Annotated in this window: 33 protein-coding genes and 1 pseudogene (1 of these 34 cut by a window edge); 15 read left to right on the top strand and 19 right to left on the bottom strand. The window is 65.0% G+C overall.

From position 1 onward, the window contains the following. Positions 1 to 399 precede the first annotated feature (399 nt). Together WIN67_RS20995 and WIN67_RS20990 are read right to left on the bottom strand one after the other, a co-directional pair. Positions 400 to 1065: an HAD family hydrolase gene (locus WIN67_RS20995; protein WP_170003207.1), complete on the bottom strand. Its 666-nt coding sequence runs from the start codon at positions 1063 to 1065 to the stop codon at positions 400 to 402. A gap of 93 nt (positions 1066 to 1158) precedes the next feature. Continuing rightward, a complete protein-coding gene (locus tag WIN67_RS20990) occupies positions 1159 to 2814 on the bottom strand; it encodes a WG repeat-containing protein (RefSeq protein WP_339069998.1) in 1656 nt (551 codons plus the stop codon). A gap of 380 nt (positions 2815 to 3194) precedes the next feature. On the opposite strand from WIN67_RS20990, the gene peaA reads away from it, so the two are divergent. The 4 genes from peaA to peaD all read left to right on the top strand — a co-directional run bounded on the left by peaA (position 3195) and on the right by peaD (position 7755). Beyond that, entirely contained in the window at positions 3195 to 4775 is a 1581-nt protein-coding gene (gene peaA, locus WIN67_RS20985) for a quinohemoprotein amine dehydrogenase subunit alpha (protein WP_339069997.1), read from the top strand. Positions 4776 to 4854: 79 nt separating this feature from the next. Further along, complete coding sequence (gene peaB, locus WIN67_RS20980) at positions 4855 to 6288, top strand: quinohemoprotein amine dehydrogenase maturation protein (RefSeq protein ID WP_339069996.1); 1434 nt, start codon at positions 4855 to 4857, stop codon at positions 6286 to 6288. A 1-nt stretch (position 6289) separates the two neighbouring features. After that, the gene (gene qhpC / locus WIN67_RS20975) at positions 6290 to 6613 is read left to right on the top strand and encodes a quinohemoprotein amine dehydrogenase subunit gamma (RefSeq protein WP_102861784.1); all 324 of its coding nucleotides are present in this window, start codon (positions 6290 to 6292) and stop codon (positions 6611 to 6613) included. Between the two features lie 23 nt (positions 6614 to 6636). Further along, positions 6637 to 7755, top strand: coding sequence for a quinohemoprotein amine dehydrogenase subunit beta (gene peaD / locus WIN67_RS20970; protein ID WP_102861804.1), 1119 nt, complete (start codon positions 6637 to 6639; stop codon positions 7753 to 7755). A gap of 104 nt (positions 7756 to 7859) precedes the next feature. On the opposite strand, the gene WIN67_RS20965 is transcribed toward peaD, so the two are convergent. The 3 genes and pseudogenes from WIN67_RS20965 to WIN67_RS20955 form a co-directional block, all read right to left on the bottom strand. After that, a complete protein-coding gene (locus tag WIN67_RS20965) occupies positions 7860 to 8258 on the bottom strand; it encodes a lysozyme inhibitor LprI family protein (RefSeq protein WP_339069995.1) in 399 nt (132 codons plus the stop codon). Between the two features lie 36 nt (positions 8259 to 8294). Then, entirely contained in the window at positions 8295 to 8654 is a 360-nt protein-coding gene (locus tag WIN67_RS20960) for a GFA family protein (protein ID WP_306399393.1), read from the bottom strand. Between the two features lie 60 nt (positions 8655 to 8714). Next, positions 8715 to 9617, bottom strand: a pseudogene (locus WIN67_RS20955) (ADP-ribosylglycohydrolase family protein); the annotation flags it as partial. 194 nt (positions 9618 to 9811) lie between these two features. Here WIN67_RS20955 and WIN67_RS20950 point away from each other — a divergent pair. The 3 genes from WIN67_RS20950 to WIN67_RS20940 all read left to right on the top strand — a co-directional run bounded on the left by WIN67_RS20950 (position 9812) and on the right by WIN67_RS20940 (position 11863). Further along, positions 9812 to 10270, top strand: coding sequence for an SRPBCC family protein (locus tag WIN67_RS20950; RefSeq protein ID WP_102880120.1), 459 nt, complete (start codon positions 9812 to 9814; stop codon positions 10268 to 10270). Positions 10271 to 10349: 79 nt separating this feature from the next. Beyond that, positions 10350 to 11153 carry an aminoglycoside phosphotransferase family protein gene (locus WIN67_RS20945; protein ID WP_339069994.1) on the top strand — a complete coding sequence of 268 codons (804 nt, stop codon included), beginning with the start codon at positions 10350 to 10352 and terminating at the stop codon, positions 11151 to 11153. 356 nt (positions 11154 to 11509) lie between these two features. Next, on the top strand, positions 11510 to 11863 hold the full coding sequence (locus tag WIN67_RS20940) for a hypothetical protein (RefSeq protein WP_339069993.1): 354 nt from the start codon (positions 11510 to 11512) through the stop codon (positions 11861 to 11863). Positions 11864 to 11883: 20 nt separating this feature from the next. On the opposite strand, the gene inhA is transcribed toward WIN67_RS20940, so the two are convergent. Next, positions 11884 to 12573 (bottom strand): isonitrile hydratase, encoded by a 690-nt coding sequence (gene inhA / locus WIN67_RS20935; protein ID WP_339069992.1) that lies wholly within the window; start codon positions 12571 to 12573, stop codon positions 11884 to 11886. A gap of 92 nt (positions 12574 to 12665) precedes the next feature. Here inhA and WIN67_RS20930 point away from each other — a divergent pair, with 92 nt between their 5' ends. Further along, positions 12666 to 13649: a GlxA family transcriptional regulator gene (locus WIN67_RS20930; protein ID WP_110597158.1), complete on the top strand. Its 984-nt coding sequence runs from the start codon at positions 12666 to 12668 to the stop codon at positions 13647 to 13649. Positions 13650 to 13665: 16 nt separating this feature from the next. Here the strand turns inward: WIN67_RS20930 and WIN67_RS20925 are convergent, their stop codons facing one another. The 8 genes from WIN67_RS20925 to WIN67_RS20890 form a co-directional block, all read right to left on the bottom strand. After that, on the bottom strand, positions 13666 to 16104 hold the full coding sequence (locus tag WIN67_RS20925) for an alpha/beta fold hydrolase (protein ID WP_339069991.1): 2439 nt from the start codon (positions 16102 to 16104) through the stop codon (positions 13666 to 13668). Positions 16105 to 16118: 14 nt separating this feature from the next. Then, positions 16119 to 17561, bottom strand: a complete 1443-nt coding sequence (locus tag WIN67_RS20920) for a TIGR01777 family oxidoreductase (protein ID WP_339069990.1) — start codon at positions 17559 to 17561, stop codon at positions 16119 to 16121. Between the two features lie 15 nt (positions 17562 to 17576). Beyond that, positions 17577 to 18050: a hypothetical protein gene (locus WIN67_RS20915; protein ID WP_110597161.1), complete on the bottom strand. Its 474-nt coding sequence runs from the start codon at positions 18048 to 18050 to the stop codon at positions 17577 to 17579. A 76-nt stretch (positions 18051 to 18126) separates the two neighbouring features. Further along, on the bottom strand, positions 18127 to 19032 hold the full coding sequence (locus tag WIN67_RS20910) for an alpha/beta hydrolase (RefSeq protein ID WP_339069989.1): 906 nt from the start codon (positions 19030 to 19032) through the stop codon (positions 18127 to 18129). Positions 19033 to 19089: 57 nt separating this feature from the next. Then, on the bottom strand, positions 19090 to 19542 hold the full coding sequence (locus WIN67_RS20905; protein WP_339069988.1) for a hypothetical protein: 453 nt from the start codon (positions 19540 to 19542) through the stop codon (positions 19090 to 19092). A 115-nt stretch (positions 19543 to 19657) separates the two neighbouring features. Further along, complete coding sequence (locus WIN67_RS20900; RefSeq protein WP_102861767.1) at positions 19658 to 20119, bottom strand: cysteine hydrolase family protein; 462 nt, start codon at positions 20117 to 20119, stop codon at positions 19658 to 19660. 57 nt (positions 20120 to 20176) lie between these two features. Continuing rightward, complete coding sequence (locus WIN67_RS20895; RefSeq protein WP_339069987.1) at positions 20177 to 20545, bottom strand: VOC family protein; 369 nt, start codon at positions 20543 to 20545, stop codon at positions 20177 to 20179. 81 nt (positions 20546 to 20626) lie between these two features. Further along, a complete protein-coding gene (locus WIN67_RS20890; protein WP_123393822.1) occupies positions 20627 to 21223 on the bottom strand; it encodes a TetR/AcrR family transcriptional regulator in 597 nt (198 codons plus the stop codon). 135 nt (positions 21224 to 21358) lie between these two features. Here WIN67_RS20890 and WIN67_RS20885 point away from each other — a divergent pair, with 135 nt between their 5' ends. The 3 genes from WIN67_RS20885 to WIN67_RS20875 all read left to right on the top strand — a co-directional run bounded on the left by WIN67_RS20885 (position 21359) and on the right by WIN67_RS20875 (position 25271). Further along, positions 21359 to 22558 carry an MFS transporter gene (locus WIN67_RS20885; RefSeq protein WP_110597166.1) on the top strand — a complete coding sequence of 400 codons (1200 nt, stop codon included), beginning with the start codon at positions 21359 to 21361 and terminating at the stop codon, positions 22556 to 22558. Positions 22559 to 22758: 200 nt separating this feature from the next. Further along, complete coding sequence (locus tag WIN67_RS20880; RefSeq protein ID WP_339069986.1) at positions 22759 to 24375, top strand: methyl-accepting chemotaxis protein; 1617 nt, start codon at positions 22759 to 22761, stop codon at positions 24373 to 24375. A gap of 155 nt (positions 24376 to 24530) precedes the next feature. Further along, entirely contained in the window at positions 24531 to 25271 is a 741-nt protein-coding gene (locus WIN67_RS20875) for a thioesterase II family protein (RefSeq protein ID WP_306409168.1), read from the top strand. A 156-nt stretch (positions 25272 to 25427) separates the two neighbouring features. On the opposite strand, the gene WIN67_RS20870 is transcribed toward WIN67_RS20875, so the two are convergent. Continuing rightward, positions 25428 to 26396 (bottom strand): siderophore-interacting protein, encoded by a 969-nt coding sequence (locus WIN67_RS20870; RefSeq protein ID WP_339069985.1) that lies wholly within the window; start codon positions 26394 to 26396, stop codon positions 25428 to 25430. A gap of 174 nt (positions 26397 to 26570) precedes the next feature. Between WIN67_RS20870 and WIN67_RS20865 the strand changes: the two genes are divergently transcribed. The 4 genes from WIN67_RS20865 to WIN67_RS20850 all read left to right on the top strand — a co-directional run bounded on the left by WIN67_RS20865 (position 26571) and on the right by WIN67_RS20850 (position 50650). After that, a complete protein-coding gene (locus WIN67_RS20865) occupies positions 26571 to 35879 on the top strand; it encodes an amino acid adenylation domain-containing protein (RefSeq protein ID WP_339069984.1) in 9309 nt (3102 codons plus the stop codon). Positions 35880 to 35947: 68 nt separating this feature from the next. Then, positions 35948 to 37006, top strand: a complete 1059-nt coding sequence (locus WIN67_RS20860; protein WP_102880138.1) for a TauD/TfdA family dioxygenase — start codon at positions 35948 to 35950, stop codon at positions 37004 to 37006. Positions 37007 to 37016: 10 nt separating this feature from the next. Then, a complete protein-coding gene (locus tag WIN67_RS20855) occupies positions 37017 to 40088 on the top strand; it encodes a non-ribosomal peptide synthetase (protein WP_339069983.1) in 3072 nt (1023 codons plus the stop codon). Continuing rightward, positions 40088 to 50650 carry an amino acid adenylation domain-containing protein gene (locus tag WIN67_RS20850; RefSeq protein WP_339069982.1) on the top strand — a complete coding sequence of 3521 codons (10563 nt, stop codon included), beginning with the start codon at positions 40088 to 40090 and terminating at the stop codon, positions 50648 to 50650. Before WIN67_RS20855 ends, WIN67_RS20850 begins: the two co-directional genes overlap by 1 nt. 670 nt (positions 50651 to 51320) lie before the next feature. Here the strand turns inward: WIN67_RS20850 and WIN67_RS20845 are convergent. From WIN67_RS20845 to WIN67_RS20830, 4 genes are all read right to left on the bottom strand, one after another. Further along, positions 51321 to 53798 (bottom strand): TonB-dependent siderophore receptor, encoded by a 2478-nt coding sequence (locus WIN67_RS20845; RefSeq protein ID WP_180988411.1) that lies wholly within the window; start codon positions 53796 to 53798, stop codon positions 51321 to 51323. A gap of 113 nt (positions 53799 to 53911) precedes the next feature. Then, a complete protein-coding gene (locus WIN67_RS20840; protein WP_102880142.1) occupies positions 53912 to 55567 on the bottom strand; it encodes a cyclic peptide export ABC transporter in 1656 nt (551 codons plus the stop codon). A gap of 329 nt (positions 55568 to 55896) precedes the next feature. Then, the gene (locus WIN67_RS20835; protein WP_268561691.1) at positions 55897 to 56916 is read right to left on the bottom strand and encodes a GNAT family N-acetyltransferase; all 1020 of its coding nucleotides are present in this window, start codon (positions 56914 to 56916) and stop codon (positions 55897 to 55899) included. A 32-nt stretch (positions 56917 to 56948) separates the two neighbouring features. After that, positions 56949 to 57671 carry the 3' portion of a formylglycine-generating enzyme family protein gene (locus WIN67_RS20830; RefSeq protein WP_268561690.1) on the bottom strand. Its footprint extends 168 nt past the window's final position, so 723 of the gene's 891 nt are visible here — the last part of the coding sequence; its start codon lies beyond the right edge, outside the window; it ends in the stop codon at positions 56949 to 56951.

Genomic DNA, 57671 nt, shown 5'->3' with positions numbered 1-57671 from the left:
GGAGGCGAGGTGAAAGTCCTGTGAAAAAAAGGTCGTGCTGAGGAAAAAGCCTAAAGTCATTTGTCCAGATCGCACGGCGTTTTAGGATCTGTCCGATAGGACCGTCCCCAGCACCTGCGTATATTCCTCCCTGCTCGCCCAGCCAAAGGGGGTACTTCGGCTTAGGTGCCACTGCCGAAGTGATGGGCGAGCACTTTTTTCTTCCTGCTTTTTCCTGCTTCTCGTTTCCCACCTGCTGTTTCCCACCTGTTTGCTTCCCAGCTATCGCTCCTCACCTGTTGTTTCCGCTCTGATTGGCCTGCGCCAACCGTCCCGCTGCACGCTCCAGCGACATTCCTTTCAAGACCTGATCCATGCTCAGTGCCTTTATGGGCACCCGATTTCGTGGCGGCGCGCCCTTCAGGCCAGGTTGAGGCGGCGATGAATCTCGGCCCACAGTTGCGGGTCGTCGAAGTCCTGGATCACCCGATGGGCGCCGGCATCCAGCAGGGTCTGTGGTTGCTGGCTGGTGGCCAGGCCGAAGGTGCAGATGCCGGCCTTGACTGCGGCGGTCAGCCCGGGGACCGAGTCCTCGAAGGCCAGGGAATGCTCGGCCCTGGCTTGCAGGCATTCCAGGCCGCTGAGGTAGGGCAGGGGATCGGGCTTGGCCCGGGGCAGTTCCTCGGCCACCAGGACCGTCTGGAAACGCTCCTCAAGGCCCAGCACCTTGAGCATGTGCTCGGCGTTGGCCCGCGGGGCGTTGGTCACCACACACACGCCAATGCCGTGCTCGGCGGCAAAGTCCAGCAGGCGCAGCAGGCCGGGCATGGGCTTGAGTTGGGGGGACAATTGACGAAAACGCACTTCCTTGCGTTCGGCGAAGGCTTCATGTTCCGCCACGCTGCGCTCGGGGAACAGGTAGCGGCACATGTTGGCGTTGGCCTGGCCACTGACGTGGGCGGCGAACTCTTGCTCGGTGAACACCCGGCGGTCTTCTTCCCACAACAACTGTTGCAGGGCCAGCAGGTGCAGGGCGTCAGTGTCGGTCAGGGTGCCATCGAGGTCGAAAAGCAGAGCGTTGAGCATGGGACAGTTCCTGTCGGGCCCCATCCGGGCCGGTTGGCTGAATCGATCAAGCCCGCATCCTAGCAGGCTTGATCCCAACCGTGACCGGTGGCCTCAGCCCTGAGCGTTGTCGCCTTCGCCCTGGTCTTCTTCTTCGTCCGGTTGTGGGCAGTGCTCCTGTGGGTTGGCCGGCCACAGCACCTTGTCCTGGCCGTCACGCACCTGCTCGGCGCCGCATTCTACCTGGCTGACCTGGAAGCTCGGGGTGCCGTCCAGGCGATACAGGGCCTTGAGGCTGCGGGTCTGGTCGTCGCCCAGGCCTTCCACGGCATAGCCGAAGATCGCGCCGCGGGCTTGGTCCACCACCAGTTCCTGCCACTTGCTGGCGATCAGGCGCTTGCCCTTGAGGTCATACAGGGCCGAGGTGGCCAGGGGCGAGGTGTCGTCGGTGGCCAGCAGGTAGTGGCCGCTGGCATCCAGGTGGATGTCGACGTACTGGCCCGGCTCCACCAGCACCTTGCCGCTGGCGTCCATCAGGCCCACGGTGCGCACTTGGGTGGCCTGGCCGAACAGGGTGGCCTGCTTGGTCGGGCTGTTGGCGGTGCTGAACACGAACAGGTCGGCGTTGATCGCACCGATCTGGGCGTAGGTGGGCTTGAACAGCTCGACGCCCTTGTCCACATCGAAGATGCCGAAGGTGGCGCTGAACACGTTCTGCAGCACCGCGACCTGATTCAGCCCCGATACCTGCTTGAACATCCCCAGGGGGCTGAAGCCGGCTGGGTCTGCCGAGTCATAGACCGGTTGTACCTTCCACTGGCCCTGGCGGTCGATGAGCCCGGCCTTGCCGGAGCTGCCGTCGGCGTTCTTGGCGGTGACCAGCGCGCCCTGTTTGCCGAACACCTGGCAGGTGCCGAACTGGGCCTGGATCACGGTCTTGCCCTGGAAGTCCATGTAGCCGCAGGGGCTGTCGTATTGTTCGCGGAAGGCCACCAGGCCGTCACCCGGCTCGCCCATCCAGTTGTAGGTGGCGGCGCTGATCAACTGGGCCTTGGCATCGGCCAGGGCCTTGCCCTGTTCGGTGCTGACCACCAGATGCTGGTTGGCAAAGTAGTCGATGCTGTCGAAGTCGATCTTTTTCTGCTCGCCGGTCTTGAGGTTCAGCGCCCACTTGTCGCTGCCACGCTCGGCGATCATCCACCAGCCGCGCTTGGCGAAATCGTCGCGGACCATGCTGCTGTCGAACACGGCTTCGGTGAGCACCTGCCCGGTGGCGCTGAGAATGCCGCGCTTGCCGCCGATCTCGTAGACGATGAAATCATCGTTGCCGCCCACGTACAGATCGTCGAAGCGCGGTGGCTGAATCTGCTGGCCGGCCTGGTCGATTATCCCCAGCTTGCCGTCCTGGCCGAAGCCGAAGAGGCCGGGGGTCAGCAGACGCAGGTCATCGGTAAAGTCGGCCTTGATGATTTGCTTGCCATCGGCGCTGGCCAGGTTCCAGGTGCCGTCCTTGGCGAACAGGAAGCTCTTTTCCAGGGGCATGGCGACCACGGCGTCGTAGTCATTGTCGGCGCTGACCAGTACCGCACCGTTCTGGTCCAGTACGGCGCATTCGCCATTGGCGCAGATCGGCATGACCATGGCCGCCGGAGCCGGGGCCGGCGCGAGGGTGGTGGTTTTGGGACTGGAGTCTTCCTTGCATCCGACCAGGGTCAGAGCAGACAACGAGAGGATCAGCGAGCCGAGACGGGCACAGGCGCTTCTATCCATGAACTTCAGGTTCCTTGTAAATGAGGGGTAGTGCAGAGCGCCTCGAAACTCGGGGCGGGCAAAGCGCGGGTGATTCTGCGGTGGCGCCGGATAAATGCAAGATCCAATTGCAAAGAAAACCACAGGTACAGCGCTAAACCCTGTCTCAGACTGAGACGTTTGTCGCGAAATTGTACGTCGAGTAACACCCAGCAGCCCGATGGCGCCCCGGGCATCTGTCTAAGTCATTGATCGGGCGCTGGTTTGTAAGCTGGCACGCTCCGTGTATTGCATAGCTTCAGACGTTTCTCTTGCCTCCATGGCCGGTATCGCCGGACATGGCAGAAACCATAAAAACGACTCGCTAAAAATAAGAAAGCACCGTGGGAGGTTCGACCCTGATGAAGAGAAAACTCCGCCTGAGGCTGAGCGCCAGCCTGCTGGCCATTGCCACCTGTAGCGCCTTGCATGCCCCTTCGAGTTTCGCCGCCCGGGATGCGCAGAGCATCCTCAAGGAAACCTGCCAGGGCTGCCACACCCCCGAGGCCGGGGGCGCCCTGAGCCGTATCAGCCATCAGCGCAAGACCCCGGAAGGCTGGCTGATGAGCATTGCCCGCATGCAGGTCATGCACGGTCTGCAAATCAGCGATGACGACCGCCGCACCCTGGTCAAGTACCTCGCCGATACCCAGGGCCTGGCCCCCAGCGAGACCGACGGCGTGCGCTACGCCCTGGAGCGGCGCTTGAACACTGTCGAGCATTTCGACGAGCAGACCACCCAGATGTGCTCCCGTTGTCACTCTGGCGCGCGCATCGCCCTGCAACGGCGCCCGGCCCAGGAATGGGAGCGCCTGGTGAATTTCCACCTCGGCCAGTGGCCGTCCCTGGAGTACCAGGCCCTGTCCCGGGACCGCGAGTGGTTGCCCACCGCCCTCAAGGAAATGGTGCCCTTGCTGGCCCAGCGTTACCCCCTCGACAACCCGGCCTGGAAGGCCTGGCAACAGGCCCGCCCGCAAGCGGCGGCACTGGCCGGCGACTGGAGCTTCAGCGGCCACCTGCCGGGCAAGGGCGAACTGGCCGGGGTGATGAGCGTCAGCGCCGGGGCAGGCGATCAGTTCAAGGTCAGCGTCAAGGGCCAGTACGCCGATGGCAGCCCGTTCAATGGCCAGGGCAGCGCGATCCTCTACAGCGGTTATGAGTGGCGCGGCAATGTCACGGTCGACGGCGTGGTCATGCGCCAGGTGTTGGCGGCCCAGGGCAACGCCCTGCAAGGGCGGATGTTCGAGGCTGAGCACGACGAGCGCGGCCTGGACTTCATCGCTGCCAAGCAGGGCAGCAGCCGGCTGCTGGCGGTGCAGCCGGGTTACCTGAAGGCTGGCGAGGAGGCCGAAGTGACCCTGGTGGGCGCCGGCCTTGCGGGCACTCCGAGCTTCGGCAAGGGCGTCGAGGTGGTGCAGGTGCTGGAGCAGAGCCCGGAGCGCATCCGCCTCAAGCTCAAGGCGGCAGCCAGCGCCCAGCCGGGGCTGCGCGAAGTCAGTGTCGGCAGCCTCAAGGGCGCCACGCTGGCGGTGTACAACCGCATCGCCGAGGTCAAGGTGGTGCCGGCGTTCGCCGTGGCGCGAGTGGGTGACGGCGGCGGTTCGACGCCCAAGGTCCAGGGGCGTTTCGATGCCGAGGCCTGGGGCCAGGGCGCCGACGGCAAGGCCTATCGCATCGGCGTGATGCCGGCGCAATGGAAGGTCGAGGCCTTCGACGAGCAGGCGGCCAAGGACGAAGACGTCAAGTACGCCGGCAGCATGCAGGCCGACAGCGGGGTGTTCACCCCCGGCGATGCGGGACCCAACCCGCAGCGCAAGATGTCCACCAACAACGCCGGCAACCTCAAGGTGATCGCCGCCGTGGATGACGCCGGCAAGGCCCTGACCGGCGAGGGCCAACTGATCGTCACCGTGCAACGCTGGAACAATCCACCCATTCCCTGAGGGCCGTCGAACGCTACCGACAGACACTTTCAGGCAATGACCGCAGGCCCCGAAAGCGGGGCTTGCACAGGAGGTTGTAATGGGCGCAATTCTGAATCTGGTGGAGCGCAACCTGCATGAAGTGCAGGTGGACGCCGACCGCATGCTGTTCCATATCCCCAGCAGTTCGCTGTTCGCCAGCGATGCCTTGACCTGCAGCATCATCGATGCCCTGCGCGGGCCCGGCTGTACCCCGGAAGACTTGATCCAACAGCTGGCTGGCGCTTACGACGGCTTGGATGTCAGCGACACCCTGCGTGAGCTGATCGCCCTGGAGCTGGTCAGCGACGGCTCGCCCTTGACCCCGGAAATCGGCGTCAAGCGGGTCGAGCGCACGGCGATCAATACCGTGGTGCTCAACGTCAACACTGGCTGCAACCTGAGCTGCACCTACTGCTACAAGGAAGACCTGGACAAGCCCTCGGCGGGCAAGAAAATGGGCCTGGACACGGCCATCGCCTCGGTGGAGATGCTGCTCCAGGAATCCCCGGACGAAGAGCGCTACACCGTGGTGTTCTTCGGCGGCGAGCCCCTGAGCAACCGGCCGCTGATCGAGGCCATGGTGGACTACTGCGAACAGCGTTTTCGCGCGGCCGGCAAGTTCGTCGAGTTCGTCATGACCACCAACGCCACGCTGCTGACCGAGGAGGTAGTGGATTACCTCAACGCTCATCGTTTCGGGCTGTCGGTGAGCATCGACGGGCCCAAGACCGTGCACGATCGCAACCGCATCACCGTGGGCGGGCAGGGCACCTATGACGTGGTGCGGCGCAAGGCGCAGATGCTCCTGGAACGCTACAACAGCCGCCCGGTGGGGGCGCGGGTGACCCTGACCACCGGGGTCACCGACCTTGAGACCATCTGGGACCACTTGTTCAACGAGCTGGGGTTTGCCGAGGTGGGATTCGCCCCGGTGACCTCGGGCGACATCAGCAGCTTTAACCTCAGCAGCGAGGAGTTGATCGAAGTCTTCGCCAGCATGAAGCGCCTGGGGCGGCGTTATCTGGAGGCGGCGCTGGAGCACCGCAATATCGGTTTCTCCAACCTGCACCAGCTGATCACCGACATCCACGAAGGCCACAAGAAGGCGCTGCCCTGTGGCGCGGGGCTGAAGATGCTGGCGGTGGACCACAAGGGCGAACTGAACCTGTGCCACCGCTTCACCGGCTCATCCTTGCCGACCTTCGGCAACGTGCATGACGGCGGGGTCAAGCAGGTGCAACTCAACGACTTCCTGTCCCAGCGCCTGGACCGGACCCACACCGGTTGCGACAGCTGCCGCATCCGCAACCTGTGTTCCGGTGGCTGCTACCACGAGAGCTACGCCCGTTACGGCGACCCGGCGCACCCGACGTATCACTATTGCGAACTGATGCGTGACTGGGTGGATTTCGGCATCGAAGTCTACAGCCGGATCATGGCGCACAACCCTGCGTTCATCAGCAGTTACATCACTCCGCGCAAGGCCCACTGACATGAAACATCTCAAGCCAATCAATAACAAAGCTCAGAAACTGACCGAGGCTGCGGCCCAGGACCGGATCGAAGACGTGCTGGCGATGAACTCCGTGGCCGGTTGCGCTTCCACTACCGACCCAGGCTGGGAAATCGACGCCTTTGGTGGCGTCTCGTCCCTGTGCCAGCCGATGGAGGCCGACCTCTATGGTTGCTCCGACCCGTGCTGGTGGCCGGCCCAGGTGCCCGACATGATGAGCACCTACCCCGACTGGAACAAGGACGCCCAGGCCTCCAACGACAACTGGCGCAACCTCGGCACTGTCTTCCCCAAAGACAAGTGATGAACAAGAAGAAGGATTCCAGCATGCACAGCATCAAAGCCTGCGGCCTGGTCGCACTCGCGGTTCTCGGCGCCTGCTCGTTCAGCGTTCTGGCCGATGAAGGCCTGGCCCTCAACAGCGGTCACGAATACATGGTGACCACCAATTACCCGAACAACCTGCACGTCATCGATCTGGCCAGCGACAGCCTGTACAAGACCTGCAAGATGCCCGACGCCTTCGGCCCCGGCACCGTGCAACTGTCGCCGGACCGCAAGATCGCCTACGTGTTGAACAACCACTATGCGGATGTCTACGGCGTCGAGCTCGACAGCTGCAAGCAGGTGTTCCACGCCAGCATCACCCAGCACCCGGGAGAGAAGGCGCGCTCGATGTTCGCCTTCACCGTCAGTCACGACGGCAAGGAGCTGTACACCGTGGCCAACCCGACCTTGCTGCTCAATGATCGCTACGAGGTCAAGGAACCGCGGCTGGATGTCTACGCCACCGACGCTGGGCTCAATGCCAAGCCGGTGCGCAGTTTCCCCGCGCCGCGCCAGCTGACCATCATGCAGAGCGGCGATGACGGCACCCTGTATGTGGCCGGGCCGGACCTGTACAAGGTTGACGTCAAGACCGGCAAGTTCGAGGTGCTGATCCCCAGCCGCCATTGGCAACGTCCCAACTACAGCGCTCCGGACGTGCTCTACGTGTGGAACCAGCAAACCTACCGGCATGACTTCTCGCTGCTCTACACCGCCGCGAAGTTCAAGGACAAGCAGCAGGACCCAGCCACCGCCGAGCCGCTGTACGGACTGTTCAGCGTCGACCTTGCGACCGGCAAGACCGAGACCACCGACTTCGGCCCCCTGACCGAAATCTACTTCAGCGGCATGCGTTCGCCCAAGGACCCGAACCTGATGTTCGGCGTGCTCAACCGCCTGGCCAAGTACGACATCAAGCAGAAGAAGCTGCTCCAGGCCGCAACCCTGGAACACTCCTACTACTGCATCTCGTTCAACCGGGCGGGGACCAAGATCTACCTGTCGGGGACCTTCAACGACGTAGCGATCTTCGATGTGCAGAGCATGCAGCAGATCGGCAAGATCACCTTGCCCGGGGGCGACATGGCGATCACCACCGCGCAGATCTTCATCCGCTGACTGCGTCTCCCGCCGCCGGCTCCTGTGGTAGGCGCCGGCTGGCCGGCGAACAGGCCCGCACGCTGTGGGGCGTCCTCACCGATGCTTTGCGGGCAAGCCCGCACCTATTGCCTGGGCACCGGGCAGCTCAAATCGCCTTCCTCGCACTTCAGGTATTGCTTGAAGCTTTCCACCCGAGTCTTGGTCAAGGCCGTGATGCAGTTGCTGTAGGCCACCGGATACAGGCTGCCACCTTCCACCCCCGAGGTGGAAAAACGGCACTCGGCATCGCGAAACGCCAGCCAGGCGCGTTGGACGCTGACCAGCAGCTTTTTGCTGTGTGGCTGGTCTTTCAGGCGCTGGTTGATCTGTTGGTAAAGGGTATTCAGCTCCTTGTCCGCGGCCTTGTTCAGGGCGTTGGCGCACAGGGTCATATCGGTCTGGGTGCTGCTGTTGCAGTCATAGGCCTGGGCCAATGGAGCCAGCAGCAGCGGCGCAAGGGCCAGAAGCAGGATCGGACGCATGGAAAGTCTCGCAATCGGTCAATGAGAAAAAACAGTCTAGCCGCGGCTGGGTTGCCACTCGGGCCAGCGCTCCAGCGCTTCGTCGGCCAGCCAGGGCACATCGTGGGAGGTCCAGATATGCACCTGTGGCGTCTGCCCCGGATCATCGTCCAGGGTCGCCACCCGCAGGATCACGTGGGGCTGGTCCGGCCGCTCCGCCAGCAAGTGAGAGCCGCAGACCGAGCAGAAGTGCCGCAGCTTGCCTGGCGAGGACTCGAACGCCCTCAGCAGCTCCTGGCCCCGGGTCCAGCGAAAGTGTTCGCGCATGACTCCGGCGGTGGAGGCAAAGGCCGCGGCATGGGCTTTGCGGCAGGTCTGGCAATGGCAGTGGCCGATGGGCATGTCCAGGCGCTGCACCTGATATTGCACGCCCTGGCACAGGCAGCTGCCGTTGAGTGGTCGGGCAGATGCGTGGCGTTGCGAGGCTTGTAGCAGGTCGTCGGCCATGGCCTGGATGTCATCGCCCATGTGCAGCCGGGCCAGCCAGTGCGGCGGTATCCCCTGGACCCCATAAAAGGCTCCGGCCAGCTGACCGACGATGGCGGCAGTGGTGTCGGCGTCGTCCCCCAGATTAGTGGCGGCGAGCACCGCTGCGGCGTAGCTGTCACTGTGCTGGAAGCACCACAGCGCGGCCTCCAGGGAGTCGACGCAGTAGCCGCTGCCGCGAATCTGCTCGCGGCTTTTCTCCAGGTAGCCGCCCTGGGCCAGGGCTGTGACCTTGGGTTGGCTGAAAGCCTGATCATCGAGCTGTTGCAGTTCCACCTTGCTGGCGCCACCCAGGGCCTTGGCGATCAGCCCGGCGAACAACTGGCAGCATTCGACGGCTTCGGCGGCGCCGTGGGTGGTGCGGGAACTGGCGCCGGCAAATTCACGGACCCGGGCCAGGTCGGGGTAGTGAAACAGCACCACGGGCGCCAGGCGCATCAACGAACCATTGCCGGCGGTTTGCGGGTCGGTTGCGCCGGCGAAGGGCTGGCCGTGTTCCTGGAAGTCGCTCAGGGCCTGGCGCACGGTCATGCCGATATCGAAGCACTCGCCGGTGGCGCTCAAATAGCCCCATTGCCACCAATTGAGGTAGCGGCCCATCTGGTCGGCCGGGTCGAAGCCGTCCTTGCGCAACAGGCTTTCCCCCAGGCACAGGGCCATGGAGGTGTCGTCGGTCCACTGTCCGGGCTTGAGGTTGAAGGGGCCGCCGCCCAGCAGATCGGTGACTGGCGTGAAGCTGCCACGGGGCTTGAATTCGACGCTGGTGCCGACGGCGTCGCCACAGGCCAGGCCCAGCAGGCTGCCGCGGTAGCGGTCGATAAGGGAGAGGGGCATGGCAGATCCTTTGCAAAGTAGAGGTGCAGTGGCGCCGGCGACAGTAGCATTTTTCGTTGGGGACGATCAGTCGCGCCTTCGGCCAGATAAAGGTTGCGCTGGACTCACAGAGGTCTAAGGTCTGTACGAAAACCCGCCGAACGAAGATCAGGTAGTTTCCGTACAGAGCTAGTGCTCATCACTGGAGGTGATCCATGAACTCTTCAGATCGCATCGAACGCAAGATCCTGCTGCATGCCAGCCCGGCGCAGGTATGGGCGGCACTGAGTGAAGCCGAGACCTTCGGTCGTTGGTTTGGCGTGGCCCTGCAGGGCCAGCATTTCGCTCCCGGCCAACGCACCCGGGGGGCGGTCACTTACCCAGGTTATGAACACCTGACCTGGGATGTGCAGGTGGAGCAGATGCTGCCCGAAGAGCTGTTTTCCTTTCGCTGGCATCCCTACCCCGTTGACCCGGCCCATGACTACTCGGCGGAGCCCACCACCCTGGTGCAGTTCGAACTGGAACCGCATGGCGGCGGCACCTTGCTGCGGGTGGTCGAATCGGGCTTCGATGGTATTCCCAGCGAGCGCCGGCTCAAGGCTTTTCGCATGAACAGCCGTGGTTGGGACGAGCAGATGAGCAACATAGAAAATTACTTGCAGCTGCGCTGAAGTCGTTTGCGGCAAGCGGCACGTTGCGGATCGAGTCGTGGTGTTTGAAACTTGCCGCTGACCGCTTGGAGCTGTTCTTTTGTTCGCAACCTATCTCGAACGTTGGCGTCTGCTGCCCGATGGCGAGGCCATCATCACCTTGGGCAGCCGTTTGCTGCCCGTACGCCTGGAAGACGGCGCGCTAGCGATGCTGAAACTCGCCCTGGATGAGGACGAGCAGGGCGGTAACCGCCTGATGGCCTGGTGGGCCGGGGAGGGCGCGGCGCAGGTTTATGCCCAGGAGGATGAGGCGCTGTTGATGGAGCGTGCGCAGGGCTCGCGTTCATTGATGCGCATGGCCCTGGCGGGCGAGCACGACGCCGTCAGCCACATTGTCTGCGCCACGCTGGCGCGCCTGCATGCGCCGCGTGCGCAACCCTGGCCGGCGTTGCTGCCCCTGGATCATTGGTTCAAGGATCTGCGCGAGGCAGCGCAACAGCAGGGTGGCTTGTTGCTCAATAGCCTGGCCATGGCCGAGCAACTGTTGGCTGCGCCTCGGGACCTCGTGGTACTGCACGGCGATGTGCACCACGACAATGTGCTGGACTTCGGCGAGCGCGGCTGGCGGGTGATTGACCCAAAGCGCGTATACGGCGAGCGCACCTTCGACTTTGCCAACCTGATCTGCAATCCGGATTTGCCCAGCGCCACCGATCCACCGCGCTTTGCCCGGCAGGTGCAGGTGATCGCCGCGGCGGCGCAGCTCGATCCTCGACGCCTGGTGCAATGGGTGCTGGCATTCAGTGGCCTGTCCGCCGCCTGGTTCCTCCAGGATGACCACCAGGCCGGAGCCCGCCACCAGCTCAAAGTCGCGGCTTTGGCCATTCAGGCACTGGCGTGTTGAGCTAGGGGTTTGCGTAAGTGAGCTATAGCGAATTTCCTACACGCGCTGTAATTCAATGCGCCTTCTGCGCACCGGGCTTTGTGTTTAATCTTCTTTCCCACAACTGCAGCGCAGGAAGCGCTCAGGATCAAGGAAGATCGACCATTAGCACGGATGCTGCAGACAGGAAGTCATGATGGTCTTGGAAAAAACCCGCTTCGGCGGGTTTTTTTTCGTCTGTCGATAACGGCCAAGGCGGCTTGTCAGCTGTGTTGTGCGGCGGGTGCTTTGGTGTCCCGGGGCGCATAGACTGGATCAGTCTGGGCGGGCCAGGTGCTTTTCGGCAATGGCCGGCTTGCTACTTGGAACAGCGGAATATGGCCATGACAAGTTTTTTCTTTGCTGCACTTTTTAGCGCCGTCGTAAGTTTTTTTCTGCCCGGCAAGACAACTGGGCGCGTGCGCAACTGGGGGCGAGTCAGCTGGTTTTGGGGGCTGACCATCGTGCCTCTGCCCGCGTTGGGATTGGGGGGAGGGAGTTGCACAGGCCCGAATTGTCCGACCTTGATGGAGACGCTGATTCATCTGGTGCTGATGTTTGTCGGGCTCAATGTGCTGGGGGCGCTATGGATGATTGCCCAGAAAATCCGCTCGATCTGGCGACGTTGGCTCGATCCGCAGGCACCTGTCTCGACACAACAGACGGATTCGCAGGAACCTCCCAGCTCGTGAGCCGAGAGGCTGGGTCAAAGCTATCTTGCTTGATGCAAGCGCTGCGCCGCTCTTAGGGTGATCTCCCGGCGCTTGTGCAGGGAGTCCGCTGCCCGGCTGCGGGCCTCTTGCACCACGCTGGCCGGGGCGGTGTCCGGGCTGCCGGCCTCGAACGGCGGCGCCGGGGCGTACTCCAGTTGCAGTTGCACCCGCTGCGCAGTGGCGGCGTCGAACAGTTCGGCGGCCAGGGTCAGGGCGAAGTCGATGCCGGCGGTGATGCCGCCGCCGGTCAGCAGGTTGCCGTCACGCACCACCCGCTCGCGCACCGGGATCGCCCCCAGGGGCGCCAGCAGTTCGTGGTAGGCCCAGTGGGTGGTGGCGCGCTTGCCCTGCAGCAGGCCGGCGGCGCCAAGCACCAGGGAGCCGGTGCACACCGACGTCACATACCGCGCCCGGGCCGCTTGCCGACGGATGAACGCCAGGGTCTGGGGATCTTCCATCAGGGGCCCGACACCGGCGCCCCCGGGAATGCAGAGCACATCCAGGGGCGGGCAGTCGGCAAAGTTCGTGGTGGCCTGCAGCACCAGGCCGGAGCTGGCGATCACCGGCCCGGTTTCCTTCCAGAGCAGGTGCAGCTGTACGTCGGGCAGCGATGCCAGCACGTCGTGGGGACCGGTCAGGTCCAGTTGTTGAACCTCTGGAAACAACAGAAAACCTATCTGCACTGTCATGGCCTGTTCCTTGTGTGGGTGGGGTGGACGGCTTGACTCTAGCGTTCTAGGATTTGGCGCATACGCCAACCTGCCCTCGATTTACGCCAATCATGCCCAGCTCCGCGAAAAACGTGTTTGTCCTGGCCTTTGCCAATGCTCAGTTGCTGGATGTCACCGGCCCGTTGCAGGTGTTTGCCTCGGCCAATGACCGGGCCCGTGGCCTGGGCTTGCCCTTGCCCTACAACCCTCGGGTCATTGCCAACCCGGGCGGGGCGACCCTGAGCTCATCGGGGCTGGCGCTGCTGGCCGAGGCCCTGCCGGCGCCGGAGGTGGCCTGCGATACCTTGATCATTGCCGGCGGTTGGGGCGTCTATGAGGCGGCTCGGGACCCGCAGTTGGTGGCCTGGGTCGCGCAGCGCGCAACGGTCTCGCGGCGGGTGGCCTCGGTCTGCACTGGCGCTTTTTTGCTGGCCGCCAGTGGCTGGCTGGACGGGCGCCGGGTGGTGACCCACTGGACCCGCTGCGATCAACTGGCCGAGCAATACCCGCAGCTGCGGGTGGAGCCCAATCCGATCTTCATCAACGATGGCCCGGTATGGACCTCGGCCGGAGTCACCGCCGGTATCGACCTGGCCCTGGCCCTGGTGGAGGCCGACCTGGGGCGCGAGGCGGCGCTGGATGTGGCCCGGCAACTGGTGGTGTTTCTCAAGCGCCCGGGCGGCCAGTCGCAGTTCAGCGTGACCCTGTCGCTGCAAAACAAGGGCGGGCGTTTCGATGGGCTGCACGCCTGGATTGCCGAGAATCTCAGTCGCGAGCTGACTTTGCCGATCCTGGCCCAGCAGGCGGGTATGAGCGAGCGCAGCTTCGTCCGTCACTACCGCGCCGACACCGGCCAGACCCCGGCCCGGGCCATCGAACTGATCCGCGTGGAAACCGCCCGGCGCCTGCTGGCCGATACCGGCCTGCCGATCAAGCGCATCGCCGCCCAATGCGGTTTTGGCAGTGAAGAGACCCTGCGCCGCAGCCTGCTGCGGGCCCTGGGGGTGACGCCCCAGGCCTACCGCGAACGTTTTGCCAGCACCGAGCAGGCCTGAGCCCGGGGCGCGCGGTTCAGCCTTCGACCAGGCTCAGCTGGCCGTCGCTATACAGCACTTCGCGGCCGACCCAGGCCGGGTCCACTTGCGGCAGCACCGCCGACGGCTTGCGCAGTTCCCGCAGTAGCGTGGAGCCGTGGGACAGGCGCCCACCCATGCGCGCGATCACGGCCCGGGCCGCTTGGTAGTGAGCGTGGCGCCCGGGATCGAGGGTGTCTTCCAGGAGGATATCGACCCCCAGCACGCCCTGGACCTGCCCCGGATAGATCATGAAGCCCGCGGCCTGCTCGCTGCCTTCGCGGCCGTCCTGCCAGAAGCTGCCGCCGCGGCTGCGCGGATGCTCGTGGGGGGCGAACCAGTAGTCGCGATCGGCCTCGGGCACGGCGTGGTGCAGGCGGAAAAAGATCCGCATCAGGTTGTCCCGGTACCACTCGCGCACTTGCAGGTAGTAGCCGCGCATGCCCGGCAAACCCAGGCGGTGGGCCAGGGTGATGGCCGGGCTCCAGTGCGGGAAAGCCTGCAACGGCAACTCGGCGCACGGCGGGCGCGGGGTGCCGGGGTCGGTTTCCCAGGGCAGGCGATGGGGGCTGTTGTCCAGGTTGTCGTAGGCGGTGGGCGGGCGCCCCAACAGCGCGCCGCCGCTGCTGGCCAGGGCGGTGGCGATGCACAGGTTGCCCTGCACCACGAACACATAGAAACGGCTGAACCAGTCCGCCAGTTGCTGGCCATCGGCAGCGCTCTGGTGCAACTGCGCCAACTCGTCATCGAAGCGCCGCAGGCCGCGTTCCAGGGTCAGCAGATGGCCTCGTGCGACGTGCTGCATGCGCAGGAAACGCGGCAGTGAGCGCAGCAGCCGCAGCGGGCGCAGGGGCAGCTCCGGGGTGGCGCCACCGACTTCCCCGGCGTAGCTGGAGGAGGGCAGGCCCCAATCGGCCAGGCGCGCCAGGAACAGGTCGTTGTTGATATAGGAGGCGCCGCCGAACACCGCGGTGAAGGGTTCGTTGTCCTGCAGCACCCGGCTGTCCCAGCGGGCCATGATCGCCGGGATGCTCGCCGCTGCCCGGCGCTGGCCGTACTCGACGAAGCGGCTGGGTTGCGGCGGCAGGATCTCGGCGATATTGGCCGCGGTCAGGTGCCGGCGCCAGCCGTAGTCGCTGATGGGTCGGTATTGCAGCAGCCAGAGTTGCTGGCCGTCCCAGGCCCACTCCACATCGCCGGGCACATAGTGGAAGACCTTCAGCACCCCTTGCAGGAAGTCCCACAAGGCACTGGCGTCGAGTCCCTGGGTGCTGGCGAAGTGGCCACTTTCCCAGGCACTGCCCAGCCGCGACAGCACCGCCCGCTGGGGGCTGACCTGACCGTCGGCGAGGCTTTCCAGATGGCCTTCGACCCACTCCAGCTCCACCGCGAGATGACGCACGAAGGCGATCCCCGACAGGGTCGGCTGGATGAAGCGCTGCACCACCACTTCCTCGACGCTGGCGTCCCGCAGTTCACCGATGCGCGCTGCCACCTGATCCCGGGGGACCCGCAGGTAAGTGGTGCTCAGCCCGGCATTGGCCGAGTCGGCCTGATCCTCGCCGTAGCTGGAAGAGCGCACCGCCCATAAGGCCTCCGGCTGGCTGGCGAGCAGGGCCGGCAGGCGCGGGTCGCCGGCGCTGTCCAGGGACAGTGCGCTGGGCACTGGCTGCCCGGCCAGCTCCGCCAGACGCAGGCGGCCGCCCTTGGTGTGGGCGACAAAACCCGGGTCGCCGGACTCCAGCCAGGCGACGAACTCGGCCGGCGCATCGATCCAGGGGTAATGGCCCCAGCCCGGCTTGAGGCTGATCCGCAGATCGGCCCGGGCCAGGATCGCCGACCAGGCCGCAGCCTGGGCCATCCCCAGCAGCCGGTCCTGGTCGCCCCAGACCAGTTGCACCGGGTCCTTGATCCATTCCAGCAGCGGCAGCGCGGTGTCGGCCCGCAGCTGTTCCCACAGGGGCACGAAAGCCCGGCAACGGGCATAGCCCGAGCCCATGCGCAGGTACTGCTGCGGCGTCCACGGCTGGCGCGAGAATTTACCGGCGAACAAGGTCGGTTTATGGCTGAGCAAGCCATGAATCAGCAGGCGCGCCGGCAGCGGCGACATCAGTGCCGGCAGGCGCCGTTGCCAGAGAAAGGCCCCCACCGGCGACAGCAGCACACTGCGCGAGAAATGCCCGGGGCGGCGTTGCAAGGCGTGCAGCACGATCAACGCGCTGACTCCCACCGCGACAATCCCCTGGCCCGGCTCGGTCATGCCCAGCAGGGCCTCGGCGTACTCAGCGAGGTCATTGCAAGGAGGCAGCGGGTTGTCGCCAAACCCCGGCAGTTCCAGCGGCTGTACCTGATAGCGCTGAAAGTGCGGCAGGGCATCGTCCCACCAGTCGGCGGCGCTGCCATTGCCCGCCAGCAGGTACAACAGGGGCTTGCTCATGGGCATTCCTCAGCTCAGGTCAGGTCGCGCAGGGCGGCGTCCAGGGTCGGGTAACGGAAGCGGTAGCCGGCCTGCAGCAGACGCGCGGGCACCACCTTCTGGCCGTCGAAGAACAGCTCGGCCATTTCCCCGGCCAGGGCCCGCACCGGCGCGGCCGGCACATGCAGCCACACCGGACGCTTGAGCACCTTGCCGACGGTGGTGGCGAAGGTGCCCTGGCTCACCGCTTCTGGCGCCACCATGTTGTAGGTGCCGGATAGGGACGCGTCGTTCATCGCCCGGGCCATCACCTGCAACACGTCGTCGCGGTGCACCCAGCTCATGATCTGCTGGCCATCGCCCATGCGTCCGCCAAAGCCGAAATGGAAGGGCAGCAGCAGGGGTTTCAAGGCGCCGCCGGGACCGAACACGATGCCTAAGCGCAGCACCACCTGGCGCACGCCGAAGCGCGTCGCCGGTTCCGCCGAGGATTCCCAGCGCGCGCACAGATCGGCCATGAAGCCTTCACCGCGCTCGGCGTTTTCATCCAGGCTCTGGCTGGCGTCGCGCACCCCGTAGAAACCGATGGCCGACGCCTGGATCCACAGCTCCGGCTTGTGCTGGGCGTGCTGCAGCCAGTTGAGCAGGGCTTCGGTGGTGTCGACCCGGCTGGCCAGCAGTTGCGCCTGGCGCTTGGCCGACCAGCGCGGCCCGGCCACCGGGGCGCCGGCCAGATTGATGATCACGTCGAAGGCCTCGCCGTGGCCCAGCTTGCTCAACGAGCGCAAGCAGCGGGCACGACCGTCGAACAGGTAGGCGGCGCGCAGCGGATCACGGGCCAGCACGCTGACGGTGTGCCCGGCATCCAGCAGTTGGTTGACCAGGGTTTCACCGATAAAGCCGGTGCCACCGGTGACCAGCACCCGTTTGCCGCGGCCACCGGCAAAGGGATTGGCGCCCTGGCCCTGGCGTTGCAAGCGCAACGCCGCCAGGCCGTCACGAATGCCCGACGCTGTCACGCCGACGGCAAACAGGCTCAGGGCCCAGCCTTGCCAACCCAGATCGATGGGGTTCAAGGCGCTGGGCAGGCGCGACCACTCCAGCAGTTGCAGGCCATACAAGGCGAAGAAGGCCCCGGCATTGATCGCCAGCACGGTGTGCATGATGCGTTCGATGGCCGGCAGCTTGCGGCTGCGGTCCTCGACCACGAAGTCCCACAGGGTCAGGCCGATTTCCAGGGCGAACAGCACGGCGATCACCAGCGCCCAGATGCCCTGGAACGCCAGGTGGGCGATGCCCATGAACAGTACGCCGTAGAAGCACGAGCGCAGGGCATGGATCGCCAGCTCCTTGCGCGCGCCGTGGCGTTGCGGCAGGGCCACGGTGAGTTCGTGATGGTAGATCGTGTCCAGGGCGCCGAGCACGCCCTGGGCGAGCAACAGGGCGATGGCCCACTGCAGGATTGGCAAATCAGCCACGATGGTGAAGTCCTTTTACGAGGGAAGACGAGAGGTACGGCGGTCGTGGCGCTGCAGCCACAGTAACGGTGGCAGCAGCACCAGCAGGGCGAAGCTGTCGATCCACAGGTGCGCGGTCATGTTCATCTGCCACGACAGCCACATGTCCTGGGGCGCCCACAGCACAATCCCGGCCATCAGCCAGGCCCAGGCCGCCGGTGCCCGCAGGCGGTTGCCCAGGTGCACCAGGCCCAGCAGGTACAACGAATAGCTTTGCAGGGTGGCGCCGAACAGACCCAGCCACCAGACCTGCTGGGCCCGGGCCGGCGCCGGTGCGGCGGCGCCCCAGAAGGCCTGTTCGATGCTGGCCAGGTAGTCGTTGAACAGGCCGCTGTGGCCGGCCCAGGTCAGCAGCAGTCCGGCCAGCAGGTGGCCGGCACCTACGGCGTAGAGCCAAAGCACCAGGGCCCGGCGCAGGCCGGGCCGGGGGGAAGTCGTGGCGGGAAACATTCCATGTCCTGTGGGGGATCAAAGGCGCGAAGTGTACCGATTTTTCCCCGGCATGGCGTGCAGCCTGCTGCTCTTCTCAGGCGTTCTGGAGCAACTCCAGCAGCGCGTCGAGGGTGGCTTGCGGGGCTTCCTGGGGCAGGTTATGGCCGACGCCGGGCAGGATCCTGCGCTGATAGGGCCCGCTGAACAGGCCGATATCGGGGTCCGGCTCGGTGGCCGGGCCGACCCCGTCATCGGCGCCACAGAGGGCGATGGTCGGCACCTGGATCGGCGGTTGTGCCTGCAACGCCTGCTCGATGCTTTCCAGGCTGGGGTCGCCGGGTACGTAGCCGAAGCGATGGCGGTAGGAATGGATCACCACTTCGACAAAGTCCGGGTTGTCGAAGGACGGCGCGCTCAGGCCATAGCACTGCGGTCCCTGGTTCCAGGTCGGCGACCACTGGCGCCACAACAGCTCGCAGAACGCCCGGCGATTGGCGGTCAGCCCATCCACCCCGCGCTGGGTGTTGAAGTAGTACTGGTACCACAACCGGTGCTCGGTCTCTGGCGCCCTGGGTTCGCAGGCCCCGGGGATGTCCTGGATGTTGTAGCCGTCGGCGCTCATCAGGCCCTTGACCCGCTGCGGCCACAGGGCGGCGACGATGCAGGCGGCGCGACCGCCCCAGTCGTAGCCGGCGAGGGTGGCTTGGGGCAACTGCAGTGCGTCCATCAGCTCCAGCAGGTCCCGGGCCAGGGCGGCCTGCTGCCCTGAGCGCATGATCTGCTCGCTGACAAAGCGCGTCGGGCCGTAGCCCCGCAGGTAGGGAACGATGACCCGATAGCCGCGCTCGGCCAGCGGCGGGGCGATCTCGTCGTAGGCCCGCACGTCGTAGGGAAAACCGTGGAGCAGGATCACCGGTTCGGCGTTGGCCGGGCCGTGTTCTTCATAGGCAAGGTGCAGACTGGGGGTCGTGACCTGACGCAGGGAGACTGAGCTGGGCATGGTGGCTCCGGGGTTCGGTGGCTTGAAACACCCTAGCTCAAAACGGTTACGGCTGATCTAGAGCGACTCGTACTGGCCGTCCTGGTCGACGTAGAACACCTCGCTGAGGTACCAGCGCTGGCCGCTGAAGATCAGGTGGTAGTGGTAATCGGCGGCAAAGCCCTCGCCGGGGCTGATCGCCCGGGTTTTCACTAGTGCGCGATCCGCGGTTCGGCTGCTGGAGAGGATCTGCTCATACGCCGTGCCGTGGCTGGCCGGGGAACTGAAGGCAATGGGCTGGCCCTGAAAGCCCTGCAGGCAGAACTTGGCCAGCAACCGGGCGTACTCCTGCTGCGCCAGATCCATCGATTGCATGGGCGCGTTGTCCGCTTGGCGTGCACTGGCCCTGTCGCTCCACTGTTGATAGTCGGCGATGAACTGCCGGACCAGCGCTTCGGGCGAATCGCTGAACGAGGCGCACAAGGTGGGGTTGCAGAACAGCAGGGCAAGCAGGGCGACAAATTTTTTCATGGGTGGGGAGTCACTTGCGTTTTGCTAGGCGAACGGCGCGAAGGCGCGGAGTCTAGCGCTGCTTGGCACCTGGCGTATCGATGGCCTCACACTGCCTTTGCCGGCACGCCGGCTTCTACAGTTCGTCGCTGCGGATCAGGTGCTTGAAGTGATGCCGCCACAGGTCAATACCCAGGCCGCCGCTGCGGTCCAGGGATGAGCCTACGGTCAGGTCGGTGAGCAGGGTCGGCTGCAATCCGGCATCGAACAGGGCAAAGCCGGCGGCCAGCACGCAGGTGTCGGTCTGGATGCCACACACCAGCACGCGTTCGGGACAGAGGCTTTTCAGGTAGTCGAGTATCTCTGCCGTTGGCCCATAGCCGTGCTTGATGAAAACCTTATCGGCGGCCACCAGGCTCTGGTCGTCCGCCGCCGGTTGCCAGCCTAGTTGCCGGGCGAAGGGCGTGCGGCTTTCATCATGGCGTTCCACCGTGGCCACCGAGGGCATCTGTCCCAGCAGTGCGTTGATGCCTTCCACCAGCCATGGCGGTGGGTTGAAACAGGGTTGCACATCAATGATCAGCAGCACCTGATGCATGCCGTTTCTCCTTGGGGCTCGGGTGAAAAGCTCGTCAGTGTGCCGCCAGTTAACGCGTCAGGCGAGCGTCGCTGGCTGGCGCAGGCCAATGCAGTTGCCCCAGGGGTCCTGCACCTGGCAGATCCATTCACCGCCTTCGATGGCCAGGGGGCCGCGATACAGGTGCCCGCCCAGGGCCACCAGGCGCTGCACCTCGGCGGACAGGTCGCTGACCTGCCAATACACCACTGTGCCCGCCGGGCCCTGGACCACCTTGGCGTCGCTGGGGACGATTTCCAGGGACAGGCCATCGAGCTGCAAATGGCCGAAATCATCCGGCTCGTGCAGCACCCGGCGGGCCTGGGGAAAGACCTGGGCGTACCACTGGGTCGCGGCGCGCCAGTCGGCGGCGTGGATCATCACGGCGATGATCGGAGAGTCGGGCATGGGGCCAATTCCGTTTCTGGCGGGCACTAAGGGCTGAGCGCTTCGGTCAGCACCGGAGCCGGGCTCAGGGTGTCAGAGCGTTCAGTTCGGTTGCTGCCGCCGCAGCCCGCGCAGCAGCAGCTCAAGCCCCTGCAGCGACTCATCGAGGCGGGCCTCAGGCTGCTCGGCGGCGGCAATCCACAGCGCTGCCTCCACCAGGCTGCCGTTGATCAATCGCGCCAGGGCCTGGGGCGACGCCGGTTCGATCACCTGCTCCTGGATCAGCCGGCTCAGCAGGGCGCCAAGGGTGTCGATGCACTGATCCTCGCCGGCCTGGGTGACGTCCCCCAGCACCGCCCGTGCGTCTTGCAGGACGATACGTTGGATTTCCGGCTCCAGCGCCATCTCCAGATAGGCCTGGCAACGCTGGCAGAAAGCCTCCCAGGGATCGGCAACCTCGCGGGAGATGGCCTCCAGGCGTTGATCCATTTCCCCGTCGATCTGCTCCACCACCGCCGCCAACAGGCCCTGCTTGTCACCGAAGTGGTGATACAGCGCGCCGCGGGTCAGGCCGACTTCGGCGGTCAGGTCGTCCATGGACGTCTTGGCATAGCCCAGGCGGGCAAAGGCCTGGCGCGCGCTGGCAATCAGCCTGGCGCGGGTGGCTTCGATCATCTCGGCGCGAGGGCGGCTGCTCATGATCACAGTTCTCCAACAAAGGGTGGGTTGACATACGCAGCGTATGTTTACATGATTTTTGACATACGCGGCGTATGTATTTCTACTGCGCGAGCACTTTGTGGCAAGTTGCAGCCCCCCAAGGAGTCGTTGTAAATGGCAAACCCCTATCGCGAACTGTTCAAGGCCCCCGGCAGCCGGGCGTTCGTCCTGGCCGGAATGATCGCGCGCATGCCGATCTCCATGACCGGCATCGGCCTGATCACCATGCTCGCGCAGCTCCATGGCGGTTATGCCCTGGCCGGTTCCGTGGCGGCCACCTTCGCCTTGGCCACGGCCTTCTGCGCGCCCCAGGTGTCACGCTGGGTGGACCGCTTCGGCCAGGGCAGGGTGCTGCCCCTGGCCGCGGGCCTTGGAGGTGGCGCCTTGCTGGCCCTGCTGCTGTGCACGCGTTTGCAGGCCCCGCACTGGACCCTGTTCATCTGCGCCGCCCTGGCCGGCTGCATGCCCAGCATGTCGGCCATGGTCCGCGCCCGCTGGACCGAGCTGTACCGTGGCCAACCGCAGTTGCAGACCGCCTACGCCCTGGAATCGGTGCTCGATGAGGTCTGCTTCATCATCGGTCCCCCGGTGTCGGTGGGCCTGTGCGTGGGGCTGTTCCCCGAGGCCGGGCCCCTGGCCGCGCTGTTGATGCTGGCCCTGGGGGTCAGTGTGTTCGTCATGCAGAAAAGCACCGAGCCGCCGGTGCACCCCCACGAGGAGGGGCATACAGGCTCGATCATTCGCTCCGCTGAAATCCGCCTGTTGATCCTGTTGATGGTGGCCATGGGCACCATAGTCGGCGTGGTGGATGTGGTCAGCGTGGCCTTCGCCCAGCACCAGGGGCAGCCGGCGGCGGCGAGTGTCGTGCTCTCGGTGTACGCCATCGGCTCGTGCCTGGCGGGCATTGCCTTCGGCGCGCTGAAACTGGCCACGCCCTTGCCCCGGCTGTTCATGTACGGCGGTATCGCCACGGCCCTGGCCACCTTGCCGCTGCTCTGGGCGAGCAACATCTTTGGCCTGTCCCTGGCGGTGTTCGTCGCCGGGCTGTTTTTCTCCCCGACCCTGATCGTCGCCATGGCCCTGGTGGAACGCATCGTGCCCCCGGCCAAGCTCACCGAGGGCCTGACCTGGCTGGTCACCGGCCTGAGCATTGGCGTGGCCCTGGGGGCGGCGGGGTCCGGGCTCCTGGTGGACCATTTCGGCGCCCGCAGCGGCTTCTGGCTGGCCCTGGGCGGTGGCGCGGTGGTGCTGGGGGCGGCGTTGCAGAGCTATCGACGCCTGATGCGCGATGCCCCTGAGCCGGATGCCACCTGAGTCCGACGTCAGCTGAATCCGACGTCGCCTCAAAACCACCAGCAAGCGTGTGGCCTGAGTGGGCGCCTCCTGCTGGCGTGTGCCTGAGCGTGGTCGGTGCGTTCATCCGGCCAGGCGAAGTGGGTATTTCCCGACCATACTTTCCCCACGTTGCCTGACCTGTGCGTCGCGGCCGCGTTTTTTCTGGCCGGGAATTGCACATGAATTATTTCAGCATACGAGCACGGCTCATTGTTCTTATCGTTCTGATGCTGGTGGGCAGCCTGGCGATAGGGGTTTCGGGTCTGCTGGGGGTAGAGGGGGTTCTGGGGCGGCTCAACAGCGTCTATCTGGATCGTGTAGTGCCCTTGCGGGACTTGAAGCAGGTGGCTGATCTGTACGCGGTGAATATCGTGGACAGCAGTCACAAGGCTCGCAATGGCAGCTTGTCATTCAAGGAAGCTCTGCAGCGGGTGGAGGAGGCCGAGCAGCAGGTCGCGGACATCTGGAAGGCCTACAAGGCCACGTTGCTGATCGATGAAGAGGTGCGCCTGATCGAGCGCATCGAGCCCTTGATGGCCCAGGCCAAGCAGCCATTGCACAAGCTCAAGACCTTGCTCGGCAGCGAAGACAAGGCCGGCTTGGCGCTGTTCACCGCCCAGGAACTGTATCCGGTGATTGATCCGCTGTCAGAGGACTTCAATCAACTGATTGCCGTGCAACTGCAAGAGTCGTCTCGCAGTTACGAACAGGGCAAGCGGGTCTACGAGAACAATGTGCTGTTCACCTGGGGACTGCTGCTGATTCTCCTGTGTGGCGGTGGCGGCTTTGCGTGGTTGCTCAGCCGCAGCATTACCCAGCGCTTGGACGGCCTGCAAAAGACGGTGGCCCGCACCGCCTCGGGGGATTTGCGTGAGCCGGTGAAGGTCGCCGGTCGCGACGAGATCAGTCAGGTCCAGCTGTCGCTGCAGAGCATGCAGAACACCTTGCGCGATACCTTGCAGGCGATTCAGGCCACCGCTACGCAATTGCACAAGCAAGCCCAGGGGCTGCGTGTGACCGCGACCAGCAACAAACAGGGCATCAGCCAGCAGAACCAGGAAATCGAGCTGGCCGCTAAAGCGGTCAACCAGATGTCCCTGGCGGTGGATCAGGTCGCTCGCAACGCCAACCTGACCTTCGACTCCACCCGTGATGCGCAGCGCGAGGCCCGTTCAGGGCGTGAACAGGTGGGGCAGACCTGCCTCACCATCGAACAGCTGGGACAGCGGCTGCAGACGACGTCGGGCACCATCACGCGGCTGGCCGATGAAGTGTTGTCCATCAGCCGAGTGCTGGAAGTGATTCGCGCCATTGCCGAGCAGATCAACCTGCTGGCCCTCAATGCGGCCATCGAGGCCGCCCGGGCAGGCGAGCAGGGGCGAGGGTTTGCCGTCGTCGCCGACGAAGTCCGAGCGCTGGCGCAACGCACCCAGAGCTCCACTGCGGAAATCGAAGGCATGATCACCTCCGTTCAGGCCACCAGCCGTGAGGCGGTGCAGGCGATGGTCGCGAACAATGAGTACGTCGAACGCAGCAACGCGAAGGCGTTGGAGGCTGACGGGGTGCTGGCGCAGATTGCCGAGCGCATCGTTCAGATCAACGAAATGAACCAGGCGATTGCCAGCACCGCAGAGCAACAGGCGCTGGTTTCCCGGGAAGTCGATCAGAATCTGCTGGCGATTCGCGACGTGGCGGCACACAACGTCGACAGCGCGGCACAGACTTCCAGCGTCAGCGACCACTTGGCGAGCCTGGCAGGAGACCTGCATGGCCAGGTCCAGCGCTTCCAGCTATGAGCACCTTGGGCCGGCTCGCCACGCTTACGCTGCGGCGCAGACAACCGGTTAGCGCCGGCCCATGGGTTGCCGTCCGCTTGCCGGGGGCGAGCGCGCCCTAATTTGTCCGCCTTGCACTGCGTTTCCTTAACAGATCATCTGTCGAGGGATAAACCGTGACCCAATTGAACCTGCTGTGCCTGCCGTATTCCGGCGCCAGCGCCATGGTCTACAGCCGCTGGCGGCGCAAGCTGCCCCAGTGGCTGCACCTGACACCCGTGGAACTGCCCGGGCGCGGCGCCCGTTACACCGAGCCCCTGCACACCGACATGCGGGTGCTGGCGATGCAGCTTGCCCGGGAAATCCAGAGCACGTTGCGCGCGCCCTATGCCCTGTTCGGCCACAGCCTGGGGGCCTTGCTGGCCTGTGAGCTGGCCCACGCCCTGCGCGCCCTGGGGTGTCCGGAACCGGTGGCGCTGTTCGCTTCCGGGACAGCGGCACCGACCTTGCGCAGCGAATACGACCGAGGGTTTGCCGAGGCCAAGACTGACCAACAGCTGATCGAGCAGCTGCGCACCCTCAATGGCACCAGCGAAGAGGTGCTGGCCAACCAGGAACTGATGAGCCTGACCTTGCCGATCCTGCGGGCCGACTTCCTGCTGTGCGGGCGTTTTCGTCCGCTGCAGCGCCCGTTGCTCAATTGCCCGGTGCATGTGCTGGGGGGCACGACCGACCGCGCCACCACCGAACAACTGATTGGCTGGAGCCAGGAAACCTGCGGCAGCTTCTCCGTGGACATGCTTGCGGGCGGGCACTTCTTCATTCACGAACAGGAAACCAAGGTGCTGAGCCTGATCAAGGGCCACCTGGAAGTGCACCGCCGGCGCCACCTGCAACCGGTAGCAGGCTTCCTGTAGCCGCTGCCGCAGGCTGCGCACGGCCCGCAGGGACGCAAAAAAACCTGAGGGCTCCAAAGGTTCGACTGGCGATCGCCAAGCAAGGCCCTTCGGGCCTTTGCGCAGCCTCGCGGGCTCGGCAGCGGCTACAGGGAAGAGGGGGCGGTTGCTGGGGGCTCAACCCAGGGACATACCCAGGCGCCAGTAACCCATCAGGGTCAGGTTGCGCCGCTCCTGGCCGCGCTCGTTGATCAGGTGGCGGCGGATGCTCATCACCGTCGCCGACTCGCCGGCTACCCAGGCATAGAAATGGTTGTCTGCCGGCGCTGCGGTGTCCCAAAGCCGTTGCGCGTCGTGGCGCTCGGAGACCTTGAGCGGCCGTCGGCCGCTATTGGCCGGCGGCAGCTCGGCCAGCTCCCGGGCGGCGTGGATCAGGGTTTCACCGTGTTGGGCATTGAGCACGTCCCGAGGCAGCCAGTTGACCCGGGTCTGCGGATTGCAGCGCAGGTCGATGCAGTCGCTTTCGTAGGGCACCTCGATGAACACCTGCACGTCCGGGTAATCCGGGTAATCCTGCAACTCCTCCAGAATCCCGGCGATGGCGGGCAGGGCGGTTTCATCGCCCATCAGAAGCACCTTGCGAATCCCCGCCGGCGGCAACCACTCATAACCGCCGGGGTCGCCGCTGTAGGCCTTGTTCGGCACCACCATCTGCAGGCGGTCGCCGGGCCGGGCGTGGGTGGCCCAGGCGGAGGCCGGCCCGTTGACCCCGTGCAGCACGAAATCCACATCCATCTCTGCCGGCTGCATGCGCAAGGCACGAATAGTGTAAGTGCGCATCGGTGGCTGCTGCTCGGCCGGCAACTGGCGCCGGGCCGCTTGCCAGTCGCCGTCCACTGGCAATTGCGCAGGCGTGCCGTCGGCCCCGGGAAACAGCAGCTTGATGCGCTGGTCCGGGGCCAGGGTGCGGGCCTGGGCGATGTCCTCGCCGCCGAACACCAGGCGGGTCATGGAGGGGCTGAGGTCGATGCGTTGCTTGAGTTCGACGTTGATCAGCCGGTAGCTCCGGGGTTGTTGGGCGCCGGCACCTACCAGCTTGCGCAAGCCATTTGCCAGTGAGCTGGCCAGGGAAGTGGCTGAGGACATGATCGCGACCTTATTAAGGGGAAGGTCCTGATTTGACGAGCCGCAAGCGCTGGAATTTACCGTGCAAGCCCTGATCTGCCTGTCGCGCAGAGGGTTAATTTTTCACCAGGCCCATCCGTTTCGTAGGGATAGCCGAGCCAACGCTCGATACCCAACATGTACGGATGAATCCAGATGAACGCTGAAAAGTCCCTGAAACTTGCACGCCGATTTATCGAGCTGCCGCTGGAGAAGCGCCGGTTGTTCCTCGATAGTCTGCGGGCGGAAAATATCGACTTTTCGTTGTTTCCAATCCCGGCCGACGTGGCCGTGGAGGACCGTCAGGAACTGTCCTACGCTCAGCGGCGCATGTGGTTCCTGTGGCAGCTGGACCCCGAGAGTGGCGCCTACAACCTGCCGGGGGCGGTGCGTCTGACAGGGGCGCTGAATCACCAGGCGCTGGAGCAGGCATTCGCCGCCCTGGTGGCGCGCCACGAGACCCTGCGCACGGTGTTCAAGCGCCACGCCGACGATCGTCTGGAGCAGGCTGCGGCAGAGGTCGAGCTGGCCGTGCAATACCTGGATCTGAGTGCAACCGACGCATCGGAACAGGAGCAGGCGGTGGCGGCACAGGCGCAGCAGCAGTCGCTGCAGCCGTTCGACCTGGCAACCGGTCCGTTGCTGCGGGTCAAGCTGATCAGGCTGGCCGCCGAGGAGCACGTGTTGCTCCTGACCTTGCACCATATCGTCTCTGACGGCTGGTCGATGAACGTGCTGATCGACGAGTTCATCCGTTGCTACGACGCCTTCGAACGGGGCGATCAGCCGCAACTGCCGGCGTTGCCAATCCAGTACAGCGACTATGCCCTGTGGCAGCGGCGCTGGCTGGAGGCGGGGGAGCAGGCACGGCAGCTGGAGTACTGGCAGGCGCAGTTGGGGAGCGAGCATCCGGTGCTGGAACTGCCCACTGACCATGGACGCCCGGCGATGCCCAGCTACCGTGGCACCCGCTATGACTTTGCCGTGGCGCCGGAGCTGGCCGAGCAGCTGCGGGCCCTGGCCAAACAGCACAACGTCACCCTGTTCATGCTGTTGCTCGGCGCCTTCAATGTGCTGCTGCACCGTTACAGCGGCCAGGGCGATATTCGCGTCGGCGTGCCCATCGCCAACCGCAACCGTGCCGAGGTCGAAGGCCTGATCGGCTTTTTCGTCAACACCCAGGTGCTGCGTACCCAGCTCACCGGCCAGACCCGGGTCAGCGAACTGCTGCAGGCCGTCAAAGAAGCGGCGCTGGGTGCCCAGGCTCATCAGGACCTGCCGTTCGAGCAACTGGTTGAAGCCTTGAAGCTGGAGCGCAACCTGAGCCACACACCGCTGTTCCAGGTGATGTACAACCACCAGCCCCAGGTGGCGGATATCAGCACGGTACAGACGGCGTCCGGGCTGGAGCTGGGCCTGGTGCAATGGCAGAGCCGCACCACCCAGTTCGACCTGACCCTAGACACCTACGAGAAGTCCGGCAAGCTGCACGCCGCCCTGACCTACGCCGATGATCTGTTTGACGCCGGCACCATCGCGCGCATGGCGCGGCATTGGACCGCGCTGCTGCAAGGCATGCTGGAGGATGCCGAGCAGCGCATCGGCGAGTTGCCGATGCTCGATGCCCGGGAGCGCCAGACCCTGGTGCACGACTGGAACGCTACGGCGCAGGCTTACCCCACCGGGTTGAGCATGCCGCAACTGATCGAAGCTCAGGTCCGGCGTACCCCCGACGCCTGCGCCTTGGTGTTCGGCGAGCAGCAACTGAGCTACGCCGAACTGGATGCCCGAGCCAATCGGCTGGCTCGCTTGCTGCGTGAGCAGGGTGTGGCGGCGGATGTGCTGGTGGGCATCTGCATCGAACGCTCCATCGAAATGGTCGTGGGCCTGCTGGCGATCCACAAGGCCGGTGGCGCCTACGTGCCCCTGGACCCGGAATACCCCCGGGACCGCTTGGCCTACATGATCGAGGACAGCGGCATCCGCCTTTTGCTGAGCCAGCGTTCGCTGCTGCCGCTGCTGGATTTCCAAGCCGATGAAGAGGCGCTCAAGGTCATCCTTCTGGACCAGGATCAGGACGCGCTGCTGGCTTATGACAGCGGCCCGCTGGAGACGCTGGTCGACCCGCTGAACCTGGCCTATGTGATCTACACCTCGGGTTCCACCGGCAAGCCCAAGGGGGCGGGCAACAGCCACGCGGCGCTGGTCAACCGTCTGTACTGGATGCAGCAGGCCTATGGCCTGGACGCCAGTGACGCGGTGCTGCAGAAAACCCCGTTCAGTTTCGACGTCTCGGTCTGGGAATTTTTCTGGCCGCTGATGACCGGTGCCCGGCTGGTGGTGGCGGCCCCGGGGGCTCACCGTGAGCCGGCGCGCCTGATCGACACCATCATCGACCACGGCATCAGCACCCTGCACTTTGTGCCCTCGATGCTCCAGGCCTTCATCCATGAGCAGGGCGTGTCGGCCTGCGCCAGCCTCAAACGCATCGTCTGCAGTGGCGAGGCCTTGCCCCTGGATGCCCAGCAGCAGGTCTTCGCCCGATTGCCGGGCGCTGGCCTGTACAACCTCTACGGCCCGACCGAGGCGGCAATCGACGTCACCCACTGGACCTGTGTCGACGAAGGCGCAAGCAGCGTGCCGATCGGCCAGCCGATCGCCAACCTGCGCACCCATGTTCTGGATGCCCAGTTGCAACCGGTACCGGCGGGTGTTGCCGGTGAGCTCTATCTGGGCGGCCTCGGGCTGGCTCGCTGTTATCACCGGCGCCCGGCCCTGACCGCCGAGCGCTTTGTACCTTGCCCCTTCCACCAGGGGGCGCGGCTGTATCGCACCGGCGACCGGGTGCGCCAGCGGGCCGATGGGGTGATCGAATACCTGGGCCGCCTGGACCATCAGGTCAAGCTGCGGGGCCTGCGCATCGAGCTGGGTGAAATCGAAGCCCGGCTGATGCAGCACCCGAGCGTGCGCGAGGCCGTGGTGCTGGTGCAGAACGCCAAGCACCTGGTGGCGTATCTGGTGTTGCAAGAGGGCGCCCAGGCCCAGGCTCAGGCCCAGGGGTGGACCGACGAACTCAAGGCCTGGCTGGCCAGCAGCCTGCCGGAGTACATGGTGCCCCATCACCTGCTGGCCCTGGATCGCTTGCCGGTGACCGCCAACGGCAAGCTCGATCGCAGGGCCTTGCCGCTGCCCGAGGCGGCGCCGCAACTGGCCTACGTGGCCCCGGAAAGCGCCATGCAGAAGGCCCTGGCGGGCATCTGGTGCGATGTGCTGGGGCTGGCCCAAGTGGGTCTTGACGATAATTTCTTTGAACTTGGCGGTGATTCGATCATCTCGATCCAGGTGGTCAGTCGCGCCCGTCAGGCCGGGGTCCGTCTGGCGCCCCGGGACCTGTTCCAGTACCAGAGCGTGCGCAGCCTGGCCCAGGTCGCGGTCCTCGACGATCAGCCGCAGATCGACCAGGGACCAGTGACCGGTGAGGTGCCGTTGACCCCGGTACAGCACTGGTTCCTGGCTCAGGAGGTGCCTCGACCGGGGCACTGGAACCAGTCGTTGCTGCTGGACCCGCGCCAGCCCTTGCAGCCAGCGCTGTTGCAGGCGGCGCTGTTGCAGGTGGTCAATCATCACGATGCCTTGCGCCTGCGCTTTGTCGGCACGCAGCAGGGTTGGCAGCAGGCCTATGCCGAGCCTGCCAGCCACTTCGACCTGTGGCAGTGCCGGGTCGAGCATGACCAGGCCCTGGCGGCAGTGTGCGACGAGGCCCAGCGCAGCCTGGACCTGCAAGCCGGCCCGCTGGTGCGCGCGGTCCTGGTGGAGCGCGAGTCGGGTCGCCAACAACTGTTGCTGGTGATCCACCACCTGGTGGTGGATGGGGTGTCCTGGCGGGTGCTGTTGGAGGACCTGCAACAGGCCTACCGGCAGTTGGCGGAGGCTCAGGCGGTGCAACTGCCGCCCAAGACCAGCGCCTATCAGGCCTGGGCCCGGCGTTTGCAGGAGCATGCGCCGCAGCGCGAGACCGAAATGCCGTACTGGCTGGCGCAGCAGAGCGGAGCCGGCGACTTGCCCTGCGACAACCCGGCGGGCGGCCTGCAGAACCGTCATGGCCGCAAGATCGAGTCGCGACTGGATGTGGGATTGACCCGCAAACTGCTGCAGCAGGCTGCGAGCGCCTATCGCACCCAGGTCAACGACCTGCTGTTGACCGCCCTGGCTCGCGTACTGTGCCGCTGGACCGGGCAGGCTTCGGCCCTGATCCAGTTGGAAGGGCATGGCCGCGAGGACCTGTTCGACGATCTGGACCTGACCCGCACCCTGGGCTGGTTCACCAGCCTGTACCCGGTGCGCCTGCAGCCAGCCGAGCAAGCCGGGGCCGCGATCAAGGGGATCAAGGAGCAGTTGCGCGCGATCCCCGGCAAGGGGCTGGGCTACGGCTTGCTGCGCTACCTGGGCAGCCCGGCCCAGCGTCAGGCGCTGGCGGCATTGCCGCAGCCACGCATCACCTTCAACTACCTGGGCCAGTTCGACCGCCAGTTCGATGAGCAGGCGTTGTGGACGCCGGCCAGCCAGAGCAGCGGGCAGGCCCAGGACCCACAGGCCCCCTTGGCCAACTGGTTGACCCTGGAGGGCCAGGTCTACGGCGGCGAACTGGCGTTGCAGTGGGGCTACAGCGAGGAAATGTTCAGCGACGCCAGCATCCAGCAGCTGGCCGATGACTACCTCGCCGAGCTGCGCCTGCTGATCGAGCACTGCTGCGGGCTGGACCAGGCTCAGGCTACGCCTTCGGACTTCCCGCTGGCACGCATCTCCCAGCAACAGCTCGACGCGCTGCCGGTGCCGGCGGCCGCCATCGAGGACCTGTATCCGCTGACGCCGATGCAGCAGGGCATGCTGTTCCATACCCTCTACGAGCCCCAGGAACAGGCGTACATCAACCAGTTGCGCCTGGACATCCACGGCCTTGATCCCCAGCGTTTTGCCGATGCCTGGCAGAGTGCCCTGGATCGCCACCCGATCCTGCGCAGCAGCGTGCACTGGGAAGGGCTGGACTCTGCCCATCAGTTGGTCAGGAACCGGGTCAAGGTGCCGTTGCAGGTCTTGGCATCGGCCCCGGCGGATCTCGATCGATTGGCCGCGCAAGAGCGTTCCCGGGGGTTCGAGCTGGACCGGGCGCCCTTGCTGCGCCTGCTGCTGGTGCCCATCGTCGACAACCACTGGCACCTGATCTACACCTGCCACCACCTGCTGCTCGATGGCTGGAGCAATGCCAGCCTGCTGGCCGAAGTGATCCAGTTGTACGGCGGGGCCCGCTTGCCGGCGCCCCAAGGCCGCTATCGCGACTACCTGGGCTGGTTGCAGCAGCAGTCGGCCCCGGCTGCACAACAGTTCTGGAGCGAGCGCCTGCATGCCATGGACTCGCCGACCTTGCTCGCCGACGGAGTGCGCAGGCCGGTGTCGGGCAGCGGCCATGGGCAGTACCTGGAAGGGTTCGACCAGGCGCTGACACAGCGCCTGGGCAGCTTTGCCCGGCAGCAGAAGGTCACCCTCAACACCGTGCTGCAAGCCGCCTGGGCGCTGTTGCTGCAGCGGTACTGCGCGCAGCAGTGCGTAATCTTCGGTGCCACCGTGGCGGGGCGTTCGGCGCCGCTGCCGGGTATCGAGCAGCAGTTGGGGCTGTTCATCAACACCTTGCCGATCATTTGCCAGCCACGTTCGCAGTGCAGCGTGGGGCAATGGCTGGAGCAGATGCAGGCGCTCAATCTGGGCCTGCGCGAACACGAGCACGTGCCGCTCTACGAGATCCAGGGTTGGGCCGGGCACCAGGGCGCCCCCTTGTTCGACAGCCTGCTGGTGTTCGAGAACTTCCCCGTGGCCCAGGCCCTCAAGGAGGGGGCTCCGGCAGGGCTGCAATTCTCCGGCCTGGCCAACCACGAACAGACCAGCTATCCGCTGACCCTGGGCATCGAGTTGGGCGAGCACCTGAGCCTGGACTTCAGCTATGACCGCAGTCGTTTCAGTGCCGATCAGGTCCAGGGCTTCTGTGCCCAGCTGCGGCATTTGCTGCTGCAGTTCATGGCCGATCCCGGCGCGGCCCTGGGGGGCTTGCAGTTGTTGAGCGAACAGGCGCGCCAGGACTTGCTGCAGCACAGCCAGCTGGCCGAGGTGGTGCCCGCCCAGGCGCCGCTGGTGCACCAGCGCATCGCGGCGCAGGCGGCGGCCACGCCCGAGGCGCTGGCGCTGGTGGTTGATGGCGAGTCACTGGACTATGGCCAGTTGAACGCCCAGGCCAACCGCCTGGCCCATTGTCTGCAAGCCCAGGGGATTGGCCCGGGGGATCGGGTCGGCCTGGCACTCAAGCGCGGCCCGCAACTGATCGTCAGCCTGCTGGCGGTGCTCAAGAGTGGCGCGGCCTATGTGCCCCTGGACCCGCAATACCCGCAAGAGCGCCTGGCGTTCATGATTGCCGACAGCCGCCTGAGCCTGCTGCTCAGCGACACCGGCACCTGGGCCGCGCCGCTGCTGCCCGACAGCGTGCTGCATTGGGATCTACCGAGCCTGGCGCAACGCTTGAGCCATTGCTCCGGCGCCGATCCGCAGAACCGCGCCAGCCCGCAAGACCTGGCCTATGTGATCTACACCTCGGGCTCCACCGGGGTTCCCAAGGGCGTGGCCATCGATCACCGAGCCTTGTCGGCGTTCTGCGAAGCGGCGGCTGATTATTCGGCGCTCACCGCTACCGACAAGGTGCTGCAATTCGCCACCTTCAGCTTCGACGGTTTCGTCGAGCAGTGTTACCCAGCCCTGTGCCTCGGCGCGGCCCTGGTGATGCGCGGCGACGAGCCCTGGGCCGTCGAGCAACTGGCGGCGGTGATCGTCAGCCAGGGCGTGACCCTGGCTGACCTGCCGGCGGCTTACTGGCACTTGCTGGCCAAGCAGTGCATGGCCGACGGTATCCGCAGCCTGGGGCGCCTGCGCCAGGTGCATGTCGGTGGCGAGGCGATGTCGGTGGAGGGCTTGCGCCTGTGGCACGCCGCTGGGCTTGGGGGTGTACGCCTGCTCAATACCTACGGCCCGACCGAGGCCACCGTGGTCTCCAGTGTCCACGACTGCCGGGAGCAGGATGCCAGCGAGGTCTACGGCATCCCGATCGGCCAGCCGATCATCGGCCGCGCCCTGCGGATCATCGACGGCGACCTCAATCTGCTGCCCGAAGGCGGCACCGGGGAGCTGTGCATCGGCTCTGCATCGAGTCTGGCCCAGGGTTATTTTGACCGGCCGGGACTGACTGCCGAACGCTTCATTCCCGACCCCTTTGCCGGTCAGCCCGGCGCCCGGCTGTATCGCAGTGGCGACCTGGCGCGTTACAACCCGCAAGGGGCGATCGAGTACATCGGCCGCATCGATCATCAGGTGAAGATCCGCGGCTTCCGCATCGAACTGGGGGAAATCGAGGCGCGCCTGTCGGCTCGGCCAGATGTGCGTGAGGCGGTGGTGCTGGCCGTGCCGGCCAACAACGGCATGCAACTGGTGGCCTATGTGGTGCCCTCTGCGTTGCCTGGGGATACCGACGACGGCCTGGGCAATGCTCAGGCACAGGCCGAGCGTTGCGCGCTGATCAAGGCCGGGCTCAAGGAAACGCTGCCGGATTACATGTTGCCCAGCCACGTGCTGCTGTTGCCGCGCCTGCCCCTCAACCCGAACGGCAAGCTGGACCGCAAGGCCCTGCCCAAGCTGGACTTGAGTGCCTTGCAACAAGCCTATGTGGCCCCGCACAGCAAACTGCAGCAGCAGGTGGCGGCGATCTGGCAGGGTGTGCTCGAAGTCGAGCGGGTCGGCCTGCAGGACAACTTCTTCGCCCTGGGCGGGCACTCGTTGCTGGCCACCCAGGTCATAAGCCGGGTGCGGCATGAGCTGGGCTTGCAGGCGGCGCTGCGAACCCTGTTCGATGCGCCCGACCTGCAGGCCTTTGTCGCCGCCCTGGGCGTCACTGAGGCTCCGGAGGCGGCCCCGGCCTTGTGTCGGGTGGATGACTCGCGGCCACAGCCGTTGTCCTTTGCCCAGCAGCGCTTGTGGTTCCTCTGGCAGTTGGAGCCGCAGAGCTCGATGTACAACATCGCCCGGGCCCTGGAGTTGCGTGGCGAACTGGACATCGAGGCAGTGCGGCAAGCCTTCGAATCGCTGATGCAGCGGCATTCGGTATTGCGTACCACCTACAGCGAGGTCGAAGGCGAGAGCTGGCAGCACGTCCATCGCCACCTGCCGCTGTCGTTCGTGTTCGATGACCTGTGCGCCTTGCCAGTGGCCGAGCGCGAGATCATGGCCCAGCAGCAGTTGCAGCAACAGGCCGCGGAGCCCTTCGACCTGATCGCCGGTCCGCCGATGCGTGTACGCCTGCTGCGGCTGGAGCCGCAACGGCACCTGCTGCTCATGACCCTGCACCACATCGTCGCCGACCACTGGTCGTTCGGCATTCTGCCGACCGAGTTCGTAAGCCTGTATCACGCCCATCGGACCGCCACGGCCAGCCCGTTGCCGGAGCCGGCCCTGCATTACGTGGACTTCGCTGTCTGGCAGCGGCAATGGCTCGAAGGCGGTGAACTGCAGCGTCAGCTCGATTACTGGCGTGATGTCCTGGGCGATGACCATCACCTCACACGCTTGCCCGCCAGTGCCACGGTGCAGCCAGGGCAGGCGCCGTCACCCTTGTGCGATCTCCACGAGTTCCATTTTTCGGCGGCTCAGAGCCAGGCGCTGCGTGCCTTTGCCAGTGCCCAGGGGGTGACCTTGTACATGCTGCTGCTGGCAGGTTTTGCCCTGGTGGTGGGGCAGCGCAGCGACAGTTCGCGGGTGCGTCTGGGGACCGATATCGCCAACCGCAATCACGCCGGCGTTGAAGATCTGGTGGGCTTCTTCGTTAACCAACTGGTATTGCAGATAAGTGTCGAGGAACAACAGTGCGTCAGCGACTTGTTGCAGGTGACACGGAGCACGGTCATCGGTGCCTCGGATCACCAGGACCTGCCTTTCGAGCGCCTGGTGGAGGCGCTGCGTGTGGTCCGGCGCGCCGGTCGTTCGCCGTTGTTCAGCATCAAGTTCATCTATCAGGAAAGCCTCGATCAGCCCTTGTCGATCGACGGCCTGGACGTGCAGCCGGTGGCTGCCGGCAGGGCCGCGGCGGAGCTGGACCTGGTGGCCGAGTTCGTCAATGCGCCACAGGGCATCTACCTCGGCCTGAAGTGCGATGCAGGGCTCTACACCGCCGCGGACATGGCGTGCCTGTTCGAGCAGTTGCAGGCGGTGTTCGAGTTGATGGTGATTGATACCCAGGCGCCGCTGGCGGCGTTGCTGAACCAGGCACGGGATATCCAATACCTGCGTGAGCGAGACCAGCTGCAACAGCGCCAGGCCCTGCTCAAGCAACAGCACCCGATTCAGCGGCGCCGTCCAGGACGGGTGCCGGTCGAGTGAAGCCATATTGAAGAATCATGCAGGCGCGTGCGATCGCCGCGCCTGATACCGCGAATCGGAGGTGGGTCATGTCGAAATTCGAGTCTCAAGCCATACCGGCATTGGGCAAGGGACGGCGCAAGAGCTTGAGCCTGGACCAATCCAGCCTGGTGACGTTTACGCCGCTGTTCGAGAACAGCTCGATTCCCCTGTTGTGTACGCCGAACGTTCCTGGCGTGGGGCTGGCGCAGTGGGCCGGGGAAAACCGCGAGCTGCTCCAGGAAAAGCTCGACCGGCACGCAACGTTGTTGTTCCGCGGCTTCGCGGTGCAGGACATCACCGAATTCAACCAGTGCGTCGATTCGATTTCCGGTGGGGCCCTGGAGTACCTGTTCCGGGCCTCGCCGCGGACCCAGATCACCAAGAAACTCAATGTCTACAGCTCCACCGACTACCCGGCCGTGGAAAAGATCTTCCCCCACAACGAGCACTCCTATTCCCCGGTGTTTCCGCTGCACCTGTATTTCTACTGCGACGTGCCGTCGACCACCGGCGGCGAGACGCCATTTGGCGACACCCGGCATTTGCTGGCGCGGATCGATCCGCAGGTGCGCGAAGAGTTCCAACACAAGCGCGTGCTCTATGTGCGCAACTATGGCGACGGCATGGGGCTGCCCTGGCAGACCGTGTTCCAGACCGACAACCGCGCCGAGGTCGAGGCCTATTGCGCGAAGATCGGCGTGACCCCTGAGTGGAAATCCGGCAACCGCCTGCGCACCCGGCAACAGGGCCCGGCCATGGTCCGGCATCCGCGTACGGGCGAGAGCGTGTGGTTCAACCATGCGACGTTCTTCAATGCCCTGACCCTGCCAGAGAGCATCCGCGACAGCCTGCTGGCGGAGTTCGCGCCCGAGGACCTGCCGCAAAACACCTTCTTTGGCGATGGCAGCCCGATCCCCGATGACTACATCACCCATCTGCAACAGCTCTATCGCGAGGTGATGGTGGAGTTTCCCTGGGAGAAGGGCGACGTCGTGATGCTCGACAACATCCTCACCCTGCACGCCCGCAACGAATATTCAGGCCCGCGCAAAATACTCACAGCCATGGCCGTCCCGCTGAAAAGCACCGACGTGGCCATTGGTTAAGGACATCAGCATGACCGACTTTTCCCCAGCAGAGACGTTTCAGATTTCGGCCCAGCAGGCCGCGATTCTTTCCCAGCAGCAGTACCTGGGCCAGCCGCTGGCGGCGCAGGCGCTCCTGTCCTTCGACACGCCGCCCGAGCGTGCTGTGCTGGAGGCCGCACTGAACGAGGTGTGCCAGCGCCACGAAATCCTGCGCACCCGCTACCGGCAGGTGCCCGGCTTCAAGCAACCGGTGCAGGAAATCACCCCCCAGGTGCGCCTGCGCCTGTCGCTGGAAACGGGGCGCAGCCTGCAACAGGCCCGTGCCGAGGATCGCCTGGCCCTGACCGAGGTGCCCCTGGTGGCCTCGCTGCTGGATCGCCAGTTGCTGGTCAGCGTGGCCCTGGCCAGCTGTGACCGCCAGTCTTTGGCATTGCTGATGACCGAACTGCAGCAACTGTGCGCGGGAGGGCAGTTGCCAGCGTTCGACAGCCTGCAGTACGCCGATTACGCGGCCTGGCAGAGCGAGCTGGGGGAGGAGGCGATCGGTCGCGAAGGCCTGCAGTTCTGGCGCACTCTGTATGCCGGACAGCAGCCGGGCGTGCGCCTGCCGTTCGAGCGCCGCCTGGACTTTACGCCGCAGTTGCAGGAATGCCGCCTGGACACCGATCTGGCACCGGCATTGCGCCAATTGGCCAGTGCGGCCGAGCTGAGTGTCGAGGACAGCCTGTTGTTCCTCTGGGCCGGTTTCCTCGCCGGGCTGAGCCAGCAGGACTCGCTGTTGGTGGCGCTGACCGTGGACGGTCGCAGCGACCAGTTGCAGCAGACCCTGGGCCATTTCAGCCGGCGCCTGCCCGTGGCCGTCACGTTGCAGCCCCAAGCCACCTTGCAGGACAACCTGCAGGCGTTCCGTCATCAGCTGGACCTGAGCCGCTCCTGGCAGGATTGCCTGAACGAGCTGGAAGCGTTCGGCGCCGAGCAACCCCGTCCCCTGGACCTGGGTTGCTCCTACAGCGAAGGCGCCGAGGTGCAGGAGCTGTTCCTCGATCAGGCGTGCTTCGAGAAGTTGCACCTGCAGGCCCGGGCCGAGGCCGACCAGCTGTCGCTGCAACTGAGCTGGCAGCCCCATCTGCTGGCCGACGGCCTGCCAGCCGCCTGGCTCGAACAATTCGCCCAGTGGCTCAAAGCGGCCGCTGCGGACAGCAGTCTCAGCCTTGAGCAATTGCCGTTGGTCAGCGCTGATCAGGCGCAACGCCTGTTGCAGGATTTCGATCGCAGCACGGAGCTGAGCGCCGCCGATGCACCGCTGCTGCACCAGCTGTTCGAAGAGGCGGCCCGGGCCTTTCCCGAGCGTGCCGCGATCCATGTCGATGGCCGGGAAATCACTTACGCCGAGCTCGACCGTCAGGCCAATCAGCTGGCCCACACCTTGCGCCAGCAAGGGGTTGCCAGCGATGCCATCGTCGGGGTCTATGGGGCGCGTTCCATCGAAATCGTGGTGGCCCTGCTGGGGACTCTCAAGGCCGGTGGCGCCTACCTGCCGCTGGACCCGGCCTATCCCAGCGAGCGCCTGTCCTTCATGCTCGAGGACGCAGCGGTGCGCTGCCTGATCAGCCTGCAACCCTTGCACCCGGACATCGTCTTGCCGGCCGAGCTGCCCCAGATCAGCCTGGACCCGCAGCTGTTGAGCGGCAGCGCCCAAGCGCTGCCGAGCCGCAGCACAGGCGATAACCTGGCGTACGTCATCTACACCTCGGGCTCCACCGGCAAACCCAAGGGCGTGATGGTGTCCCACACCAATGCCAGCACCTCGACCCTGGCCCGCGGCGCGTTCTACCAGGCGCCCCTGGACCGTTTCCTGATGCTGTCCTCGTTCTCCTTCGACAGCTCCGTGGCGGGGATCTTCTGGACCCTGAGCCAGGGCGCGACCTTGTACCTGCCCAGCGAAGAGCAGCACAAGGACCCGCAGCAGGTCGCCGAACTCATCGACGCGCAGCGGATTTCCCACTTCCTGGCCCTGCCATCGTTCTATGCGCAAATCCTCGAAGCCCTGCAGCAGCCATCACTGCGCTGTGTGATCGTGGCCGGCGAAGCCTGTCCGGTGGAGCTGGCCCTGCGGCACCGGGAACGGCTGCCCGAGACCTTGCTGGTCAATGAATACGGCCCTTCGGAAAGTGCGGTCTGGTGTTCGGCCTTCGCGGTGGAGCAGCCGCCTGTGGATGAGCGGGTGGCCATCGGTGGCGCTATCGCCGGTACGCGCCTGCGGGTGCTGGATGAAGAAGCCGAACTGGCCGGTATCGGTCGCGAGGGCGAGTTGTTCATCGGCGGTCCGGGCCTGGCCCGTGGCTACCTCAAGCGTCCGGCCCTGACTGCCAGCCGCTTCCTCCCTGACCCGTTCGCCAGCACCCCCGGCGCGCGTCTGTATCGCACCGGGGATCGGGTCAGCAGCTTGCCCCAGGGCACGCTCGACTACCTCGGCCGGATTGACTTCCAGCTGAAGATCCGTGGCTTTCGCATTGAGCTGGGCGAGATCGAGAGCCTGCTCGGGCAAGCTGCCAATGTGCGCGAAGCCGCTGTCGTGGCCCGGGACACGGCGGCCGGCAAACAGTTGGTGGCCTATGTGGTGCTGGCCCAGGTCGACGACCGCGAGGCCCAGGAGCAGGCCCTGCTGGCCCAGCTGCGCGAGCAGTTGCCCGAGTACATGGTGCCGTCGTTCCTCAGTGTCCTGGAGCGTTTCCCCCTGACCCCCAACGGCAAGCTGGACCGGAACGCCCTGAGCGCCCTGGAGTTGCAAGGCAGCGCCTATGTGGCGCCGCGCAACGAGCTGGAGGCCACCCTGGCCGCCATCTGGCAAGAGGCGCTGCAACTGGAGCGGGTCGGTGTGCATGACAACTTCTTTGCCCTGGGCGGCCACTCGCTGCTGGCCACGCGCATTCGCTCCAAGGTGCAAAGCGAGCTCAACCTGTCCTTGCCGCTGCGGGTGTTCTTCGAGGGCGAAACGGTGGAGCTGCTGGCCCGACAGGTCGAGCTGCATCGTGATTCCGGGGTGACAGGGGACAAGGTCGATGCCTTGGAAGCCCTGTTTGCGGAGGCCCAGGAGTGATGAATCCGTTACCCGAGCGCATGCTGGCGCTGTCCAAGCGGTTCGCCGCGTTCAGCCCCCAGGAGCGTAGCGCCTTGCAGCGCAAGATGATCGAGCAGGGGCTGTCCCTGGACCTGTTGCCGATCCCTGGGCGCAGCCAGGACCAGACGCTGATGTGCGCGTCCTATGCCCAGCAGCGCCTGTGGTTTCTCTGGCAACTGGAGCCGACCTCCAGCGCCTACAACCAATTGGCGGTGCTGCGCTTGCAGGGCGACCTGCAGGACGCCGATCTGCAACGCAGTATCCAGTACCTGATCGACCGCCATGAAGTGCTGCGCAGCACCTTCAGCCTGCACGGCCAGCAAGTGATGCAGGTGATTCATCCGCAGCGCGAATTCCTCCTGCAGCGCCTGGATTACAGCCACCTTGAGGACGCCGGCCCACAGGTGGCCGAACAGGTGGCGGAGCAGGGCGAACGCCCCTTCGACCTGGAGCACGACCTGCTGTTGCGGGCGACCCTGATCAAGCTCGGGCCCCAGGAACATGTGCTGCTGTTCTGTACCCATCACATCATCAGTGATGCCTGGTCGCTGCCGATCCTGGTGGGCGAGGTGACCAGCGCCTATGAGCACTGGCGCCAATACCAGCGCGCGCCGGACCTGGCGCCGCTGGCGGTGCAGTACGCCGACTTCGCCGTTTGGCAGCGCCTGTGGCTGGAAGCCGGTGAAGCCGAGCGGCAGTTGCAGTACTGGCGCGAGCGCCTGGGCAGCGAACCCTTGACCCTGGAACTGCCTCTGGACCGGCCGCGCCCGCCGGTGCGCAGTGCCCGGGGCGGGCGTCACGCCATGGTCTTCGATCAGGACCTGGACCGCGGTGTGCGCGAACTGGCCGCGAGTACCGGTTGCACCCTGTTCATGGTGCTGCTGGCGTCCCTGCAGGTGCTGCTGCAGCGCTACAGCGGTGCCCGCAGCATTCGCGTGGGCACGCCGGTGGCCAACCGCACGCGGGCCGAAGTCGAGGGGCTGATCGGCTTTTTCGTCAACACCCAGGTGCTGCAGGCCGAGATCGACCCGCAGCAGTCATTCAGTGCCTTGCTGGCCCAGGTCAAGACCCGGGTGCTGGAGGCCCAGGCGCATCAGGACCTGCCGTTCGAGCAACTGGTCGATGCCCTGCAGCCTGAGCGCAGCTTGAACCAGAGCCCATTGTTCCAGGTGCTCTACAACCACCTGGCGGGGGACAATGAAGGCGCGCGGGTGGAGATTCCCGGGCTGAAGATCGAGGCCCTGGCCAGCGACAGCGAATCCGTGCGCTTCGACCTGACCTTCAACACTCATGAAGAAGGCGGGCGCCTGCAGGGGGCGCTGGTCTACGCCAGCGACCTGTTCGACCCGCAGACCATCGAGCAGATGGCCCGGCATTGGCACAACCTGTTGCAGGCGGTGGTGCGCGAACCGCAGCGTCGCCTGGGCGAACTGCCCATGCTCGATGCTGCAGAGCGCACGCAGATACTGGAGCAGTGGAACCTCGGCAGCGCCTTTGAGCGTCCACCCCTGTCGGTACCGGCCTGTGTCGAGGCACATGCGCTGCGCAGCCCCGATGCGCCGGCCGTGGTCTGCGCCGGTCAGCAACTGACGTATCAACAGCTCAATACGCAGGCCAACCGCCTGGCGCGTCAGCTGCGCGAGCGCGGCGTGGGGCCGGATGTGCTGGTGGGCATTGCCGCGCAACGCTCGATCGAGATGATCGTGGGCCTGCTGGCGGTGCTCAAGGCCGGCGGCGCTTACGTGCCTCTGGACCCCGAATACCCCCAGGAACGCCTAAACGGCATGATCGAGGACAGCGGGATTACCCAGTTGCTGGCCCAACAGCAGCTGATCGGGCGTTTTGCCGATCTGCCCGGGCTCTGTATCGAGCCCCTTGAGGATTCGCCGGCACGCCAGGCCCTGAGTGGCGACAACCTCGAACCCCTGACGGCTCCCGGGCACCTGGCGTATGTGATCTTCACGTCCGGCTCCACGGGTCGGGCCAAGGGCGTGACCATCAGCCACGGCGCCCTGGCCAACTACGTGGCGGCCATTCATCAGCGTCTGCCGCTGGCGTCGGCCCGCAGCATGGCGCTGGTGTCCACGCCGGCGGCGGACCTTGGGCACACGGTGCTGTTCGGTGCCCTGTGCGGCGGCCAGGCGCTGCATGTGATCAGCGCCGATCTGGCGGTGGACGGTGCGGGCCTGGGCCAGTACCTGCAACAGCAACAGATCGATGTGCTGAAAATTGTCCCCTCGCACCTGGCGGCGCTGTTGGGTGAGGACAATGGCGCGGTGTTGCCACGTCAGTGCCTGGTGCTGGGTGGCGAAGCCTGCCCGGTGAGCCTGGTTGAGCGCATACAACGCCTGGCGCCGCAGTGCCGGATCGTCAACCACTACGGGCCGACCGAAAGCACCGTGGGCGCGCTGACCCAGGCCGTGGAGGGCGACTGGTCCCAGGCCGCGTCGATTCCCCTTGGCCGGCCACTGGCCAATGTCCGCGCCTATGTGCTGGACAGCGAAGGCCAGCCGGCCGCCGTCGGCAGCCTGGGCGAACTGTATCTGGCCGGTGCCGGACTGGCCCGTGATTACCATCGGCGTCCTGAGCTGACCGCTGCCAGCTTCATCCCCGATCCTTTCGACCCGCAGGGCGGTGCCCGTCTGTACCGTACCGGCGATCAGGTGCGCTACCGCCGCGACGGCAGCATCGAGTTCTGCGGGCGCATCGACCAGCAGATCAAGATTCGTGGCTTCCGGGTCGAGCCGGGAGAGATCCAGGCTTGCCTGCACAGTCATCCCTGGGTGCGCGAGTGTGCGGTACTGGCTCTGGATGGACCCCAGGGCAAGCAGTTGGTGGCCTATCTGGTGTGCCAGCCCGGGCTCGACCCGGATCAGTGCAAGGAAGGGCTCAAGCAGCACATGAATGCGCAGCTGTCGGCCCATCAGGTGCCCAGCCACCTGCTGTTGCTGCCGGCGCTGCCCCTGAGCCCCAACGGCAAGCTCGATCGCCAGGCTCTGCCGCGCCCTGAGCAGGGTCGTCCGCAGGACCTCTACCGTGCGGCACAGAACCCCGTGCAACAGACACTGGTGGATATCTGGCAGGAGGTCTTGAACCAGCCGCGGATCGGTATCAACGACAACTTCTTCGAACTGGGTGGCGACTCGATCATTGCCATCCAGATGGTCAGCCGGGCACGCCAGGCGGGCTTGCAGATTTCCTCCCGGGACGTGTTCCGCTGCCAGAGCATTCTTGAACTGGCAGCGGTGGCCAAGCAAGGCACGGCCTTGCTCATCGATCAGGGACCGGTGCGTGGCCCGATGCCGCTGACGCCGATCCAGCAGGTGTTTTTTGCCAGTGACATTCCCCAGCGCCAGCACTGGAACCAGTCGCTGCTGCTGACCCCACGCGAGCCGCTGCAGGTGCCGCTGCTGGAGCGCGCTCTGAACCAACTGCTGGTGCAGCACGATGCCTTGCGCCTGAGGTACCGGCAGCACGCCGGCCTCTGGCAGGCCGAACACCAGGAGCATCCCGAGCCGGTCAGCCTCTGGCGGCAGCGGGTGGCGGATGCCGCAGCGATTCAGGCACTGGGCCAACAGGCCCAGAGCAGTCTCGACCTGGAACAGGGACCGTTGTTGCGCGCGGTGCTGATGGACCTGGACGATGGCAGCCAGCGTTTGTTGCTGGTCATTCATCACCTGATGGTGGACGGCGTGTCCTGGCGGATTCTGCTGGAGGATCTGCAAAGCCTTTATCGGCAGTTGGCCGAGGGGGCGGCGCCGGTCCTGCCGTCCAAGACCAGTGCTTTCCAGGATTGGGCCGTGCACCTGCAAGACTGGGCGCAGCGCCTTGGGCACACCGACGAACTGGATTACTGGTGCCGGCAACTGGAGCAGGCGCCTCAGGGCCTGCCCCTGGACTATTCCGCCGGGGCGAACCTGGCGTGCCATGGCACGGCGATCAACGCCCGGCTGCCTCGGGAACTGACCAGCCAGCTGTTGCAGGAGGCCCCCAAGGCCTATCGCACACAGATCAACGATCTGTTGCTGGCCGCCCTGGCGCGGGTGATCTGCCGTTGGACCGGGCATTCGCAGATGCTGGTGCAGTTGGAAGGTCACGGGCGCGAGGAACTGTTTGCCGATGTCGACCTGTCGCGTTCGGTGGGCTGGTTCACCAGCCTCTATCCGCTGTGCCTGACGCCGGCGCAGTCACTCTCGGATTCGATCAAGGCGGTCAAGGAGGACTTGCGTCGGGTTCCGGCCAATGGCCTGGGTTACGGCGCGTTGCGTTACCTGGGGCAGGACGCGGTCCGCGAACGCCTGCAGGGGCTTGCGCAGCCGCGGATCACCTTCAACTACCTGGGGCAGTTCGACCAGAGCTTCGACTCGCAGTCACTCTTGGCTCCGGCGCCGGAAGCGGCCGGTGACGAACGTCACCGCGAGGCGCCACTGAGCAATTGGTTGACGGTCAACAGCCAGGTCTATGGGGGCGAACTGTCCCTGAGCTGGAGCTTCAGCCATCAGTTGTTCAAGCCGCAGACGGTTCAGCGCCTGGCCGATGATTACCTGTTGGAACTGCAGGCACTGATCGAGCATTGCACCCTGGACACCTCGGCTGGTGTCTCGCCGTCGGACTTCCCCCTGGCCGGGTTGAACCAGGCTCAGCTGGATGCGCTGCCGGTGGCCCCACGAACCATCGTCGACCTGTATCCCTTGTCGCCGATGCAGCAGGGCATGCTGTTCCACACCCTCTACGAGCAGGCCAGCGACGATTACGTCAATCAGGTCCGGGTGTCGGTGCAGGGCTTGGACCCGCAGCGTTTCCGCCGGGCCTGGGAAGATGCCCTGCAGGCTCATGACATCCTGCGTACCTCTTTCCACTGGCAAGCGGAGCTGGAGCAACCGGTGCAGATTGTCCAGCGTCAGCTGGCGCTGCCGTTCCGGGTGCTCGACTGGTCGGCCGGGCAGGCCACCGAGCCGGCCCTTGAAGCGCTGGCCGGCGAAGAGCGCAGCCTGTGTGCGCATTTCGATCGTGCACCGCTGTTGCGCCTGTGCCTGGTACAGACCACGGCCCAGGACTACCAACTGATCTACACCAACCACCACATCCTGATGGATGGGTGGAGCAGTTCGCAGTTGATGAGCGAGGTCCTGCAACGCTACGCCGGGGTGGTGCCGCCACAGGCTCCGGGGCGTTATCGCGACTACATCCAGTGGCTGCAACGCCAGGACCTGAGCGCCTGTGAAAGTTTCTGGCGCGAGCAACTGGGGCGTTTGTCGACCCCGACCCGCCTGGCGGGCAGCATCGCCCTGGAGAACCCGGGCGCGGATGCCGGCCATGGCGAGTTCCACCATGATTGGACCCAGCCGTGGACCGAGCGCCTGGTGGCCTTCGCCCGGCAGCAGAAAATCACCGCCAACACCCTGTTGCAGGCGGCTTGGCTCCTGCTGTTACAGCGCTATACCGGACAGAGCACCGTGGCCTTTGGCGCGACGGTGGCGGGGCGTCCTTCGGAGCTGCCGGGGATCGAGCAGCAGATCGGTCTGTTCATCAATACCTTGCCGGTGATCGCCACCCCCGATGCGCAGATGAGCGTGGCACAGTGGCTGCAACAGGTGCAGGCGCACAATCTGCAACTGCGCGAATACGAACATACGCCGCTCAACGATATCCAGCGCTGGGCCGGCAGCAGCGGTGAAGCGCTGTTCGATACCCTGCTGGTCTTCGACAACTACCCGGTGGCCCAGGCCCTGGAGCAGGAGGAGGCTTCCAGCGTGCGCTTCGGTGCCGTGCAGAGTCGTGAACGCACCAACTATCCGTTGTCGGTGGCGGTGGCGCTGGAGCAGCGCCTGAGCATCAGCTACGGCTATGCCCGGGAGGCCTTCAGCGCGGCGGTGATCGAGCGCCTCAACGGCCATCTGCTGCACCTGCTGGCGCAGCTGATTGATAACCCCCAGTTGCAACTGGGCGCCATCGAGCTGCTGACCCCGGCCGAGACGGCGAGCCAATGCGTAGCGCCCGTCGCGCCGGGGATCGAGCCGGCGGTACACGAGAGCATCGGTGCCCTCGCACAACGCTGGCCGGAGCGTCAGGCGGTGCTGTTTGCCGGGCAGCGCTTCACTTACGGTGAACTGGATCGCCGGGCCAACCGCCTGGCCCATGAACTGGTGGCCCGCGGGGTCGGCCAGGAGGTCCGGGTCGGCGTGGCCCTGCCCCGGGGCGAGGGGCTGCTGGTGGCCTTGCTGGCGGTGCTCAAGGCCGGCGGTGCCTTCGTGCCGCTGGACCTGAGCTACCCAGCCGACCGCCTGGCCTACCTCATGGCGGATTCCGGCATGGCCCTGTTGCTCAGTGACAGCGAGTCGTTGCAGCGCCTGCCTTCGGCCGCCGGTCTGGCGGTGCTCGATCTGTCGCGCCTGGAGGTCGGGCAGCATCCGCTGACCGCGCCTGCGGTGACGGTGGCGCCAGAGAGCCTGGCGTATGTGATCTACACCTCGGGCTCCACCGGGCAGCCCAAGGGCGTGACCGTGGCCCATGGTCCGCTGGCGATGCACTGTCGCACCACCGGCGAACGCTATGGCATGACGCCCGATGACTGTGAACTGCACTTCCTGTCGTTTTCCTTCGACGGCGCCCATGAACGCTGGCTGACCGCCTTTGTCTGCGGTGCCAGCCTGCTGCTGCGTGACGACAGCCTGTGGACCCCGGAGCAGACCTGTGAAGCGATTCGCAGCCATGGCGTGACCATGGCCGGCTTCCCGCCGGCGTACCTGCATCAGTTGGCGGAGCATGTGCAGCGGGTCGGCAATCCGCCGCCCATGCGCCTCTACAGCTTTGGCGGCGATGCCATGCCTCAGGCCAGCTTCGAGCTGGTCCAGCAGGTGTTGCGTCCCCAGTACATGATCAACGGTTACGGGCCCACCGAAACCGTGGTCACGCCGCTGGTGTGGAAAACCGCTGCCGGTGAGCCTTGCAAGGCTGCTTATGCGCCCATCGGCCATTGCGTCGGCGAGCGCAGCGCCTATGTCCTGGATGCCGATCTCAATCCCTTGCCAGTGGGGGTCGCCGGAGAGCTGTACATCGGCGGCAATGGCTTGGCGCGAGGCTACCTGAAGCGTTTCGCCCAGACCGCCGAGCGCTTTGTTCCCGATCCCTACAGCCCCTTGGGGGGACGCCTGTATCGCACCGGGGATGTGGTGCGCCAGGGCAGTGACGGGGTGTTCGAGTACCTGGGGCGTATCGACAACCAGGTGAAGATCCGTGGCTTCCGCATCGAGCTGGGTGAAATCGAAGCGCGGCTGATGGCTCATGAGCAGGTCAGCGAGGCGGTGGTCCTGGCCCAGGACACCGCCCATGGCCGGCGTCTGGTGGCTTATCTGGTGACGGCCGCGACCGCGCTTGAGGACGAGCAAGACCAGGAAAGGTTGCGTGAAACCCTGCGCCAGACGTTGAAGGCCTGCCTGCCCGATTACATGGTGCCGTCCTATTGGCTGTTCCTCGAACGCTTGCCGCTGTCGCCCAATGGCAAGCTGGATCGCAAGGCGCTGCCCATGCCGGAAATGGCCCAGGCCAGCCACGCCTATGTGGCACCGCGCAGCGATCTGGAGAAGCGCCTTGCACAGATCTGGCAGGACGTGCTGAAGCTGGCGCAGGTCGGTCTGACCGACAACTTCTTTGAGCTGGGCGGGGACTCGATCATCTCCCTGCAGTTGGTCAGTCGAGCGCGTCAGGCCTCGATCCGCTTTACCCCCAAGGACCTGTTCGAGCAACAGACCATCGGAGGGCTGGCGGCGGTGGCGCAGTGCGGGGTGCAGGACGACATCGACCAGGGACCGGTGACCGGCGACATGCCGCTGCTGCCGATCCAGCGTCTGTTCTTTGCCGAGCCGATTCCCCAGCGGCACCATTTCAATCAGTCGGTGCTGCTGATTCCGGCCACGCCCTTGAACCCGCTGGCCCTGAAGCAGGGCTTGCGGGCCTTGCTTGAACATCACGACGGATTGCGTCTGCAGTTCCAGCAGGGGAGCGCAGGCTGGAGTGCCAGCCATGGTTCGCTGGATCAGTCCGGGCCCGGTCCGGACCTGTTGTGGCAGGCCGAAGCCGCCAACGCCGCCGAGCTGGAGCAGCTCTGCGAGAAGGTCCAGTGCAGCCTCGACCTGCAGCGCGGGCCTTTGTTGCGGGCGCTGTTGGTGACCCTGGCGGACTCCACTCAGCGCTTGTTGCTGGTGGCCCATCACCTGGTGGTGGATGGCGTGTCCTGGCGCCTGCTGTTCGAAGACCTGCAAAGTGCCTACACCCAGGCGCTGGCCGGGCAAGCGCTGCAGTTGCCTGCCAAGAGCAGTTCTTATCAGGCCTTTGGCCGACGCCTGCAAGCGTATGCCCATGGGCCCGAGGCCCAGGCCGAGCTGGCCTACTGGCGCGCGCAACTTGCGGGCGCACAGGCATCGTTGCCTGGGGTCGAACCCGGCACCCAGGCCTTGAGCCGCGACGCCGGCAGCGTGCAGGTCCAACTCGATGCCGCGACCACGCAACGCTTGCTGCAACGCGCTCCGGCCGCCTACCGGACCCAGGTCAACGACCTGTTGCTGGCGGCCCTGGCCCAGGTCATGGGGCAGTGGACCGGACAGCCTTCGACCCTGATCCAGCTGGAAGGCCACGGGCGTGAGCAACTCTTCGAGGACCTGGACCTGAGCCGTACCGTGGGCTGGTTCACCTCGGTGTTCCCGGTGCGCCTGAGCGCCGGGGACAGCGCCGAGTCTTCGATCAAGCGGATCAAGGAACAGCTGCGGGCGATCCCCAACAAGGGGATCGGCTACGGTGCCCTGCGTTACCTGGGGGATACCGCCAGTCGCGAGGCGTTGCAGGGGCTTGCCCAGCCTCGGGTCACCTTCAACTACCTGGGGCAGTTCGACGGCAGTTTCGATGATCCTCAGGCGCTGTTCATTCCGGCGCCCGAGGCCCATGGCGCGGATGCCAGTATCGATGCGCCCCTGGGCAACTGGCTGTCCATCAGCGGCAAGGTGTACGACGGTCAATTGCGCCTGGACTGGAGCTTCAGTCAGCGCATGTTCGACAGTGCGCAGATCGAGTCACTGGCCCAGGACTATATCCAGGCGCTGCAGGCACTGGTGGAGCATTGCTGCCAGGCCCGCGGCGGCGTCACGCCATCGGACTTCCCGCTGGCGCGGCTGACTCAGGAACAGCTCGACGCCCTGACGCTGGTGCCGGCGCAGATCGAGGACATCTACCCATTGGCGCCGATGCAGCAGGCCTTGTTGCAGCATGAGTTGCAGGACCATGAGGCGGGGGATTTCGTCAACCAGATGTGCATGGATGTGCAAGGCGTCGACCCGCAGCGACTGCGTCAGGCCTGGCAGCAGGCCATGGATACCCATGAGATCCTGCGCAGCCGTTTTGTCTGGGGCGGGTCCCTGGTGCAGCCACTGCAGGTGGTCCACAAGCAGGTCGAGGTGCCGTTCCAGGAGCTCGACGGCACTGTGTTGAGCAGCGATGCGCTGGAGCGTCTGGCCCTGGCTGACCGGCTCAAGGGCTTCGACCTGGCCCAGGCGCCGTTGCTGCGTCTGCAGGCGATCAAGCTGGGGGAGGGACGCTACCGGCTGATCTGTACCAACCATCACATCCTGTTGGACGGCTGGAGCGGGTTCCAGTTGTTCAACGATGTGCTGGCGGCCTACACCGGGCAGGCAATCAGTCACCGACCGGCTGGCTACCATGACTACATTGCCTGGCTGCAGGCCCGTGACCAGCAGGCCGACGAACGCTTCTGGCGTGAACAGCTCAAGCCACTGAAGGTGCCGACCTTGCTCAGTGCCTGCGCGATGGCCCAGGGTGATCGGCAGCGGGGGGGGCATCGCCAGCATTACTTCGAATTCGACGAGGCCCAGACCGAGCAACTGACTCGTTTCGCCCGGCAGCAGAAGATCACTGCCAACACCCTGGTGCAGGCGGCCTGGCTGTTGCTCCTGCATGTGCATTGCGGTCAGTCGACGGTGGCCTGCGGCGCCACCATCGCCGGACGCCCGCCACAGCTCAAGGGCATTGAGCAGCAGTTGGGGCTGTACATCAACGATGTGCCGCTGGTGGCCCGTATCGAGCCAGAGCAGTGCGTGGGTGACTGGCTGCAAGCGCTGCAAGGACGCAACTTGCTGATGCGTGAGCATGGCTACAGTGCCTTGAGCGATATCGAACGCTGGGCCGGGTTGCCGGGCGGGGAGTTGAGCGACACGGTGATCGTGTTCGAGAACTATCCGGTCAGTGCGGCGTCGGCCGGTGGTGATGTCGGTGATTTGCGTCTGGAGAGCATGCACAGTTTCGAGCAGACCAGTTCGGCGTTGACCTTGTATGTCGAGCTCAAGGGGCAGTTGCAGTTCCACTATGACCATCGGCTTGAGGCCTTTAGCGAGGCGGCGGTGCAGGGGGTGAATCTGCAACTGGTGCAGTTGCTTGGGGTGTTGGCAGATGGTTCGCCGGCGCGCTCGCTGGCGCAGGTGTTGGCGCAGCTGGGTGGGACTCGGTCTCAGCGGGAGGTGCGGGTGGGGGCTTAGGTATAGGACATTGGAGTGAAGGGCGGGAGGGCAGGTGACTGTTCTCCCGTTTTTTTTGGATGGGGGAAATCTGGTGGTGGTTGGGCTTTTGCGGCGGGGGTTGGAGTGCAGATCCATTGCTGCGGGGGTGCTGGCTGGCGGTTAGGGGGCTTATCCATTGCTGCGGGTGCGGCGGCTGGCGGTTTTGCCCTTACGGCGAGTCACTTTGGGGCCCCAAAGTAACCAAAGGGCTTTGCCCCTCCACTCGGTGCCTCGCCTAGGCTCGGCATGCCCGAACGCAGGCATTGATCCGTGGGCCGCCGCCACCGGCCATCCTTGGCCGGGTGGCGGCTAACCCGGCATCCCTGCCGGGTTACCCACGGCTCAATGCCTGCGTTCGGCCATCGTGGTTAACGGGGCGTTCAGATCAAGAGCGTGACGGCGGCCTGCCGGCCGGCCTGAAGCTAAGGGTGGGGTGCGTTTGTGTAGGAGCTGGCTTGCCAGCGAAGGCGTCCGCCCAGGCGACGCATGACTTGCGGGCCTCTTCGCCGGCAAGCCGGCTCCTACGAAAATCCAATACCAATGCGTATGCCGAAGACTGAGGGCGAGACATCAGGTCGATGCTGGCGCCTCGGGCAAAAAAAATCCCCGCACCGGTGACCGGGGCGGGGAGGGGTTCAACCAAGGGGAATCAGAAGCTGTATTTGACGTTGAACATGACGTTGCGCGGGTCGCCGTAGTAGACCGAGTTGTAGGTGCCGATACCGCTGTAGTAGTTGCGGTCGAAGACGTTGTTCAGGTTGACCGTGGCCTTGAGGTTCTGGTTGAAGTCGTAGCTGCTCATCAGGCCCACCACGGCGTAGCTGGCACGGGTGAATTTGTGGCTGGGCAGTTGGTTGTAGGCGGCATCGACGAAGCTGTTGTCGACGAAGGAGGTCGAGCTCTGCCATTGCATGTTGCCGCCTACGGTGACTTTGTTCAGTTCGGCAGGCAGGCGATAGGTGGTGGCTACCTTGAACAAGTGCTGTGGCTGGGTGGTGGCCACGCGCTTGTTCTTGGCGTCGTAGGATTCCTGGTAGACGTAGCCGGCGTTGACGTTCCAGTCCGGCAGCACTTCACCGGCCATTTCCAGTTCGATGCCGTTGGTGGTGGCGCCCTTGATCGCGCGCATGGCCTCGAAGCCGTCAACGCCCATGACGCCGGTATTCTCGCCCAGGTTGTCCTGCTTGAGCTGGAACAGCGCCAGGCTGGCGTTCAGGCGACGGTCGAAGTATTCACCCTTGACCCCCACTTCGTAGCTCTGCCCGGTGAGCGGCTCCAGGGACTTGCCGCTGACGTCCAGGCTGTAGGGCTGTGGCTTGAAGATGTCGGTGTAGCTGGCGTAGACCGTGTGGTAGTCGTCCAGGTCATAGGTGATGCCGGCATAGGGAATGACTTCCCCGGAGTTGGTGGTGGAGATGCGCGGCAGTTGGCGCAGGGCGTTGACCCGATCGATCTGCCAGTCGTAGTCGGTGACCCGGGCACCGAGTATGAAGTTCAGGGCGTCGGTGGGTTTGAGGATCACCGCTGCGTAGGAGACTTTCTGGGTGCTCTTGATGTCGAAGGTCGACCACCAGGCCCAGTCGGTCGGGTAGGGCATGCTGTTGTTCCAGTTCAGCACGTCGTCGATGACTCCAGTGGTGGTGCCGTCGATACGCTTGGAGCGGGTGGTGGCGTGGGAATAGTTGTAGCCCAGCACCAGTTCGTGGGTGCGCCCAAACAGCGCGAACGGACCCTTGGCGTAGGCATCGAAGGACTTCTCGTCGCTGTTGGAGCCGAAGTTGGCCACGCCGCCCGGCGGCAGGTAGCCATAGTCCTGGCTGTTGTCGAGGTTGACGTGCTCGCTGGACATGCCGGCGATGATTTCCCGCGAGGTGTACTTGCGTGTGTTGACCGTCGCCTTGAAGGTCCAGTCGTTGTCGAACTGGTGATCGAGGCCGACAAAGGCGTGCTGGGTTTCCTGGTTGCGGTAGGCGAACTTGTCCGCCGGGTTGGTGGAACGGGAGAACTTGATCCGATTACCGTTCTTGTAGAACACCGGCAAGCTGGTGTTGGTCGTGGCGTCGTTGTTGTTCTTCTGGTAGTCGTAGCCGACGCTGAGGGTGGTGGCGTCGCTCAGGTCGCCTTCGAGAATGCCGTAGAAGACGTTCTGCTCACCTTTCTGATAGTCGATGAAGCTGTTGCGCTTGCCGGTGCCGGCCACCATCCGTCCGCGTATCGCACCGCCTTCCACCAGCGGGCCGGAAACGTCCACTTCGCTGGTGTAGCGGTCCCAGGAACCGGCGCCAGCGGCGACGTGGCCCTGGAATTCCCGGGTGGGGCGCTTGCGCACCATGTTGATCACCCCGGACGGATAGCCGATGCCGTTGACCAGGCCGGTGGCGCCCTTGAGCACTTCGATGCGGTCGTAGATCAGGGTGTTGCCGATGCTGTAGTTGTCGCGGATGTTGCCGCCGTCGGTGCCCAGGCTGGGAATGCCGTCGTACTGGAAGTTCTGGATTTCAAAGCCCCGCGAGTAATACACGTAGCCTTCGGAGCTCTCGCGGTTGACCGTGATCCCGGGGGTCTGCTGCATGACGTGCGCCAGTTCGGTCAACCCTTGGTCATCCATCTGCTGGCGGGTGATGACGCTCACCGACTGCGGCGTTTCACGCAGGGACAGGTCCATGCGCGTGGCCGAGTTGCTTTGCCCGGTGGTGTAGGAACCAGTCCCCTCAGTGGTGCTCCCCAGCCCCTGAGTGGAAATGTTCATGGTCCCCAGCTCCACAGCCCCACTGCTTTGCACCAGGGTCACGGTGTTGCCTTGGCGCTGATAACTCACCCCGGTCCCGCGCAGCAGTTGCGACAGGGCCTGGTCGGGCTGCAAGGCGCCTTTGATCGCCGTGCTGCGCTTGCCCTGGACGCTGTCCTGGTTGTAGAGCACTTGCAGGTCGGCTTGCTGGCCGAATGTCTGCAAGGCGCTGCCCAGTGACTGTGCAGGAATATCGAAATTGGCTTGCTGGGCCTGTACCTGGGCGGCACAGGGCAGCGCCAATACGGCCCCAAGCAGATAGGGACGCAAGCTCGGCCGCAGCGCATGGCGCATGAGCAGGGCTGTTTTCAGGGGGGTGAGTCCAAGAGGTGCTGGCATGTTCATTTGCTCTTATTAAGCGGCAATGGGAATTCGTTTTAAATGTGAATGTTTCTCAAACTTGTTATGAGACGTTCGACTTCCCGAAAACCGGAAAGCCGAGACGAAAAAAATCAAGCCGGTTCGAGTTCGCAACTGACCTTGCCCGCTTCCATGCGCACCAACTGGTCGGCAATGTCGAAATAGCGATCGTCGTGGGAGATGACGATGATGGTCTTGCCCAGGCGTTTGAGGTCCGGCAGCAGCTCGGTGTAGAAAATGCGCCGGAAGGTTGGGTCCTGGTCGGCGGCCCATTCGTCGAACACCAGCACCGGGCGTTCTTCGATCCAGGCGTTGACCAGCGCCAGTCGCTTGCGTTGCCCGGTGGACAGGTCGGTGGTGGTGAAGGCCCCGTCGCGGATGCTCACCTTGTGCCCGATCTCCAGGCGGCGCAGATATTGTTCGGCCTCTTCGGGCAGTTGTTCGCCGCCCTGGACCAGGTCGTCGAACAGGTAGTAGTCGGCAAAGATGGTGGTGAACAGTTGCCGATAGTCGTCGCGGGTCTGGGCGGTGACCGCGTGGCCGTTGAGGCGGATCTCGCCTTCCTGGGGTCGGTACAGGCCCAGCAGCAGCTTGATCAGGGTGGTCTTGCCGCAGCCGTTCTCGCCAACGATGAAGACGATGTCGCCCTGCTTGATTCGTAGGTTCACCGGGCCTAGGGCAAAGGGCGCGCTGCCTTCGACGGCCGGGAAGGCGTAGCGCACATCGTGCAGTTCCAGGCTGTGCACAGTCTGGGCTTGGCTCGCGGTTTCACTGAGCAGCAGGTGCGGTTCGGGGGAGGAGAAGCGCTCGGACAGTTCGGCGATGCGGCGGAAGGCCACCTGGGCGCGGCTGACAATCGGCAGGTTGCCGATCAGCAACTCCAGGGGGCCCTTCATGTACAGCAGCACCAGGACGAAACCGCTCATCACTGCGCGGTCGTTGTTGGGCCAAAAGGACTGCAGGGCCAGGGCCAGGCCGATGACCACGAAAAACAGCATGGAGCCGAAGGTCTTGGCGACGATGAAAATGTTCACCGACTCGATCTGTTTGTTGCAGATGTGCTCGGCGCTGTGCTTGATCCGCTGGTTGAACATGCGGTTGCGGCGAGGCCGGTGGATGCGCAGTTCCTTGGCGCCGTCGGCAATGGCGTTGTAGTGCTTTTGCAGGTTGTCCTCTTCATCCCGGGCGTCCATGAAGCCCTTGATGCCCTTGGTCTGCGCGACAAACTGCACGCTGCAGCCAATCACGATGGCTACCAGCATCAGCAGGAACATCGGCCATGAGAGCAGGGCCAGGTAACCCAGGCAGCCCAGGGTCACGGTCAGGGAAATGGCCAGTGGCGCAAAGGCGAAGGCGAAGTCGCTGATGGTGTCGATGTCGTGGGTCAGTACCGGGATCAGGCGATGGCTGCGATAGCGTTCGATCTGCTCGATGGGCGCGCTGAGGACTTTTTCCCCCAGGTCTTTGCGCAGCTTGCTGATGATGTGCTGGCCGACGTAGTTGCTGCCGATGTCCGACAGAATCGAACACAGCAGCGCCAGCAGGCACAGCCCGGCGAAGGTCAGGACCACGCCGCGACTGAGGCCGTCGGCGCCGTTCAGGGCCTGGTTGATGGTCGCCAACAGGACGGTGATGCTCAGGCCGCCGATGATGCCCAGCACGATCGATACGGCCACGGTGGGCCAGAAAGGTTTGAGCAGGCCCAGCAGGTCACGGATGGCGCTGCGGCTACGCGGAGGGCTGTTCATGATGACTCCTGGTTCAAGCACGGATAAGGGCGGGTGAGAGGCGGTTTGCGTTGAGGCATGGGGGCCGGGGTGCAGCCGTCGGGTTCATCTGGTGCGCTTCCTCTGGAATGGATCGAGATACGGGCAAGGGGCCGGGGTGCACAGCGCGACGCGGCGTGCAGTGCCGTGCGCTTCAATGCCGGGCTTGAGGAGGCTGTCGCGTTCGGGACGGGGCTTGACTCAAGACCGTTGCAGAGAAGACGAAGTGGCGCTGGGGGGATTTAGCGCAGGCCTGGCGTCGCGCCGTGCGTCGGTCGCTGCAGGGAGGCTGCAGCGACCGCTGGATCAGCTCAAAGTGGTCGATCGAAGAAGAACTCGCGTTCCAGGCGCAGCAGAGCGGCTTTCTTGTGGGCCAGTTGAATGTCCTTCAAGTGACCGAAGCCCTGGGACTTGAGGAAGTCGATCTGCCGGTCATGGTCGATGCGCGGTTCGCCAAGGATGCGCTGGGTGCGTGGATCATCCAGGAACATGTAGTGCATCAGCGAATTGAACCAGCCCTTGAGCTTGCCGATGCCCTGGTGCTTGTTCTCGCCCACCACCACGTGCCAGCCGCGGTCGTGGTCCTGCACGTCGTAGTAGGGGGCGATGCGGTCTTCCTTGCACCAGTAGACTTCGAAGTAGGCGAAAGGCTCGTCGTCGTAGCAGCCGATCAACGGATGGACCCGCGGGTCGGCGAGCATGTCTTGCAGATAGGCGGCGTGCTCGTCGAGGCTGCCGGCCTGCTCCCAGAAGAACGCCACCTGCTCCAGGTTCATCCAGCGATTGAAGGCTTGCAGGTCACGGTCTGGATCGATGGTGCGCAGGCTGAACTCGGTGTTGAGCCCCGGCAGTCGACGGCGGTATACCTCGCCCTGGGGCAGTGGCGGGCGTTGTGGGTGACGTTTCTCGCCGCTGAACTGGTAGAAGGGCGCGGTGTGGGCGCTGGCCGGAGCGCTGAGCCAGGGCAGCGGGTGCTGCCAGAAGGTGCTGCGTCGGCACTGTAGCTCCACCTGGTGGGCATCGGCGGCGAGCAAGGTGTCAAAGACCCCCTGGCGGATGGCTGACACGGCAAAGTCACGGCTGGCACGCAGGCGAACCCGCACCTGGGCGGACTTTTTCTTGTAGCAGAAATGCCCGCCCAACAAGGCCAGCAGCGCACTGGCCGGGTAGTTGGGGGCAATCTCGCCGGCGATCTCGATCAGTTCGCCATCGCTGCGAAAGTTCAGTGCCGCGAAGCCCTCGGTGTGCAGGCTGCCCTGGTTCTCTTCGGCGTCATGCACGCTGGCGGTGGAACCGTCGCTCAGCGACAGGGTGAACAAAGCTGCTTTCATGATGTGTCTCCGTCAGGCGATGAGGGGGAAGGTCAAAGGTCGCGGGCAACCCGGAACCCCAGCCAGTCACCACGATCGGTGGGGTAGATGTTGTTGCGGTTGCCTGAGCGGGAAAAAATCGGCGCTTCGGTCCAATCGTTGCCGCGCATCTGCAGGACGCTGCAGTTGGGCTCGGTCCAGGCGCTGCCGTCGGTGGGGGCGCCGACATAGTTTTCATGCCAGCAGTCGGGGGTGAACTCGTAGACATTGCCGTGCATGTCGTAGACGCCGAAGGCGTTGGCGGGGAAGGAGCCGGCTGGTGAGGTGAAGCTGAAGCCGTCTTCCGGGCCGTAGGTGTTGGCGTACTTGGCGATGCTGTACTCCTTGCCCTCGTCGAAAGGGAAGGGGAAGGGGCCGGTACTGCCGGCGCGGGCCGCGTATTCGCGCATGGCTTCGCTGACGATGAAGTAGTGCTGGCCGGTGCGCTTGGACAGCCAGGCGGTGTAGGCCTGGGCTTCGTTGAAGTCCATGCATACCGCCGGTTGGCGCGGACCGACTTCGTAGCGGGGTTTGCCGGCCTTGCATTCGCGGCCAGGGCGCGTGTCGCCGTCGGGCATCTGGTAGCCGGTTTCCTTCAGGTAGGTCGCCCATTCGCCGGCCAGGACCTGGAAGCGTCCGATGGCGAATGGCTTGGCGAAGGTCACTTCATGCATCGGACCTTCGTCCTCCTGGCGGCCGACCTCGTCAGCGGGGGTGCCCATGGTGAAGGTGCCGGC

The organism is Pseudomonas idahonensis (assembly GCF_037903935.1).
GTDB classification, from domain to species: domain Bacteria; phylum Pseudomonadota; class Gammaproteobacteria; order Pseudomonadales; family Pseudomonadaceae; genus Aquipseudomonas; species Aquipseudomonas danubii.
The sequence above is the reverse complement of the archived record's forward strand: the minus strand, read 5'-3'. Positions and strand labels throughout refer to the sequence as shown.

Bases quoted from the DNA above. Each gene is read 5' to 3' on its own strand.
- WIN67_RS20850 (WP_339069982.1), top strand. From the start codon at position 40,088: ATGAATCCGTTACCCGAGCGCATGCTGGCGCTGTCCAAGCGGTTCGCC.
- WIN67_RS20940 (WP_339069993.1), top strand. From the start codon at position 11,510: ATGGCCATGACAAGTTTTTTCTTTGCTGCACTTTTTAGCGCCGTCGTA.
- qhpC (WP_102861784.1), top strand. From the start codon at position 6,290: ATGAAACATCTCAAGCCAATCAATAACAAAGCTCAGAAACTGACCGAG.
- WIN67_RS20840 (WP_102880142.1), bottom strand. From the start codon at position 55,567: ATGAACAGCCCTCCGCGTAGCCGCAGCGCCATCCGTGACCTGCTGGGC.
- WIN67_RS20925 (WP_339069991.1), bottom strand. From the start codon at position 16,104: ATGAGCAAGCCCCTGTTGTACCTGCTGGCGGGCAATGGCAGCGCCGCC.
- WIN67_RS20885 (WP_110597166.1), top strand. From the start codon at position 21,359: ATGGCAAACCCCTATCGCGAACTGTTCAAGGCCCCCGGCAGCCGGGCG.
- peaB (WP_339069996.1), top strand. From the start codon at position 4,855: ATGGGCGCAATTCTGAATCTGGTGGAGCGCAACCTGCATGAAGTGCAG.
- WIN67_RS20965 (WP_339069995.1), bottom strand. From the start codon at position 8,258: ATGCGTCCGATCCTGCTTCTGGCCCTTGCGCCGCTGCTGCTGGCTCCA.
- WIN67_RS20905 (WP_339069988.1), bottom strand. From the start codon at position 19,542: ATGAAAAAATTTGTCGCCCTGCTTGCCCTGCTGTTCTGCAACCCCACC.
- WIN67_RS20835 (WP_268561691.1), bottom strand. From the start codon at position 56,916: ATGAAAGCAGCTTTGTTCACCCTGTCGCTGAGCGACGGTTCCACCGCC.
- WIN67_RS20995 (WP_170003207.1), bottom strand. From the start codon at position 1,065: ATGCTCAACGCTCTGCTTTTCGACCTCGATGGCACCCTGACCGACACT.
- WIN67_RS20900 (WP_102861767.1), bottom strand. From the start codon at position 20,119: ATGCATCAGGTGCTGCTGATCATTGATGTGCAACCCTGTTTCAACCCA.
- WIN67_RS20870 (WP_339069985.1), bottom strand. From the start codon at position 26,396: ATGTCCTCAGCCACTTCCCTGGCCAGCTCACTGGCAAATGGCTTGCGC.
- WIN67_RS20845 (WP_180988411.1), bottom strand. From the start codon at position 53,798: ATGCCAGCACCTCTTGGACTCACCCCCCTGAAAACAGCCCTGCTCATG.
- WIN67_RS20880 (WP_339069986.1), top strand. From the start codon at position 22,759: ATGAATTATTTCAGCATACGAGCACGGCTCATTGTTCTTATCGTTCTG.
- WIN67_RS20890 (WP_123393822.1), bottom strand. From the start codon at position 21,223: ATGAGCAGCCGCCCTCGCGCCGAGATGATCGAAGCCACCCGCGCCAGG.
- WIN67_RS20860 (WP_102880138.1), top strand. From the start codon at position 35,948: ATGTCGAAATTCGAGTCTCAAGCCATACCGGCATTGGGCAAGGGACGG.
- WIN67_RS20855 (WP_339069983.1), top strand. From the start codon at position 37,017: ATGACCGACTTTTCCCCAGCAGAGACGTTTCAGATTTCGGCCCAGCAG.
- WIN67_RS20865 (WP_339069984.1), top strand. From the start codon at position 26,571: ATGAACGCTGAAAAGTCCCTGAAACTTGCACGCCGATTTATCGAGCTG.
- WIN67_RS20910 (WP_339069989.1), bottom strand. From the start codon at position 19,032: ATGCCCAGCTCAGTCTCCCTGCGTCAGGTCACGACCCCCAGTCTGCAC.
- peaA (WP_339069997.1), top strand. From the start codon at position 3,195: ATGAAGAGAAAACTCCGCCTGAGGCTGAGCGCCAGCCTGCTGGCCATT.
- peaD (WP_102861804.1), top strand. From the start codon at position 6,637: ATGCACAGCATCAAAGCCTGCGGCCTGGTCGCACTCGCGGTTCTCGGC.
- WIN67_RS20990 (WP_339069998.1), bottom strand. From the start codon at position 2,814: ATGGATAGAAGCGCCTGTGCCCGTCTCGGCTCGCTGATCCTCTCGTTG.
- WIN67_RS20895 (WP_339069987.1), bottom strand. From the start codon at position 20,545: ATGCCCGACTCTCCGATCATCGCCGTGATGATCCACGCCGCCGACTGG.
- inhA (WP_339069992.1), bottom strand. From the start codon at position 12,573: ATGACAGTGCAGATAGGTTTTCTGTTGTTTCCAGAGGTTCAACAACTG.
- WIN67_RS20915 (WP_110597161.1), bottom strand. From the start codon at position 18,050: ATGTTTCCCGCCACGACTTCCCCCCGGCCCGGCCTGCGCCGGGCCCTG.
- WIN67_RS20950 (WP_102880120.1), top strand. From the start codon at position 9,812: ATGAACTCTTCAGATCGCATCGAACGCAAGATCCTGCTGCATGCCAGC.
- WIN67_RS20930 (WP_110597158.1), top strand. From the start codon at position 12,666: ATGCCCAGCTCCGCGAAAAACGTGTTTGTCCTGGCCTTTGCCAATGCT.